Consider the following 56,423-nt stretch of genomic DNA (forward strand, 5'->3'; position numbering starts at 1 on the left):
TCGGCTGGTTGGGGATCGGCAGACACATCAGCGGCCGACCCACCCCCTGCCCCTCCCTTCCAGGGAGGGGAGTCTGGGGTGGACAGCCATGCGTCGACATCATGCGTTGGCGAGAGTGGATCGAGCATCCCGCCTGCCGCCATCGCGGTCGCCAACGCGCGGCGGCGCTCCCCCATGTCGGGCCAGCGCTTCCGCAACGCGCCACGCGCCGCCTGCAACGCCAGCGCGAGCTTGCCCAGATCGGCCGGCACCAGTGCCTCCAGCCGCTGCCGCAACGCCGCCGCCAGCCCCGCCGACACGCCGCTCGTCCCGATCGCGATCAGCACCGGCGCACGGTCGACGATCGCCGGCAGCGTGAAGTCGCACAGCGCCGAGCGATCGACTGCGTTGACCAGTATCCCCCGCGCCTTCAGCCGCGCGACCGCGGCCAGCGCCTCGTCCTCGTCGTCGATCGCGACGATCGCCAGCGACGCCGCAGCATCCTCGCCGACCACATCCGCGCCCGCGCGATCGAGCAACCGCCGCTTCGCATCCGCCGCCTCGCCCTCGCCCAGCAGGATCACCGGGCGCCCCGCCAGCCTGACGAACAGCGGCAGGCTTTGTAGCGGGGGGGGTAACGGGAAGGGCAGCGGAGCGGGTGATATCACCGCTTGAGCCATTCCGGCACGCGCTCGGCGGCTAGGATCGTCTCCGGGTGAATCCGATCGGCGACCACCGCGAACCGATCGCCGTCGACCAGCACCTCGGGCACCAGCGCGCGGCTGTTATAGGTCGACGCCATCGTCGCGCCGTAAGCGCCCGCGGTGCGGAACACGCCGAGATCGCCCGACTTCACTGCGTCGATATCGCGCCCCATTGCGAAGGTGTCGCCGGTCTCGCACACCGGCCCGGCGATGTTGGCGGTCATCCGTTCGCCGGTCGGCTCGACCGCGACGAAATCGTGATACGCGTCGTACATCGCGACGCGCGCGAGGTCGTTCATCGCCGCGTCGACGATCACATACGGGTTCACGACGCCGGGCTTCACCCAGATCACTTCGGTCAGCAGCACGCCGGCATTGCCCGCGATCACGCGACCGGGCTCGAACATCAGTTCGACATCCCAATCGGCAGTCGCGCGCGCGACCATCGCGCCATATTCGGCCGGGCTCGGCAGCACGTCACCGGGCTTGTACGGCACGCCGAGGCCACCACCGAGATCGACGCGGCTGATCGTATGACCCGCGGCCCGCAGTTCGGCGACCAGCTCGCCGATCCGCGCATAGGCAGCCTCGAGCGGCGCAAGGTCGGCGAGCTGGCTGCCGATGTGGATCGCCACGCCCCGCAGATCGAGCCCGTCATGCTTCGACAGCCGATCGAACATCGCGACCGCCTGGTCGATCGCGACGCCGAACTTGTTCTCCTTGCGCCCGGTCGAGATCTTCGCATGCGTGCCGGCGTCCACGTCCGGGTTGACGCGCAGCACCGCCGGCGCGCGTTGGCCGCGGGCATGGGCGAGCGCGGCGAGCACTTCGCCCTCTTCCTCAAGCTCGAGATTGAACTGGCCGATCCCGGCGTCGAGCGCCTGCGCCAGTTCACGCCGCGTCTTGCCGACGCCCGAGAACACGATGTCCGACGCGGGGATCCCCGCCGCCAACGCCCGCTGCATCTCGCCCGCCGAAACGACGTCGGCGCCATAACCCTCGTCGGCCAGCACCCGCAGCACCGCGACGTTGGGGTTCGCCTTGATCGCATAGGCCAGGTGGACGCGCCCCGCAGGCTTCAGCGCATCGCGAAACACCTGCGCATGGCGGCGGAAGGTGGCGGTCGAATAGACGTAGACGGGCGTGCCGACGGCCTCGGCGATCGCCGGCAGGGCGACGTCCTCGGCATGCATCACACCGTCACGATAGTCGAAATGGTTCATGGATCAGGTCTTCAATTTGGCGGCGGCAGGTCGAACTCGTCGCTGCGTCGCTCGTCGGATTTGGTCAGCAGCTCGTCGCTGCGCTGCGGGCGTTGCTGCGTGGTGGGCTCGAGCAGTTGCGCGGCGGTCGGCTGCGTCTTCGCACCGTAGGGCGCGACCGGAAGCGTCTTGCCCTCTGCCGGCACCAACCCGTCCGCCGCACCGCAGCCCGACAGCGCCAGCACCAATCCCGCCAATCCCAAAAGCCGTTTCATGCTATCTCCCCCCGCGCGGCGCGGATCGCAGCGCGCACATTGTTGGGCGCAGTGCCGCCGAAGCTGGTCCGGCTGGCGACCGACGCATCGACCGAGAGCACGCCGTACACGCGTTCGTCGATCCGCGCATCGATTGCCTTCAAGTCCTCGATCGGCAACGCATCGAGCGCGACCTTCCGCTCTTCCGCCAGCTTGACGCAGCGCCCGGTGACATGATGCGCCTCGCGGAACGGCAGCCCCGCCTCGCGCACCAGCCAGTCGGCGAGATCGGTCGCGGTCGCAAAGCCGCTCTCGGCCAGCTCGCGCATCCGGTCGGTGCGGAACGTCGCGCTCTCGACCATCCCGGTCATCGCCGCAATCGACAGCGCGAGCAGGTCGTACGCCTCGAACACCGGCGGCTTGTCGTCCTGCATATCCTTCGAATAGGCGAGCGGCAGGCCCTTCATCGTCACCATCAGCGCGGTCATGCAGCCGAGGATCCGCCCGGCATGCCCGCGCACCAGCTCGGCCGCATCGGGGTTGCGCTTCTGCGGCATGATCGAGCTGCCGGTCGACCATTGATCGCTGAGCGCCACGAACCCGAACGGCTGCGACGCCCACAGCACGAACTCCTCGGCAAGCCGCGACAGGTGCAGCGAGGTCTGCGTTGCCGCGGTCAGATACTCGATCGCGAAATCGCGGTCGCTGACGCCGTCGAGCGAGTTGGTCATCGGCCCGTCGAAGCCGAGCGCGGCGGCGGTCATCTCGCGGTCGATCGGGAAGCCCGTGCCCGCGAGCGCGGCCGAACCCAGCGGCGACCGGTTCATCCGTGCGCGCGCGTCGGCGAAGCGCCCGACGTCACGCGAGATCATCGCGTGATACGCCATCAGATGATGCCCAAGCGTCACCGGCTGCGCCGACTGCAAATGCGTGAAGCCCGGCATCACGCTCGCCGCATGCTCTTCCGCCCGCGCGAGAAGCGCCGCCTGGAACCCCGCCAGCGCCGCCAGCGCCTGGTCGATCGCGTCGCGCACCCAGAGCCGGAAATCGGTCGCGACCTGATCGTTGCGCGAGCGCGCGGTATGTAGCCGCCCCGCGACCGGGCCGATCGCATCGGCGAGCCGCGCCTCGGTCTGCATGTGGATATCCTCGAGGACCAGATCCTCCTCGACGCCGTTCGCCGCATAATGCGCCGCCACCGTGTCGAGCCCGGCCGAGATCGTCGCGGCATCCTCCGCCGACACGATGCCCTGCTTGCCGAGCATCGCGACATGCGCCTTCGAGCCGGCAATATCCTGCTGCCAGAGGCGCTTGTCGAAGGGAATGGAGGCGTTTATCTCGCGCATGACCGCTGCCGGCCCCTCGGCGAACCGCCCACCCCACATCGAATTGGAACCGTCCATGTTCTCGCGTCCTGTGTTCAATTCGCTGCCGATCGCCTGTCTTGCCGGGATGGGCCTGCTGGTCGCCGGCTGCGATAGGAAATCGCCCGCGCCGGAGCAAGCAAACGTCGTCGCCGCGAACACGGCGTCCGCCGACGAGGTCGCGCCCGGCCCCGCCCCCGACGAAGCGACCGGCCCCACGGCAAGCGCGGAAAAGCTCGACCGCAGCCACAAGGGCGAGACCGGTCCCGCCGTCGCCTTTACCGCACCCGACGGCAAACCCGTCACGCTCGCGTCGTTCAAGGGCAAGCCGTTGCTGCTCAACCTGTGGGCCACCTGGTGCGCGCCGTGCGTGGCGGAAATGCCGACGCTCGACGCCGCGGCCAAGTCGCTCGCCGGCAAGGTGCAGGTGATCGCGGTCAGCCAGGACATGCAGGGCGCGGAGAAGGTAACGCCGTTCTTCGCCGAGAAGAAGTTCTCGACGCTCAAGCCGTATCTCGATCCGAAACTCGGCCTCAGCCTCGCCTATCAGGCGAACCTGCCCACCACGATCCTGTACGATTCGGCGGGTAAGGAAGTCTGGCGGATGACCGGCGGCTATGAATGGAACACGCCCGCCGCGGCCAAGCTGATCGCGGAGGCGTCGTAACCCTAGAAGCGATGTGCCGACCCGCCTTGGTGACGAGCCAAAGGTTGATGGCGAGCCGGCACCGCATCCTAGGACAGATCGCCACCCGGTGCACCCGATCACGCGGTCGTATCTAACGCCCGATCCGATTGGCGAGCCACGTCGCCGCGGCTTCGGGCGTCTGCTTGTCCGTATCCCGGTCCACGCGGTAGTTCGCATCGCGCATCGCCTCGACCGGGATTCGCCCGACCAGAGGCTTCACCGCGGCGACGAACTTCGCGTCCCCTGCCCGCTTCGGCGCCACCATCAGGATCGCGTCGTATCCCGGGATCGCCCGCCGCGGATCGGTCAGCACGGTCAGCCCATCCGCCGCGATCCGCCCGTCCGACGAGAAGGCCGAGATCACGTCGACGTTCCCGCTCTCCAGCGCGCGGTACATGAAGGTCGGGCTGTACGGCGTGGTCTTGGCGAACCGCAGCGGATAGGCGCGCTTCACCGCCGCCCATTCGGGCCGCTCGAGAAACTCCAGGTCGCTGCCGAGCGTCATTCCCGGCGCGGCCTTCACCAGATCGTCGAGGCTGGCGATTCCCTTGGCCCTGGCGGCGTCGCCCTTCATCGCGAACGCATAGGCATTCTCGAATCCGAGCGAACCGATCAGCCCGACTCCGTGCTCGCGCTTCGCCCAGTCGCCGATCGCCGCGACCATCGCGCCATGCTCGGGCACGTCGGTGCGCTTCATCTCGTTCGCCCAGATCGTCCCGGCATAATCGACATACACGTCGATATCCCCGCCCGAGAGCGCGCCGAACACCACAGCGGACCCGAGCCCGTCGCGATACTCGACGGTATAGCCCGCGCGCTCCAGCCGATCGCCGATCAATCGCGCGAGGATATATTGCTCGGAGAAGTTCTTAGCGCCGACCACCACCGTCCGGTCGCCGCCGCTCGTCGGCCAGAGCGGCACGGTCGCCACCGCCGTTCCCGCCAGCAGCACGACGGCGCTGGCGATCCACAACCACCGCCGCCGCGCGCGGATGCCGTATTCGATCCCGCCGATCAGCGCATCGACCGCCAGCGCCAGCGCCGCCGCCGACACGCAGCCGGCCAGCACCAGCGCCCAGTTCTGCGTCTGCAATCCCGCGAAGATCATGTCGCCGAGACTCGGCTGACCCACGGTGGTCGACAACGTCGCCGCCCCGATCGTCCACACCGCCGCGGTCCGGATGCCGGCGATCAACACCGGCGCAACCAGAGGCGCCTCGACCAGCCGCAGCTTCTGCGCGGGCGTCATGCCGACCGCGTCCGCCGCCTGGATCACCGCCGGATCGATGCCCTGCAGCCCCGCCACCGCATTCCGGATGATCGGCAGCAACGCATACAGCGTCAGCGCGATCAGCGACGGCAGGAAGCCGAGCGCCGGAATCCCCCCCCCGACCAGCGCGGAGAGACTGAGCAACAGCGGATAGAACAGGGCGAGCAGCGCAAGGCTCGGGATCGTCTGCACCAGGCTGGCAAACCCGAGCGAGACGCGTGCGACGGTCGCGTTGCGGGCGGACCAGATTCCCAGCGGCAGGCTGATCGCAATCCCCAGCAACAAGGCCGACGCCGACAGCAGCACATGCGCGGCAAGCAACGGTGGCACGCGGCCGAGTGCATCAAGAAACGCGCTCATGCGACCAGCGCCTGGAGGCGTTCGGCCTGCGCGCGCGGCACCTGCACCAACGCCTGCGCCTCGTCGCCACCCTTGCCCGCCACAAGGTCGGCCGGGGTCGCGTCGGCGACGATCCGCCCGGCCTTCATCACCAGCACGCGGTCCGCCAGCAGCAGCGCCTCCGCCATGTCGTGCGTCACCAGGATCGTGGTCAGGCCGAGCCGGTCGTGCAAGTCCCGAATCCGCGTCCCCAGCGCATCGCGCGTCACCGGATCGAGCGCGCCGAACGCCTCGTCGAGCAGCAGCAGTTTGGCGCCGGGTGCGAGCGCGCGGGCGATGCCGACGCGCTGGCGCTGGCCGCCCGAGAGCGCGTCGGGCATGCGGCTCGCAATGTCGCGGGGCAGGTCGACCAGATCGAGCAGGTCGCCGACCTTGGCCTCTTCCCCGCGCCCCGCGATCCGCAACCCGATCGCGATGTTCTCGGCGATCGTCATGTGCGGGAACAGGCCGATATTCTGGAACACGTAACCGATCCGGCGGCGCAGTTCGGGCGCGGGCTCGGCGGCGACGTCGGCACCGTCGATCGTCACGCGGCCCTCGCTCGGCTCGACGAGGCGATTGATCGTCTTGAGCAGCGTCGACTTGCCCGATCCCGACGTCCCGACCAGCGCGACGAACGCGCCGCGTGCGATCTCCAGCGAGACCGCGTCGACCGCGATCGTCGACCCGTAGGTCTTGGTGACGCGTTCGAAAGCGAGCGCTGGGGAATTGTCTGGCATCTGCGCGCAGGATGCGGGAAACATACCGGAAAATCAAATGGAGAGGGTATGAGCCAGCAGGGCATTTTCATCACCGGCGGCGGATCGGGAATCGGGCGCGCGACGGCGGTACTCTTTGCGCAGAAAGGTTGGCGGGTCGGGCTCGCCGACGTCAACGTCGCAGGACTGGCCGAAACCGCCGCGCTGCTCCCCGCCGACATGGCGTCCACCTACCAGATGGACGTGCGCGATCGCGAGGCGTGGGTCGCCTGCCTCGACGCATTCGTCGCGACCACCGGCGGACGGCTCGACGTGCTGTTCAACAATGCCGGAGTCGGCTCGGGCGGCCCGCTCGCGGATACCGACTTCGCCGAGATCGACCGCGTGATTGCGATCAATCTCGTCGGCGCGCTGAACGGTGCGCGGATCGGCCATGCCTATCTCAAGCGTACGCCCGGATCCTGCCTGCTCAACACCGCATCGGCGTCGGCGATCTACGGCTCGTCCGGCCTCGCGCCCTATTCCGCGACCAAATTCGGCATCCGCGCAATTACCGAAGCACTCGACGGCGAATGGGCGGCGGACGGCATCAAGGTACGCTCGATCGTGCCGAGCTTCATCGACACGCCACTGCTGGATTCCGCCGCGGGGAAAACCAACCACTCGATCCGCGAGACGGTGACGGGCGCAGGGCTGGAACTGACCGGCGTCGACAAGGTCGCCGAAGCCGCCTGGGCCGCAGTCCACGGCGACAGGATCCACACCTATGTCGGCAAGACCGCCCACCGCATGGCCTTCGCGGCCCGATGGATGCCGGGCGCGCTGCGCAAACGTATGCGCCGCAGCATGACGCGCGGGTGATAATCCCCCCTCCCTGGAAGGGAGGGGGGAAGACAGCAGTTCAAACGTCGCCGACGATCGCATCGATCGCCTCGGCCATCTCGATATCGCGCGGGCTCAGGCCGCCCGCATCGTGAGTCGTCAGCAGGATCTCCACCCGGTTCCACACATTCTTCCATTCGGGATGATGGTTCGCCCGCTCGGCGATCAGTGCGACCTGAGTCATGAATCCGAACGCCTCGACGAAATCCGCGAACACGATCGTCCGCGTGATCGCGTCGCGCGCATCGTCGTAATCCCACTCGTCCAGCCCATCGAGCGCCTCGGCCCGCTCGGTCTCGTTCAGCGCTTCGATCATCGGGCTCTCCCTTGCCGCCATAGTTCGCCACCGACTATGGCTGGTGGCATGAGCGGGCAAGCAGCAATACACGGCCGGGACCTCGGGGAAGCCCCCGACGCCGACACGATCGAGGCGATTTGCCGCGCGACGATCGCCAGGCTCCCTGCCCAGTTCGCCGAGCATCTCGGCGACATCGTCTTCGTGGTCGAGGAATATGCCGACGACGAGACGCTCGCCGCGCTCGGGCTGGAGCACCCGCTGGACCTGTCCGGCCTCTATCACGGTCGCCCGCTCGGCGAGAAATCGTCGATGGACTCCGGCGCGATGCCCGACCGCATCGTCCTGTACCGTCGCGCGATCCTGGAGGAATGGATCGAGACCGGGGTCCGCCTCGACGACCTCGTCGCGCACGTCACGATCCACGAGATCGGGCATCATTTCGGCCTCAGCGACGACGACATGCACGCGCTCGAAGATGCCGGGGAAGACGCCGCGGAAGATCAGGCCACGTGAGCCTCGCATTTCGCGACGTCGCGTGCGTGCGGGGCGGGCGGATGCTGTTCTCGGGCGTATCGTTCGATCTCGCACCCGGCGACGCGGCGGTCGTCACCGGCCCCAACGGCATCGGCAAGTCGAGCCTGATCCGCATCGCCGCCGGCCTGCTTCCAGCGTTCGAAGGCGCCGTGACGTGCGATGCGGACAAGGCGCTGCTTACCGAAGCCAGCGCGCTGGACACCGACCGCGCGCTCGTCGCCGCACTCCGCTTCTGGGCCAGCCTCGACCGCGCGCCCGATCCGGACGCGCGCGTCGCCCACGCGTTGCAGGCGCTCGATCTCGAGGCACTGGCCGACATCCCCGTCCGCCTCCTCTCCACCGGCCAGCGCCGCCGCGCCGCCATCGCACGCATTGCCGCCAGCGAAGCCCCGGTCTGGCTGCTCGACGAACCCGCCAACGGGCTCGACACCCACTCGGTCGCGCGCCTGGAGGCATTGATCGCCCGTCACCGCACTGGCGGCGGCATCGCGCTCGTCGCCACCCATCTCCCGCTGTCGATGCCGGGCGCGCAGGAGATCGGCCTGTGATCGCACTCGTCCGCCGTGATCTGCGCCGAAGCGTATCGAGTGGCGGCGCCACGTTGGTCGTCGCGTTCTTCCTGCTGGTCGCCACGTTGTTCCCGTTCGCGATCGGGCCGGATGCGGCGCTGCTCGCGCGGATCGGTGGCGGCGTGATCTGGACCGCGGCGCTGCTCGCAGCCTTGCTCCCGGTCGAACGCCTGATCGGCCCCGATCTGGACGCCGGCGTCTTCGATCAGTTCGCGGTGCGCGGCCTGTCGATGACGTCCGTCGCGATGGCCAAGACGATTGCGCACTGGCTCGGCTTCGGCCCGCCGCTGATGCTCGCCGCGGTGATCGCCGCCGGGCTGCTCAACCTGCCGGCGGACACTTTGCTGCGAGTCGAGGTCGGCCTGCTCATCGGCACCCCCGGCCTGGCGGCGCTCGCGGTCGTCACCAGCGCCTTGGTCGCGGGCGTTCGCGGCGGCGGTGCGGTGACGGGGCTGGTGATGCTCCCCCTAGCCGTCCCCTTGCTGATCTTCGGCGCAGGCTCGCTGGACCCTGCGGGCGGTGCAGGCGCGGTCAAACTCCTCACCGCAGTCAGCCTGATATTGGTCGCCGGCGCGCCGTTCATAGCCGCCGCCGCCATCCGCGCGGCCCTTGATTAAGTCGGCCGCCTTACGCGCCCGTCGGGACCGCGTTCGGATGAAAAACTGGGGGTCGTCGGGCGGATCGAGAGGCGATATCCCCAATCACGCACCCGAAGAACCGAGGTCAGCTCAGCGCGCGATGTCGCGCTTCGCCAGCTGCTTGTTCAGACCCAGCGCGATCAGCGTGAACACCGCGCCCGAGAACAGGTACGCGCCGCTCGCCGCCAGCCCCAGCTTGCTCGTCAGCAGCAGAGCCGCCAGCGGGGCGAAGCCTGCACCGAACAACCAGGCGAGATCGGTCGTCAGCGCCGAACCCGTGTAGCGATGCTGCGGCGACAGGCTCGATGCGATCGCGCCCGAGGACTGGCCGAACGACAGGCCGAACAGCAGGAAGCCGATTCCCATGAACAGGCGCTCGCCGGTCTCGCCGCCATCGAGCAGCGACGGTGCGGCGATCGCGAACAGCGCGATCAGGACCGCGATCGTGCCGAGCATCGTGCGACGCCCGAATCGGTCCGCAAGCAGGCCCGACACCAGCATTGCGCCGATTCCGATGATCGCGCCGATGACTTCGACTACCAGGAAGCGACCGGCCGATTCACGCGTGAACAGCACGACCCACGACAGCGGGAACACCGTGACCATATGGAACAGCGCGAAGCTGGCGAGCGGCACGAACGAGCCAAGCCAGATCGCCTTCCACTGTGATTGCACCGTCTCGACCACCGGCGCGGGCTCCAGCTCGCGCTTGGCGTACATCTCTTCGAACTCGGGCGTCACCACCAAACGGAGGCGGGCGAACAGCGCGACGACGTTGATCGCGAACGCCACGAAGAACGGATAGCGCCAGCCCCAGGCGAAGAAGTCCTCGGTCGGCAGTGCGGCGACGAAGAACGCGAACAGGCCGCTGGCGACCAGCAGGCCGATCGGCGCACCAAGCTGCGGCAGCATCGCGTACCAGCCGCGATGCTTTTCCGGCGCGTTGAGCGACAGCAGCGAGGCGAGACCATCCCAGGCGCCGCCGAGCGCGACGCCCTGGCCGATGCGGAGCAGCGCGAGGATCGCGACCGACCAGTTGCCGACCGAGTCGTAGCTGGGGATGAACCCCATCGCGACGGTCGACGTGCCGAGCAGGAACAGCGACATCGTCAGCTTGACGCTGCGGCCGTACGCGCGATCGACCGCGATGAAGATGATCGAGCCGATCGGGCGAGCGATGAACGCCAGCGCGAACACCGCGAACGAATAGAGCGTGCCCTGCAACCGGTCGACATACGGGAACACCAGGGTCGGAAACACGAGCACCGAGGCGATCGCGTACACAAAGAAGTCGAAGAATTCCGAGGTGCGGCCGATCACCACGCCGATCGCGATCACGCCGGGCGTGACGTGCTCGCCGTCGCTATGGATACTGCGAGCATCGGCTTCGAAGCTCGTCTCGGGGATCGTGTCAGCACTCATTCTTCAACTCGCTCTTCGGGGCGCGGACCCATCATACGCTGTTCCGGCGGATGCGGGCAGGGGCAATCTATGCTACCCTTGGACATGATAAAGCCATGCCGATGTTGCAGTGCAGCGCCCATTGGACAAATTGTCCACTGTAGCGCAGCGCAACGCAGGCGTAGGGGGACCGCATGACCGTCGTGACACAGCTTTCCCGCACCAAAATCTCGGCCCGAAAATGGTTGGTTGCCATGCCCTTGGCATTGCTCACCAGCGGTTGCGACTGGGTTGTGATGTCGCCCTCCGGCGATATCGCAGTGCAGCAGCGCGATCTGGTGCTGATCTCGACCGGGCTGATGCTGCTGATCATCGTTCCGGTGATCTTTTTGACCCTGTTCTTCGCGTTCCGCTATCGCCAGTCGAACAAGGCCGCCAAGTACGAGCCCAACTGGGATCACTCGGTCGGGCTCGAGCTGCTGATCTGGGGCATCCCGCTGCTGATCATCATCGCGCTCGGCGCGTTGACCTGGACCAGCACGCATCTGCTCGATCCGTATCGCCCGCTCGGCCGGATCAAGCCGGACACGCCGACGCTCGCGAACAACGTGCCGGTCGGCAATCTGGTCGACAAGCAGCAGGTCGGCAACGGTGCCAATGGCGCCGGTAAGCCACTCGAGGTGCAGGTCGTCGCGCTCGATTGGAAGTGGCTGTTCATCTATCCGGAATACGGCATCGCCACGGTCAACGAACTGGCCGCGCCGGTCGATCGCCCGATCCGGTTCCAGATGACCTCGTCGTCGGTAATGAACGCGTTCTACATCCCTGCGCTCGCCGGCATGATCTACACGATGCCCGGCATGCAGACGACGCTGAACGCGGTCATCAACAAGCCCGGCAACTACGAGGGCTTCTCGTCCAACTATAGCGGCGCGGGCTTCTCGGGCATGCGCTTCCGCTTCCACGGCGTGAGCGACGCGGGCTTCGATGCCTGGATCAACCAGGTCAAGCAGCGTGGCGGTGGTTTGAACCGTGCGAGCTACCTCCAGCTGGAGAAGCCGAGCGAGAAGGTGCCGGTCCGCTATTACAATGCGGTCGAGCCGAACATGTTCAAGCTGGTCGTCGAGCAGTGCGTACAGCCCGGCAAGGTCTGCATGTCGCAGATGATGCACGGCGGCAAAGGCGGGGGGGACTCGCATGCCGGTATGGCGATGCCGGGCGTCAATGGCGGTAAGGGTCCGCAGGATTCGTCCGAGCGGGTCGAAGGCGCCTTGATGAAGGATGCCGACGAGAAGGGTAGCGGCCAGCACTGGACCGCGCCCGCCGACATAAAACAGGACGGCGCCAACAATGCGCCCGGATCGGTATCGAACCGCAATCACACGATGTTGTCCCCCTCAACCAAGCCGGGCACGCGCCCCGTCGCGAACGGCTAGAGAACCATCATGAACGACACTCTGTTGAAGACAATCTTCGGCCGCCTGACCCTGGAGTCGCTGCCGCTGCACGAACCGATCGTCGTCGCCACCTTCGCGATGGTGGCGATCGGTGGCGCAGGCCTCGTCGCGGCGCTGACCTATTTCAAGGTCTGGGGCTATCTGTGGAACCAGTGGTTCACCAGCGTCGATCACAAGAAGATCGGCATCATGTACATCATCCTGGCGATCGTCATGCTGCTGCGCGGGTTCTCCGACGCGATCATGATGCGCGCGCAGCAGGCGATGGCGTTCAACGGGTCCGAAGGGTACCTGACCGCGCATCACTATGACCAGGTCTTCACCGCGCACGGCGTGATCATGATCTTCTTCGTGGCGATGCCGCTGGTCACGGGCCTGATGAACTATGTCGTCCCGCTCCAGATCGGTGCGCGCGACGTGTCGTTCCCATTCCTCAACAATTTCAGCTTCTGGATGACCGCGGCGGGTGCCGTGATCGTCATGATGTCGCTGTTCATCGGTGAGTTCGCGCGGACCGGCTGGCTCGCGATGCCCCCCCTCTCGGGACTGGCGTACTCGCCGGACGTCGGTGTCGACTACTATATCTGGGCGTTGCAGATCGCCGGCATCGGGACACTCTTGTCCGGCGTCAATCTGGTCGCGACCATCGTCAAGATGCGCGCGCCCGGCATGACCATGATGAAGATGCCGATCTTCACCTGGACGTCGCTCTGCACCAACATCCTGATCGTCGCCGCCTTCCCGGTGCTCACCGCGGTTCTCGCGATGCTGTCGCTCGACCGTTACATCGGCACCGCGTTCTTCACGAACGACTCGGGCGGTAACCCGATGATGTACGTCAACCTGATCTGGATCTGGGGTCACCCCGAGGTCTACATCCTGGTCCTGCCGGCGTTCGGCATATTCTCGGAGGTCACCTCGACCTTCTCGGGCAAGCGCCTCTTCGGCTACAGCTCGATGGTCTATGCGACGCTCGTCATCACGATCCTCGCCTATCTCGTCTGGCTGCACCACTTCTTCACGATGGGCTCCGGCGCGAGCGTGAACTCGTTCTTCGGCATCACCACGATGATCATCTCGATCCCGACAGGGGCCAAGATCTTCAACTGGCTGTTCACGATGTACAAGGGCCGAATCCGGTTCGAACTGCCGATGATGTGGACGATCGCCTTCATGGTGACCTTCACGATCGGCGGCATGACCGGCGTCCTGCTCGCGGTGCCGCCCGCCGACTTCGTGCTGCACAACTCGCTGTTCCTGGTCGCGCATTTCCATAACGTGATCATCGGCGGCACGCTGTTCGGCATGTTCGCCGGCATCAACTACTGGTTCCCGAAGGCGTTCGGCTTCAAGCTGAACGAGACGTGGGGCAAGATCTCGTTCTGGTGCTGGGTCGTGGGCTTCTACTTCGCCTTCATGCCGCTCTACGTGCTCGGCCTGATGGGCGTGACCCGCCGGATGCGCTATTTCGACGATCCGAACCTGCAGATCTGGTTCGTCATCGCCGCCTTTGGTGCAGCGCTGATCGCCGCCGGTATCGGTGCCTTCCTGATGCAGATCTTCGTCAGCATCCGGAACCGCGAGAAGCTCGCCGACCTCACCGGCGATCCGTGGAACGGCCGTACGCTAGAGTGGGCGACTTCGTCGCCGCCGCCGGACTACAACTTCGCGTTCACGCCGATCGTTCACGACCTGGACGCCTGGTACGACATGAAGGAGCGCAAGGCGGTTCGTCCGGTCTCCGGCTTCAAGGCGATCCACATGCCGAGCGGTACCGGTACGGGCGTCGTGCTCGCCGGCCTCAGCGTGGCGTTCGGGTTCGCGATGATCTGGTACATCTGGTGGCTCGCAGGGCTCACCCTGGTCGGCATCTTCGCGACGGCGATCTTCCACACCTTCAACTACAAGCGCGACTTCCACATCCCGGTCGAGGACGTGATCGCCAGCGAGGACGCGCGCACTCGCCAGCTCGCGACCCAGGGAGCCTGACGCGATGTCCGCAATACCGATGAAGGACGGTCTGAACGAGACCAAACCGGTCTCGTTCTACGACCTAGACGAGCACGAGCATCCCGATGGCGGCAGCACGATGCTGGGCTTCTGGATGTACTTGATGAGCGATTGCCTCATCTTCGCGGTGCTGTTCGCGGCCTATGCCGTGCTCGGCAACAGCTATGCCGGCGGTCCCAGCCCGAAGGAGATCTTCGAGCTGCCGCTGGTGGCTGTGAACACCGCGATGCTGCTGTTCTCGTCGATCACCTACGGCTTCGCGATGCTGTCGATGGAGGAAGGTCGCCAGCGTATCATGCAGATGTGGCTGGTCTTCACCGGCCTGTTCGGCCTCGCGTTCCTGTCGATCGAAATGTACGAGTTCGCCACCCTCATCCATGAGGGTGCGGGCCCGACCCGCAGCGCGTTCCTGTCGTCGTTCTTCACGCTCGTCGGCACGCACGGCCTCCACGTCACGATGGGCCTGATCTGGCTCGTCACGTTGATGGTGCAGGTTCAGAAGCACGGCCTTATCGCCGCCAACAAGCGTCGCCTGATGTGCCTCAGCATGTTCTGGCATTTCCTCGACGTCATCTGGATCGGCGTCTTCACCTTCGTCTATCTGATGGGCACCCTACGATGAGCGACACCCACGCGCACGACGCACACGCGGACCATGGCGATCACGGCCATGGCGATCACGCCTCGCACGGCACCCGCGGCAGCTATATCAAGGGGTTCTTCCTCTCGGTCATCCTGACTGCGATCCCGTTCTGGATCGTCATGACCGACGCATTCAAGGATCCGTCGACCGCAGCGCTCGTCGTCATGGTCTTCGCGGTCGCGCAGATCGTCGTCCACATGATCTACTTCCTGCACATGAGCGGCAAGTCGGAGGGCGGCTGGACGATGATGGCGCTGATCTTCACGATCATCCTCGTCGTCATCACGCTCAGCGGATCGATCTGGGTGATGTACCACATGAACACGAACATGATGCCGATGCAGGCCGCGGCAGACATGTGATGAAGACGCGACCGGGCCCTGCCGTCTATGTCGCAGGCCTGGTCGCGCTGCTGCTGTTCGCCGGGTTCATGGCGCTCGGCATCTGGCAGGTCGAGCGCCGAGCCTGGAAGCTCAACCTGATCGAACAGGTCGCGGCCCGCGCGCATGCCGCGCCGGTCGCCCCGCCGGGGCCAGCGTCATGGGGCGCGATCACCGCCACCACCGACGCCTATCGCCGCATCCGCCTCGACGGCATCCTCGACAATACGCGCGAGACGCTGGTGCGCGCCGCTACCACGCTCGGTAGCGGCTATTGGGTCGTCACACCCTTGCGGACCGCCCAGGGCTTCACCGTCCTCGTCAACCGCGGCTATGTTTCGCCCGAGCAACGCGGCGCGCATACCAAGCCCACCGGCCCGGTCACGATCACCGGCTATCTCCGCATCACCGAACCCAACGGGGGCTTCCTCCGCAGCAACGACCCCGCCGCCGACAAATGGTATTCGCGCGATGTCGCCGCGATCGCGGCTGCACGAGGCCTCTCGAACGTCGCGCCTTATTTCGTCGATGCGGACAAATCCGGCGCGGGCGCCCCGGTCGGCGGCCTGACGATCATCGCCTTCCCGAACAACCATTTCGTATACATGCTGACCTGGTTCGCGCTCGCCGCAATGACCATCGTCGCGTTCGTCGTGTTCGTCCGCCAGGATGCACGCAAGCGGCGAGAGGAAGCATGACCTCCGCGGGCGCTCGCCAGGGCTGGCAACGCTGGCTCGCCCTCGCCACTGCACGCACCGATGCGACCGGCAACGCCAACATGCGGCAGCTCGTGACGCTGCGCTGGATCGCGGTCGCTGGCCAGTTCGTCACGATATTGTTCGCCCGGTTCGGGCTCGGCTTCGATCTCCCGCTCGTCCCGATGATGGCTGCACTCGCCGCCGCGGTCGGCCTCAACCTCGCCAGCATGCCACTCTACGGCTGGCGCAAGGGCGCGAACATCCAGCTGCTGCTCGCGTTGCTGTTCGACGTCGGCCTGCTCACCACGCAGCTCTATCTCGCAGGTGGCGCGACCAACCCGTTCATCTCGCTCTACCTGCTCCACGTCGTGCTCGGCGCGGTGCTTCTCGATCGCTGGTCGAGCTGGGCGATCGTCGTCGTCACCGCGGCCTGCTTCGGCCTGCTCACGCTCTATTACCGCCCGCTGATCCTGCCCCCCGATTACAGCGGCGAGTATTTCATCCTCTACACGATCGGCTCGCTGCTCTGTTTCATGCTGATCGCGACGCTGTTGATGCTGTTCATGGCGCGCATCACTGGAAACTTGCGCGCCCGCGACACGCGCCTCGCCGATCTTCGCCAGCAGGCCGCCGAGGAGGACCACATCGTCCGCATGGGGCTCCTGGCATCCGGCGCCGCGCACGAACTCGGCACGCCGCTCGCGTCGATCGCGGTCATCCTCGCCGACTGGCGCCGCATGCCGACGCTCGCACAGGACGCCGATCTGCAGGCCGAGATCGTCGAGATGCAGTCCGAGGTGCAGCGCTGCAAGGCGATCGTCACCGGAATCCTCCTGTCCGCCGGCGAAGCGCGCGGCGAGGCGCCCGAGATCATGCCGCTCCACCAGTTCCTCGATGCGATCGTCGACGAATGGCGCGCCGTTCACCCCTCGGTCGATTTCGACTACACCACCCGAGTCGGCGACGATCCGCAGGTCGTGTCCGACCCCGCGCTCAAACAGGTGATCGCCAACGTGCTCGACAACGCCGCCGAAGCCTCGCCGCACTGGGTCGCATTCCGCGGCGAACGCAGCGACGGCGACCTCGCGCTGATCGTCCGCGATCGCGGCCCGGGCTTCAGCGCCGAGCGGCTCGCCAGCTTCGGCAAACCCTATCAGTCGAGCAAGCGCGAACCCGGCCACGGCCTCGGCCTGTTCCTCGCGGTCAACGTCATGCGCAAGCTCGGCGGCGGCGTGTCCGTCGTGAACTGCGACGACGGCGGCGCGGAAGTCACGATCAGCATGCCTCTCTCGGCGATCGCGCTCTCATGAGGACTACGGCATGAGCGAACCCGCCCTGCTCGCGATCGTCGAGGACGACGAGACCTTCGCCCGCACGCTCCGACGCTCGTTCGAACGTCGCGGCTACGAGGTGATGCAGGCCGCCAGCCACGAGGAACTCGTCGAGCAACTGGCGGAACGCACGCCGCGCTACGCCGTCGTCGACCTGAAGCTCGGCGGCGCCTCGGGCCTCGTCTGCGTCCAGACGCTCCACGCGCATGATCCCGACATCATCGTCGTCGTCCTCACCGGTTTCGCGAGCATCGCCACCGCGGTCGAGGCGATCAAGCTCGGCGCATCGCACTATCTCGTAAAACCCTCGAACACCGACGACATCGAAGCTGCGTTCGACCGCACCGACGGCGTAGTAGACACTGAACTCTCCGAGCGTCCGACCTCGATCAAGACGCTCGAATGGGAGCGGATTCACACCACGCTCGCCGAAACCGACTTCAACATCTCCGAGACCGCGCGCCGTCTCGGCATGCACCGCCGCACGCTCGCGCGGAAACTCGAGAAGCGTCCCGTCAAATAACGGCAACGCATCCGCGATGGCCAGCGTTGTCCCCCGATGCGCTCCCAAAAACTCTGGCAACCCCGCCGCCTGCTGGCGACCCCATCCGCGTTGACCTGGGAACACGGTGCCGAAATCGCCGCGCGGGCTACCGCACTCGGCGTACCCGTCACGACGCTGCCGAGCGACCGCCTCAAGCTCGACTTCCCCGCGGATTCCCGCCGCGCCTATGCGGAAGCCAAAGCAACGCTGGCGCTGGTCGTCGCGCCGCCTTCGAAACGCAAGCTTCAGCCGATCGCTCCGAGCGCCGACTGGCGGATCGACCTCGCCGAAGGCTGCCCCGCGCATTGCGGCTATTGCTACCTCGCCGGCTCGCTCAAAGGCCCGCCCATAACGCGCGTCTACGCGAACCTGCCCGAGATCCTCGCCGAACTCCCCGCACATCTCGGCCAAGGCACGGTCACCTCGCGCTCGACCGCCCGCGCGCACGAGGGCACGACGTTCGAGGCCTCTTGCTACACCGATCCGCTAGGCATCGAACACGTCACCGGATCGCTCTCCGCGCTGATCGCGCATTTCGGCGCATGGGAAGCCGACGTGCAGTTGCGCTTCACCACCAAGTTCGACGCGGTCGAGCCATTGCTGACGCTAGACCACCGCGGCCGCACCCGCATGCGCGCCTCGATCAACCCCGCCGCCTATGCGCGCTTCGAGGGCGGCACCAGCCCGGTCGCAGCCCGCCTGCTCGCGCTGCGGAAAATGGCGGACGCAGGCTACAAGATCGGCCTGACCGTCGCCCCGATCATCGCCGCCGAAGGGTGGCGCGAGGCGTATGGCGAATTGCTTGCGGAGGCGGGCAGGGTGCTCGCCGACATCCCCGACGTGACGATCGAGCTGATCACCCACCGCTACACCCCCGGCTCGAAGGCAGTGCTTGAAACCTGGTATCCCGGTTCGTCGCTCGACCTCAGCATGGCCAATCGCACCGAGAAACGCACAAAGTTCGGCTCCGTAAAATACGTCTACGACGCCGACACGATGCGCGCGCTCCGCACCTTCTTCCAGGACGAGATCGCTGCCAAGCTCCCGCAGGCCCGTATCCTCTACTGGACCTGATGCGCGCGCCAACCGGCAACGCAGCGTTGCCATTCGCGCCCTTCCGATCGCCGCCAGCGCCGCCTACCGCTAGACTATGACGAGTATCCGCCAGCCAACCCTCTTCATCCCGCACGGTGGCGGGCCCTGTTTCTTCATGGACGACCCCGCCGGCAACTGGACCGGCATGGCCGCCTACCTCCGGTCGATCGCCGCCTCGCTCCCCGAAAAGCCCAAGGCGATCCTCGTCGTATCCGGCCACTGGGAAACGCGCGGCTTCGCGTTCACCGGTGCCGCGACCCCGTCGTTGATCTACGACTACGGCGGCTTCCCCCAGCACACCTACGAACTGCGCTACGACGCCCCCGGCGATCCCGCGCTGGCAGCCCGCGCCGCCGACCTGCTCCGTGGCGCCGGAATGACCGCGACCATCGACCCCACGCGCGGCCTCGATCACGGCGTCTTTATCCCGATGAAGGTCGCATTCCCCGACGCCGACATCCCGGTCGTCGAAATGTCGGTCGACCGCGATCTCGACCCTAAGTTGCACGCCGCCGCCGGCCGCGCACTCGCCCCGCTGCGCGACGATGGCGTGCTGATCATCGGCTCGGGCATGAGCTTCCACAACATGCGCGGCTACGGCGATCCCCGCTTCACTGAGCCATCCGAAGCCTTCGACCAATGGATTACTGCCGCGGTCGAGTCCGAACCGACCGCCCGAGCGGACGCGCTAGCCGGCTGGGCCGAAGCCCCCGCGGGCCGCCTCTCGCACCCCCGCGAGGAGCATCTCCTCCCGCTGATGGTCGCCGCCGGCGCTTCCGATCAACCCGGCGCACACGTCTACGGGGAGCGAGTCCTGCAAACCGCGATCTCCGGCTACCGCTTCAACTAAAGGAATTCCCATGACTCTTCCCGTCCTGCTCGCCATTTCAGGCAGTCTGCGCCGCGGCTCATACAATGGCGCGATCCTTGCCACGCTTGGCGAAGCAGTCGCCGACAAGGCTACGCTGACGATCTTCCCGCTGAACGACGTGCCGCTCTACGATCAGGACGCAGACACCGATACGCCCCCCGAAGCCGTCGCAGCCCTGCGCGCGGCGATCGGCGCGGCCGACGGGATCGTCATCGCCTCTCCCGAATACAATCACGGCATGTCCGGCGTCCTGAAGAACGCGCTCGACTGGGGCTCGCGCCCACATGGCAAGGCGACGCTGACAGGCAAGCCGGTCTTCACGCTAACCTCGTCGCCCGGCGCAGTCGGCGGCGCGCGTGCGCACGCGCAACTCAACGAGACGCTGGCCTCGATAGGCGCCCGCACCGTCCTACGTCCCCAAGCGGTCGTCGGCGCGGTGCACGAGAAGATCGCCGATGGTCGCCTGACCGACCAGCGCACGCTCGACTTCCTCGTCGCCGGCGTCGACGACCTGCTCGCCGACATCGCCCGCCCTACCGCTGCCGACCGCGAGGCGTCCTGAGATGCGGCAGGTCCTCCGCCAATATCCTGCCCAGCGCGACGACATCGCCGATCTCGTCACCCGCCGCCCGCTACCGGGGCCGGGCCTGCCCCAGGTCGATCCGTTCCTGTTTCTCAACCATCACGGCCCGCAGACCTATCGCGCCGGCAACACCGGCCTCCCGTTCGGCCCGCATCCGCATCGCGGGTTCGAGACGGTCAGCTTCATCCTCAAGGGCGAGATGGCGCACCTCGACAGCGGCGGCCACGAAAGCGTGATCCGCGCAGGCGGTATCCAGTGGATGACCGCAGGCTCGGGCCTGATTCACGCGGAAATCTCGCCCGCGTCGTTCAAGCGCGACGGCGGTCCGCTGGAGATCCTGCAACTCTGGGTCAACCTCCCCGGTCGGCTCAAAATGACCAAGCCCGCCTATACCGGCCTCCAGCGCGAGGACATTCCCGCGATCCCGGTCGATGGTGGCGTAGTGAACCTGATCTCCGGCACGTTCGCCGCACGACAGGGTCCGTTCGAATCGTTGACCGACGTCGCGATGATGACCGTCGAACTCGAAGCCGGCGCCAAGATCGACCTGCCAGCCCCCAGTGGCCGCGCGGTCTTCTTCTACGTCGTCGCTGGCACCCCCTCGGCGAACGGCACGCCGATCAAGCCCCACCATCTCGCCACGTTCGGTAACGAGGGCGACACCATCGCCGTCACCACCGAAACTCCCGCGACGATCCTCTACGGCCACGCCGACCCGATCGGCGAGCCCGTCGTCTCGCACGGCCCGTTCGTCATGAACACGCGCGAAGAGATCGTGCAGGCGATCGAAGACTATAACGCAGGCCTGTTCGGCAAGCCGCCCGTCATCCGCTAGGGCGCTTTCCGCACCGGCGGCAGCGCGGCGCAGATGTCTGCGCCGCCCGCCGGTACCGTGAAGAACGGCCCCGCCCGGTTCTCGCGCGACGCGATCCAGGCCACGAACCGCGCATTGTCCGCCACGCGATATTCGAAGCGCGGTCGCTCGGCAGCAGGTAGTTCGCTCACGAGGTGTGCGGACACGATCGGGCTACGCTCGCTTTCGATCTTGTAGAACCCCAGATCCCCGGTGCCCCGCGGGAGCGACGACAGCCACTCGATTCCGTCGATCACCCGGCCCACCACCGCGATGTTGCGGTCCAGCGCACGCGGCGAATGACCTATCACGGTGTAGAGTTCGGCCCCGCTCCCGGTACTCGGCGCCAGATCGCGCGCGACGCCAACCATGCCGTAGCAATGCGGCAGCCACTCGGTCGCGCCATTGCCCGCCAATGGCCAGCCGTCACGGCTATATCCCGCCCATTCGGCATAGGGATCGCGCTGCGACAGCCGTGCCACCGTCGTCGGCCCGGCATGCGAATATTCCGCCGGTGGGTTGGCGACGACGCCCGCGACCAAGGGCTTCTTCTCGGTCGCATCACCCCATTGCGCGACGTAATTGTCCTGCAACCGGTACACGCTGGTGCCGACATCCCACCAATGCGCCGCGGCGAGCTTGCGGATGTTGGCAACGTGCACGGGCGCATACCGAGGTGCCAGCCGCACCGTAAACCTGTGACCATCGGCCAGCGTAAACACCAGCAGCTCGTCGTCCGGAACCGCGACCCAATCCGCCGGCAGCGGATCGGACGGCAGCGTGGCGGCGACCGGAGCGGCTTGCGCGAGCGCGGCAGCGAGAAGAAGATTCAGCATCCCCGCAGACTGCCCGAGCGCATCCCAGCACGCAATCGCTTGCGCGTACGTGAAACGCGCACTAGCAGACGCCCTTCCAGAGCAATGCGGAGCGGTGGCCGAGTGGTCGAAGGCGCTCGCCTGGAAAGTGAGTATACGTCAAAAGCGTATCGTGGGTTCGAATCCCACCCGCTCCGCCACCCCACGTTCCTACAGTGGCCGAGTTCGTCTCAGAAGCCTAGGATTTACGTCGCTTTTCATAGCGCGGTAGTCTCACGCGGTCCCATAGTTTCCCAGCCAAGCGCACGCTTGTTGGGGGTATTCTGGGGGTACGCTGAAGACGTTCTGGGGGTATCGAGTGCTGACCGAATTACGCTGCCGGCAGGCCAGGGCGGCAGAGAAGAGCTACAAGCTGTCCGATGGCCGGGGGCTTCATCTGTTCGTGACGACCACCGGTTTTCGCTCCTGGCGCTGGAAATACCGAATCGCTGGCAAGGAAAAGCTGCTCGTGCTGGGCAGCTATCCCGACGTAAGCCTCGCGCTGGCACGCGAGCACCGGGACGCGGCGTCACGCCTTTTGAAGGCCGGGACCGATCCGAGCGTCGACCGCAAGCAAGCCGCAGCGGTTCGGCATATCGAGCATGCAACGACGTTCGAGGCGGTAGCGCGGGAATGGCATGCCCAGCAGCTGTCGAGCTGGGTCGCGGTGCATGCGGCGGATGTCTTGAACAGCCTCGAGAAGGATGTCTTTCCGTATATCGGCTCGACGCCAGTCGCAGCGGTGACCTCGCCGATGGTGCTGCAACTGGTACGGCGGATCGAGGAGCGGCCATCGGTCGAGACCGCTCGTCGCGTTCGGCAGCGTATCTCGGCGGTGTACGGCTTTGCGATAGCGTCGGGGTACGCGACGAGCGATCCAGCTGTATCGATTCGGGGAGCGATGAAGCCGCTCATCAAGAAACGGCAGCCAGCTCTGGGATCGCTGGAGGAAGCCCGAGCGCTACTGATGGCGGCCGAGGCATCGGCCGCGCATCCCATGACCAAGCTCGCGTCGCGACTTCTCGCGCTGACGGCATTGCGACCGGGGACGCTTCGGACGACCGGCTGGCCGAGCTGGAGTCCTTGAACGAGGATGCGCCGGTATGGCGCATACCGGCGGACCGCATGAAACTGAAGGTCGCGCGCAAGCAGGACGACCGCTTCGACTTTCTGGTACCACTGTCCAGACAGGCGATGGATGTGCTCCGGGCAGCGCGTGCCTTCGCACCGCGCGGCCCGCTGGTTTTTACGAGCCAGCGCCACGCTCACAAGCCGATCAGCGAGAATGCGATCGGGTATTTCTACAATCGCTTGGCGGTCCGGGCCCGGCATGTGCCGCACGGCTGGCGGTCGACATTCTCGACCGTGATGAACGAGCGCACGCAGGCGCTCGACAGACCGGGCGATCGCGCGATCATCGATCTCATGCTCGCGCATATTCCAGATGGCGTCGAGGCGACCTACAACCGCGCTGCGTACCTGCCGCGTCGTATCGAGATCGCGCAGGAGTGGGCCGACCTCCTGCTCGATGGGTTTGCGCCAGCAGCGGAGCTACTCGAAGGACCGCGCCGCTAGGTGTTGCGAGGGAGCGATGGCATGATCGCGCGCTCGCTCCACGAGATCATTGCCGGCAAGGCCAGCCAGTACGGCAGCTCGCGTAACCGCATCCGGCGCGACAGCTTTCCCAAGGGCTCCTGCGAGGCCCGATTCTGGCGCCCGCTCAGCAAGCGTCAGATGGGACCGGCGATGATCGCGGCAGAAGGGTATGACCGGCAGCACAAGCAGCCTGGCAAGCGTAACGGACCACTAGGTCACGTTGGGCTAGAAGTCCTCCGCGCGCTGTATCGCATCGTGTGTCACCGGTCAGGCCGGCTTGAGCCGTCGATCGACTATCTCATGGGAAAGTTGCGGCGGTCGCGTGACGCTGTCGTGCGGGCGTTGAAAGCGCTCAAGGACCACGGCTTTCCGGATTGGATCCGCAGGACAGAACCGATTCCCGAGGCGGAAGGTGCCGGGCCCAGAATCCGCCAGATCAGCAACGCGTACCGACTCTGCATTCCGGCGTTTGCCCGCGTGATTGTGGAGCGTATCGTTGGTCCCGCGCCAATGCCTGCCGACAGGGTCCAACATCTTAAGCAAGCCCGCACCGAGCAGGCGGAGATGGTGGCTCAGCTGCCGTTACGCGAAGCGGTGGGCTTTCGTGTCCGGAACGATGCGCTGGCGGCTGCCCTCGCCCGACTTGCGGACGCGCTGGACGAGAATGTGCGCGAGTCCGCCTAGCGGCCTGAAACCAGCACCATTCATTTATAGAGAGGAAAGATCGCCGATCGACAACCGCGACAGGTTCTTCAAATGACCCGATGTTGGGGCATCGGCGGCGGGTCGCGTCCAGCGGTGCTCGGTCGTACTCTATGACGGTGCGGTCGGCACCGACCCGCGGCGATAGGAGGCGAGCCGTTTGGCGTGTTTGAACGTCCTCCATCGACTTGCTGCATGCGGTTTCGCTCAGGTGGCCGTTGGTGCACCGAGACGCACCGTCGATGCTGCCGTGATATGTGGCCAAAAGCGGCGGAATACCGTGGGACTGGCTGTTGCCTGTTAACGCACTGAAACCGACACGAAAAGCTTGCGGGCGAGGCGGGGGGAATAGCGCGTAATTCGGGCGCGCAGGATTGGGGGCGGGGAATTGGGCCTCCCGCTCCAGCGGGGTCAGAAGCGATCGAGGGGCGGCGGTATGGCTGATCGCGTGGATCGTTGGCTTGCCATCACGGGGGGCTGCTATCCGCATGGAGGTGCAGCAAACTGCATCCAGCTGGAGTGCTTAATGCCGCTATTTAAGGCTAGATTTCGGCGGGTCTGCAGCAGGCCAGCCACTGCATCCAAAGCCACCTAAAAAGCTCGCGGGCGAGGCGGGGGTTCTTGCACCGTATCTGGGTGCGCAACATGGAACCGACGAACTGGTGGTAAAAGCGGCTTGGCCGCTTTCGGGCGAGGTAGGGCGTAAGCGGAATGACCGCGAGGGCGGAGTAAACCAGCCGTTCCTGAATGTCACCGAATGGGACCCGTGGTGCCCTCAGGAGACCGATCGGAAGACGCCGCCCCTTCGACCTCAGCGGTTTTCGGTCCGGCTTGGATGGAGCCGGCGGGGTCGCATGGGACCCAAATGGACAGTGGGTTTCCGCGGAGCCCTGGGGTGCGGTTGGGGACTGTGAAGGCGAACTGCGGCCGGGGTCCCGGCTCGACCGACGGCGCTTGAACCGTCCTTAACCGCCGCTGGCTACGGCGCGAAGCGGGGAGATGCAGAATGTCATCACGTGCCAACTTCACGGGCCTTATTAGCTGCCTTACGCCGATCGTTCCCCTCGTGGCGTACTTTGCCTCCCAAGGTATTCCGCTTCGTCATTGGGGCGCGTTCTGGCCGCTCTATGCGATCTACGCCTCCTTTACCCCCGTGATGTTCGTAATGACCCGCGACGCCGAAGAGATGCGACCCTTGAAAGAAAAGAACGAAGGGGAAGGCATTGCCCGTTAAGGACCCTGCGCCTTTCACCATGGGCGGGGATCGAAGCCGTCAAACGAACGCCCTTGCGGAACCGCCCACGCCAACCGTGTCAGGGTCCCCCCGCAACTTAGCACCTGAATGAGGGGCCGATTTCGGGAACGTCGATCAACGCATTGGATGACCGCTATTGGGCGAACTGCCCCGCAGCGCGGGGTTGGAAAGACCCATAATCAGTCGCTAACGCCTTTTCCCTTGCTTCCCAACTTCAGCCACTCGTTCATCTTCGCCGTTCGAGCGCTCAGCAAAACCGCCCCCATCACGTCAGTGCTGGCAGCGCGTCGAGGTGCTTTTCGAGCGTGATCGGATATTCGCGCACGCGCACTCCGGTCGCGTTGTAGATCGCGTTGGCGACCGCAGGAGCGACCCCGGTCAGACCCAGCTCGCCGACACCCTTGGCCTTTACCGGCGAGATCGTCGGATCGACCTCGTCAATGAAGAAGGCGTCGAGATGCGGGATATCGGCGTGCACCGGCACCTCGTAGCCAGCGAGATCGTGGTTCACGAAGAAGCCGAAGCGCTTGTCGATCGCCATGTCTTCCATCAGCGCGGCGCCGACGCCCATGACCATCCCACCGATCACTTGGCTACGCGCAGTTTTGGCATTGAGGATTCGTCCCGCCGCGCAGACCGCGAGCATGCGCCGCACCCTGACCTCGCCGGTATAGGCGTCGACCGCGACTTCGGCGAAATGCGCTCCGAAAGTCTGCTGCTGGAACTGATCGGCGAGCTTGGCGAACTCCATCAGATCCTCGACCACGATCTCGCCATCCTTGGCCGCGTCGGCGAGCTTTACCGAACGGTTTCCGCTGCGCACTTGCCCGTCTGCGAAGTCGACTTCGGCAGTGTTGAAGCCGAGGCGCTGGGCCACGGTTTCGCGCAGCTTCATACACGCTGCGTAGACCCCGGCGGTCACCGATGGCGCGCCCTGCTGACCACCCGATCCCGGCGTTTCCGGGAAGGTGGAGTCGCCGAGCTTGACCACGATCCGGTCGGGGGTGACGCCCATCATCTCGGCCGCGGTCTGCTGAACGACCGTGTAGCTGCCGGTGCCAATGTCCGTCATGTCGGTCTCGATCGTCACGACACCTTGCCGATCGAGCCGCGCCCGCGCGCCGGCCTTGGCGATCTTGCCGCCACGGATCGCTCCTGCCATCCCGATACCGATCAGCCATTGCCCTTCGCGGACCGCGCCGGGCTTGCTCTGGCGCTTGTCCCAGCCGAAGCGTTCGGCGCCCTCCCGCAGGCAACGGACGAACGCTCGGGTCGAGAAAGGCTTGCTGGGATTTTCGGGGTCGACCTGCGTGTCGTTCACGACGCGAAGCTCGATCGGATCCATCTTCAGCTTTTCCGCCAGCTCGTCCATCGCGACCTCCAGTGCCATCAGGCCAGGTGCTTCGCCGGGCGCCCGCATCGCGTTACCCTCGGCGAAGTCGAGCGTGGCCAGCCGCATCCGGATCAGCCGGTTGGCACTTGCATACAGCGTCCGCGTCGAGGTGACGGTCGGCTCGGTTCGCCCACCGACGAGGTTGCCCGACAGGCTGTCGTGACCGATCGCAGTCAGCCGCCCGTCATGGCCCGCCCCCAGCTGCACACGCTGAACCGTCCTGGGCCGGTGGATCGTGGTGTTGAACATGATCGGACGTTGCAGCGCGACCTTCATCGGACGCTTGACCACGCGTGCCGCGATCGCCGCCAGCGCCAGATCGATCTGAACGGTCCCCTTTCCGCCGAAGCCGCCGCCGATGTAGGGCGAGATCAGGTGGACGTTCTGTTTGGGGATACCGAGTATCAGCCCGAGGTCGCGCGTTCCCCAGTTCATCTGCTGGATCGACGTCCAGCACGTCACGCGGTCGCCGTCCCACTTTGCGATCGAAGCGTGTGGCTCCATCATCGCATGTGCCTGGTCGGGTACGGTGTAGGTCTCGTCGACCTTGACCGGTGCCGCGGCGAAAGCCTTGACGAAATCGCCGACCTGCTTCTCGTTGGGGCCGCCAAACTCGCCTTCCGGCGGAACAGGCGCGCTGCCGTTCTGCGCGGCCAGATCGAAACGCCCCGCCGTCCGTTGATAGCCGACCCGCACCAGCGCCGCTGCCGCCCGAGCCTGTTCGAAGGTCTCCGCGACGACGACCGCGACCGGCTGATGGTAATGGTCCACCTCAGGCGCGGCGAGCATCTTCTGAACGTAGAACTTTCCGACCCCGGGCTTGCCGGCATTCAGATACGTAACGACCCCGACCACACCGGGCGCGCGTTCTGCATCGCGCGTATCGATCGACGTGATTCGACCCTTGGCGATCGCGGCACCAAGGATGTAGCCATAGGCGACACCGGGGGCGACGTTCTGCCATTCGTAAGCATAGGTCGCGGTGCCGGTGGTCTTCAGATGTCCTTCGTAGCGATCGAGTGGCTTTCCAAGTACCTTCATCCGGTCGGTCGGGTTGGCGCCTGCGGGTGTGTCGAAGATCATGCTTTCACCTCTGCAATGACCGCCGCGAGGGTGCGCGTCGCGAGTGGGATCTTGAATGCGTTATCGTCGGTCGGTCGTGCGTCGGCGAAGACCGCTTTCGCCATCTCGACCGCGCCGCGGGGCATCGCTGCCTCCGCAGCCTCCACGCGCCAAGGCCGATGGGCGACACCACCGAATGCTACGCGACCGCTCCCGTCGCGCTGGACGATGGCAGCGACCGAAACGAGGGCAAACGCGTAGGACGCGCGGTCCCGCACCTTGCGGTAGACATGCGCACCACCGATGGGGCGCGGCAAGGTGACCGCGGTGATGAGTTCGCCGTGATCAAGCACGTTATCACGCTCAGGCGTGCTACCCGGCAGCGTATGGAAGGTGCCGATCGGTATGGATCGTGTCTTCCCGTCCGCCTTCACCGTCTCGACTGTCGCATCGAGCACGCGCATCGCGACCGCCATGTCGCCCGGATAGGTCGCAATGCACGACTCGCTCGATCCGATGACGGCAAGCTGGCGCGAATAGCCACCAATCGCAGCGCAACCCGAACCGGGCTTGCGCTTGTTGCAGGGCTGGTTGGTGTCGTAGAAATACGGGCACCGCGTCCGCTGGAGCAGATTGCCAGCGGTCGTCGCCTTGTTCCGCAGCTGGCCCGAGGCGCCGGCAACGATCGCGCGGCTGAGCACGCCATAGTCGCGCCGCACCCGCTCGTCGCTCGCCAGCGCGGTGTTGCTGACGAACGCACCGATCCGCAGCGCGCCAGCGTCGGTCGGTTCGATCCGGTCGGGCTTGAGGTCCTGCACATCGACCAGATGGGTGGGCGTCTCGACCTCGAGCTTCATCAGATCGAGTAGGTTGGTACCGCCGGCCAGAAATCGCGCGTCAGGATTGCTAGCGACAATACGTGCCGCGTCCGCAGGCGTCCCTGCCCGCTCGTAGGTAAAGCTTTTCACGCGCGCGCTCCTGCGACGTCTGCCATCGCCTCAGCGATGTTGGAATAGGCACCGCAGCGGCAGATGTTGCCGCTCATCCACTCCCGCATTTCGGCGCCGGTAGGCTGCGGGGCCGCCATAAGATCGGCCTGCGCATGGCTGGGAATGCCTTGCTTAATTTCCTCGAGAACAGAGACGGCAGAGCAAATCTGCCCCGGGGTGCAGTAACCGCACTGGTATCCGTCCTGCTTCACGAAAGCGGCTTGCATCGGATGCAGGCGCTCGGGTGTGCCGAGCCCTTCGATAGTGGTTACGGCATCGCCCTCATGCTGGACGGCGAGGCTGAGACAGGCGTTAATACGCTCACCGTTGACGATGACCGTGCACGCTCCGCACTGCCCGTGGTCACAGCCTTTTTGGTGCCGGTGAGATGCAGATGTTCGCGCAGCGCATCGAGCAGGGTCGTACGCGGATCGAGCGTCAGCGCTTGGGCCGTTCCGTTCACGCTCATGGCGACCCTGTATGTCGGTAGGGATTGCGCGGGCGGCGCAGCGCCGGCCGTTTCGCTCACGATGGCGGATACTGCCGCAGTAGTGGCGGTGCTCATCAGCATCTCCCTTCGGGACAATTGAAAAGTCTCACTAGCCATCGGCGATCCTCCGTGGGCGCGCCAATGGGCGCCGGTCAGGACTATTAAACGCTTTCAACAAAAGTAGGTTACCCGTCAGCAGCTTGATGCGATACTGAATCTGGCTCAACATCAGGAGATGCTCGTTACCCGCACCAACCTTACCGACCTTGCCTATTTCCTGGCGATCGCGCGGCACCGCAATCTTCGTCGGGCGGGCCTCGAGCTTGGCGTGTCTGCCTCTGCGGTCAGCCATGCTCTTAAAAGTTTCGAAGAGCGCGCGGGTGTCCGACTGATCAACCGGACCAACCGATCCGTAACCTTGACGTCGGCTGGAAAGGCGCTGGAAGAATCGGTCTCCGGGTCATTTGCTGACATCGGCTCCGCGTTGGAGAACCTAGATCAGCTCCGCGCCTCTCCTGGCGGGAAAATCCGCATCAACGCCGTGGTCGATGCGGTAACGCTGGTGCTTGGTCCTGTGCTCGCCGAACTGTCTCGCCGTCACCCTGATATTGAGGTCGATCTGGTATCGAGCAATCGCATCGTCGATGTCGTTGGCGAGGGATTCGACGCAGGCGTTCGGTATGGCGGCACCGTCCCCGAGGACATGATCGCGCAGCGACTTTCAACTGACCTCCGATGGGTTGTCGCAGCTTCTCCCCGTTACCTCGAAGAACATGGCACACCAGCGCACCCAAACGAGCTGAGGCATCACCGGTGTCTTGGAGTGCGTCTTGGGGACGACAGTATCTACCGGTGGGAATTCGAGGGGCCTGACGGAGATTTCGATGTGCCTATAAAAAGCGCAATGACTGCCGACGATAGCCGATCAACGCTGGCAATGGCACTGAACGGCGCGGGGCTGACGTTCGGTCTTGAGCCCCTGTTCGCCAAGCATGTCGCAGACGGCACCCTGCGCCTTGTGCTAACCGAGTGGATAACGACCGGGCCGGGCTTCTACCTTTACTATTCCGGACGACGACAGTTACCCGCGGGTTTGCGCGCGCTGCTGACGATTGCAGGTGAACTAAAACCACTTGGCTGACGGGTCTGTTGAACATCAAGCATTCAAGCCGTCTTATAATTGGAATTGACCAACGAAAGACGACCCATACCCGGACATTCGAACACCCTGGCCCGCCTCCCGACTTCAGCCATTTGTTCATCTTGATTAGGGACCTCGGTCGGCGCCGCTAATTCGCTGACGGTCACGCTGAATGGGAGCGATCGCAGACGGTCGCTTACGGGAAGGCTGACGCCGATATGACTTCGACAAAGGCTTAGTGTCTCCGCGTTCCTGCGACGCGGAGATCGACAACCTAGTGCGCAAGTACGGGCGGGAGGCCAGACGGCCGCGACGTTTAGGCCCCATGAGGCACCCTGCGACCAGTTCGAAGAACCCCATCGCAACAAGTAGATGCCCTGACGCGGTCTTAGATTGCCAGATACCAATCCAGTACCTAAATGCGCCTTCAGAAATGGAGCCCTTTCATGTCCGACACCACCCTTGACCTAAACCCCGTAGAACTCGCCACAGAATTGACGATCGCTTGGTTAGCCAACCCTAACACGCGTACCAATGTTGACGACGTTCCGGCCTTCCTGAACAAAATGCACGAAACTGTTTCGGCGCTGGTTGACGGTAACGCGACGGCTGCCGAGCCCCACGCACCTGCTCAAGAATACACCCCAGCAGTGACGGCTCGTAAGTCGCTTGCCAGCCCCAATCACATCATCAGCATGATCGATGGCAAGCCGTACAAGACGCTACGTCGTCACCTCGCCACTAACGGCATGACTCCAGCGGAGTATCGCGAGCGTTATGGCCTGAAGGCTGATTACCCCATGGTCGCTCCTACCTATTCAGAGGCACGGCGCACTATGGCCAAGAGCATTGGCCTGGGTCGGAAGCCTGGCCAAACGAATGCAGCTAGGGCGGACGCCAAGCCCACTCCGGCTCCGCGCAAGCGCAAGGCCGAAGAACCAGCAGCTTGATAATCCACAGGCCTGGCTTCCTGGGAAACGGGGAGCCGGCCTGTGCCGAAAAGAGTGGCATAATCTCATTGGAGCGGTGTTCTAATACTGGCTGTTTAACCCAGGTACGGAGCGGCAGATGGCCGCCGGTTGGACGCGCGATGGCGCGGTTCAGGATCAGGTCGACGATCCAGTAGCAGACGCAGTGCTGGCCGCACGGCACGCATACCAAGCGGAACGAGTGAACCGTTCTGTACAATCTGCGGCGACGACATCCCCGAAGGACGGCGCCGTGCGGTGCCTAGAGTGCGCACCTGCTTAGCTTGCAGAGCGGGCGCGACCGTCCACTGGCCGCAACATTCAATCGGAGGGGTAGCAAGGATATTCAGCTGCGGCGGCGCCCCCCTCCCCGGTCGACGCGGATCCCGGTTGAGCAGACCCAGAACCAGACGTTTACGCCCCTTCCTTGGCTTCCCAACTTCGGACGCTGATTCATCTTTGCGAATAACCGATTTTCAAGCCCGGCTATCCGCTTGCGAAGTCGTGATGGGGGGAAGGATTGCAGACGATCCGCTTTGGGCGATGCAGACCTCGATAGCCGACACTGCGCGGCGTTGCGTCGTTGTCGAAAAGGATCGAATTTCGAGAAAGCTTGCGCTTAACGGCAGGTGGTTTCACTTCGCAGCCGGTTGAGTATATTTGCGCTTATGCAAAGCCAAATGACATACTGCAAATCCTGGTTTCGGGCCCGAAAGCAGCCTACGGAAATTTGGCCAGAGGAATATGCGCGGTCAGCACACCAAAATAAAAAACTCTATTGTGTTATAGTGGGTCCTGTAGATCGCCCATTTTGCTTTTTAGAAATAAATAAAGGTTTTGTGGGTGTCGGATTTCTTGACAGCCTGTCTCGAGAATATCTTTATTACGCTTTTAAGGAGGTCAGATTTGGGACGTTATTTCTTAGTATGACTACTTACCGGGATCATGACGGAGCTACTGATAAGGTTGAGAATGGTACAACCTATCTTTTTCAGGAAGACGGCATAGTCGAAATCGTAAAACAGTTTTTCAATCCGTTAGTGACTCAAAATTCGAGATCGTCTCACGACGTAGCAATGAACTACGATGTTTGGCCAGAATTTGGTCAGTACGATCATCTTATCAAATTAGATCGCGGTCAGTCGAAATTCATAAATCGATTAATGCCGTCACCGAGCACCGAACTAGCTTGTAGCACCAAAAGCCCCACGGCGTAGCCGGCGCGGATCCCGCGTACCCGTCGAGATCGATTTTTCGGCAATGACCGGGTCGGGAAGGAAAGCGGAACGACAGCTTTCGGGAACGTGCTGGCGATCGCCGACATTCTGTGGCGCCGCCTCCTTTTGCAGGAGGATCTATCGTTACATTCACACGCTCGGCGGCCTGCTACGATCGAACTCCATTTTGAAGGTTCCGACAGACCTCAAAACATAGGTGCAATGATGCCAGTCTTCCTGACGCTCTTTAAGCATGTCACGCCTTAGGGCGGATAGAGCATCATTGACAGATCGGTCCACGGTTCTCTCACCTTCCACCCCCTCAACAAGCTTACCGTTGCGCACGACATCGTAACGCCTCTGTATCCAATCGTCATGAACTTCTGCTACGATCCAAACTTCGGACACAGAAGTCGCTAGCATTGGGGCAATTGCGAGGGCGATACTCTCCAGCTGACGGCTACTTTCCATTGCTGCATTTACCTCCAATGCCAGACTATATCAGCACAATCGCTTTCGCGATCAACTTTTTCGTGCTCGCCCAATGGCCGTAACTGGACAGCTTTACCAATCCCGGGCGCCCCGATTGCAACTTATGTCTGGAAAGTGCGCCAAGATCGCAATGAACGAATGGCTACTCCCGGGGCCCCGAATTACTAGCCCAAGCTTCTGGGTGCGGGCGATCACCCCTGCCCTACGGCTTCCGGCCAGACACACTTGTGGACGGTCGGGGCCATTTTGCCGTTCCCCGAAACCTGCCGTTCGTTTATCACGTTTGAATGCTGTGATCGAACTCGAGTCTGGATTGAACGGTAGAGCCCGCGAAGGCGACCACTCTACAATCCAGCTTGGTCAATCATGGATGCAACCTCGACCGGCAATGCGGACTCTGACTTTGGCAGGAACCGGTTAAATGCAGTCTGCACTCGCTTGCGTGCGACCTGATATGCCTTGTGTCGGATCGCACGCGTCGCATTCGTCCGCCATGATGGGCTCTCACCAAGCAGCGCCTCCCACTTAGCCTCCTCTGCCTCCAGAATCGACAGTGCCAAGCGCAGTCCATCTCGCCGCCCGCGTGCGTAATCTTCGGACATCGCCAGCTTCTCCGTCATGCGCGCACCGTTGGTCTTGCACCCGATCGTTGGCAAGGCAGACCCCACTCGGGTGGCACGTCCGAGATCGAACCAAAGACCACTAATCGGACTCTTACGGCCTTTCCCTCACTTCTCAACTTCGAACACTGGTTCACCTTTGCGAGGGACCGATTATGAAGGCGGCTATCCGGTCGCGAATGTCGTGATGGGAAGGAAAGGGGACGCTATCGGCGTATTCGCGATCGGGCCTCGTTGAGGCTTTCTCGATTTGCGCCGCCTGCATAATTGTGATTGCCGATAGGATGGACTAGGCCGTGGCAGTCGGCTCGGGTTTCGCTCGGAACCGCTGGAGCCTATAGGTGCCGCATGACAAAATCATCTCGCGAAGCCAGTACATCGAAGAAGCCGCCTCTCAATGGTTGGCTTGGGATAGGCATCGTGCTTGTTACTATGACGATTTCGTTCTTCGTGGCTTACGCCTACCTGTTACCGTAAATCCCGCTCGATCAGCCAGCCGCGAACGTCTGCAATCGGGCGAATGCACCCTGCCCTACAGCTTCCGGCCAGACCCATAATCAGACGTCCCCGCCCCCTTCCCAGTTCCCCAACTTCGGCCGCTCGTTCATCTCCGCGTTACGACGGCTTTTGGCGCCTGACCCTGCGAACTTGAATGTCCCGACTGGGCGTTAGTTTAAGAAGCAGGCTGTCCAAGCCCGAGTTTTGTGCCCGATGAACTGCGGACGTCTTTTGCGGAGGGCTCACGCATGGGATTAGCGGCGACGCTACGTCGAGCCGCAGGTGCCAATCCGGATTCCTCATTCCACAGAACCAGGATTGTAGCGATCGGTGCGGCGGTGAGGATCAGCAGGAAAAGGCCCATCAGCCATTCGTTGGGCTGTAGCGGCTGCGAGAAGCTACCGCCGGGCTGCATCGACGGGCTAGGTCGCATCGGGCGCCTGCCGGCTTTCCTGGGGTGAAACGGGCGGTCCTCGGTCGCTCGGTGGGCAGACGGCCTGATCTGCGACCGATCATAGGCGGCACGTGCTTCCTTCTTTCCCAAAACGGAATACGCCTCGTTGATCTCTTTCGCACGAGCAGAGACATCCACACCATGGTTGGCATCGGGGTGATATTGACGGAGCAGCGCTTTCCACGCGGCGTGGATAGTGTCGCGACTTGCCGTCGAGGGAACACCTAAAACTGAATAATAGTCGGGTGGGACAGCCATTTAACCGTTACTTGCGGCTAAAACGCGAGAAAGGAAAGTCCGCCTGGCGCGTGATCTTAACCGGGCCTTCTCGGTGAGGCAAAGGGCGGCTTTAGGCGCCAACAGTCAGATGGCTACCATTCCCATCCACAACTCCGTGCGTCTGACGACACCACGCCGCCCCGCCCCGCCCCCGGCGCTGACCCAGAACCAGACGTTTACGCCCCTTCCTTGGCTTCCCAACTTCGGACGCTGATTCATCTTTGCGAATAACCGATTTTCAAGCCCGGCTATCCGCTCGCGAAGTCGTGATGGGAAGGATTGCGGACCGTCCGCTATTGGGAAGGCAGACGGCGTTAGCGGAAGTCCCTGACGCTACCGCCCTTTCCCAAAAAGGGACCGAATTTGGGAATGCATGTTTGAGGGGTAGAGATCTACCGCGTCGCCTTTCGATCGTAGTCGTCCGAAGCGAACGATTTCCAGCGTGAGAAACCGGGATCACTGAACGCCCGATCCGAGCACTTTTGACCTGCGGAAGATACTTCTCCCGGGTACTTTTTCATAGCTTCAACAACACCTTGTGCCTCATCAAGACGCTCTCGTTTTATCTTTGAGAAGTACCAGGTCTGAAGCACATAGAGTCCCTTTCTGGCGGTAGCATTGGCTCCAAGCTGGTCGGCGCCCCGCTCCAACGTCCGGATCACAACAGCGCAGTGTAGATCGTCGGAGGGATTGATCGCAGAAGCACTAGCAGACCCACAGCCCGCCAAAACGAGCAGCGTCGCCCCTAAATAAGCCTTGTTCATACCCGCTCCCGATCTATGACCGTCAAGATAGCAGGTGAACGGTAAAGGCTTGGTTGCCTGCATCGGGCAAGGTCGCGCTGAACGAACGGCCGGTTTCAGTAATTCGGTTTTTGGTTTGAACGTCCGCTCGTGGGCGAACGCAGCCTGCGCTACGGCTTCCTACCAGCCCCACTTGCACACGTCGCGTGTTGCCCAGTAGGAGCAACAGGTAAACAGTCTGCCGGCATTCCGATCAAAAACCCTTGAACCTGGTCACACCCCCATTGTCGCAAAATCGACAACTGTTCGTCGGTTTCAACCCCTTCGGCAACGATGATCAACCCCAGGCTTTTGCCGAGACCGATCGTCGCCTTGACGATCGATGATGACGAAGCATGGCTGTCCATCGTGGCAACGAAGCTCCGATCGATTTTGATCTTATCGAAAGTGAACTCCTTAAGATTGCTTAGCGACGAATGCCCTGTTCCGAAGTCGTCCATCACGACCTTGGCACCGTAATCGCGCAACGTCTTGAGCGTGGCGAGAACGTTGTCGCGCTGAAATCCCAGAAGGGTCGCGCTTTCCGTCACTTCGAGCTCCAATCGGTCAAAAGCGACGCCCCAATGCCTTGAGAGATCGCGTATTTCGGTCGCAAGGCTCACGGAGCGAAACTGTATCGGCGACAGGTTGATCGCCAGTGATACCCGGGGATCCCAGGTCGATGCAGCACGAAGTGCCTGATCGATCATCCATGAACCGATAGTCCCGATGAGTCCGCTGGACTCCGCGATGGGTACGAAGACGTCGGGTGGTATTTCGCCCCGGCGGGGATGCAGCCAGCGAAGCAGCGCCTCGTACGCGACAATCTCCAGCGAGACCGTGTCCGCAATCGGCTGGAACACCAGACGAAGTTCATTCGCCGAGATAGCATTTTCCAAGTCCCGAGCGAGCTGCACGCGCTGGCTCTCCTCGTCCTTCAAATGCTTGTCGTAGATCCGCGCCGTATTCCTGCCGTCGGCCTTGGCGCGGTAGAGCGCGAGGTCCGCGCGTTCGTGAAGCTCCTCTCCTGCCTGACCCGGTTCCGAAAGGGCCACTCCGACGCTCATCTTGATGGCGACGCCCTCGTCCGACGGTGCCGACGCCATCTTGAAGATGCGCGAAATCAGTGCTTCCGCCGCCACGGGCTGTGAGCGCGCTACCTGAATGATGGCGAATTCGTCACCACCGATGCGCGCGACCAGGTCATCGCCACGGACGCACGAGGACAGGAGCTGTGCCGTGCGTTTGAGGACGCGATCTCCACCCGCATGACCCAGTCGATCGTTGATCGCCTTGAACGCGTCCAGATCGACGGCAAACACCGCTACGATGTCACCTGTCCGCCCGCTGCGAGCGAGTTCATGGGCGAGGCGGTTCTCGAACAGCAGGCGGTTCGCCAAGCCAGTCAGCATATCGTGGTTGGCAAGGAACTCGGCGCGGCGTTCGGCGGCCCGGCGGCTCTCCACAGCGTTGCGGTATTCGTACAGTCCCCGGGCCAGGTCGCCGAGCTCGTCGGCCCGCTCCATTCCGGGAACCTCTCCGTCGCTTGCACCCACTTTGAATTCGCGCAGTCGCGCAGCCATGACCGTTATCGGTGATACTAGTCTGCGACGAAGCCAGATGGCCATGCCGAATACCATCGCTACGATTACGAGGCCCCCGAGTAACACCGAGACGATGTCCCGACGGCTCTCCCGCCTATTCTGGTCCGCCGCCTTCCATATTGCCGAGGTGAGTGCCCAGCGCGCCTGACTACGGCTCGTCTCCAAGGCCGTTAGCGAGCCCAGGAAGCGAGGCATGGCGGACTTGATGCCGGAGGGTCTTAACCGGCTCGTTTCAATCAACTGGTCCGAAGCCTTGGCAAAAGCAGCTGCCGCTTGCTGCACCTCCTTAATCGGAGCGGATCTCACTTCGGATCTGCCATCAGGTGACTGGGCTGTTTGCGACGAACGCCGTTTGAAGTCCGCGATCCGCTCGCGAAGGTCTATCCAACCCGCGTTGGATACCTTCACGCCGCGTTCGGCGTCGCGGGTCAGGCGGCCAATGTCCTGACGCAACCGACGTTGTGCCTGATCCAGCCGATCCTCGTGGCCGAGCGCCTCGCTAAGCCGCGTAATCCGCAGATCCGCCTGATGGATTTTATTGCTGACCGAAAGGCCGATTGCCAACAGCGCCAGTGCCATCACGATGACCGACGTGCAGGCTATGGATACGCGTGCTGATATCGATAGTCTCACAGGCTACTCCCAGAACCCTGATTGACGCCAAAGCGTTACGTTGTGGTTATGGGAAGTGCCCAGCGCGGTAATTCTTAAAACGAGCTATGCTCAGAATACGCCCAGTGCGACACCCGCCCATATGAGCATGACGATAATCGAGGATACGCCAATCACGGATGCACGCCTTCGCATTTGATGAACCAGCAAAAGTCTAGTTCAAAAACTATACCAAGGGGCGATAAGCCGCGCCGCGGCCGCTACACAATCGGTTTGGTCCCAACGCATTTCGTCCGTAATTCACATCGCCACGAGGGGCGATATAAGGACCACAGCGAAATTTCCGCATACAGGCCAAACGCCTCGTACCCCGCGAGCCGACCGTATCTGGCGAAATGAATGTCATCGGCAGCTTCATCAAAAATCTATCTCGAGTTGCAGCCGTTCGATCTACTCTCTTTTCGTTCCCTATTGCTTTGTACGACAAGCCTCGTCTTATATCGCTTGAAAGTGACGACGTTCATTATAGTCGTCCGTCGATACTACAGCGTACCGCTGTCAGTGGCCCGTATTGCCTGAACATCGGCAACGCTCGTTCCGCTCCATGAATCCAATTATCATTCTTGCGAGCGGTGAGACGGTATCATTCCAAAGGTTTGTGTCCCGGGTCGCAATACGCATCCGCAATCATGGCGCCCGCAGTTTCTCTGTAGACGGCCTCCCACGCCTGACGGATATCAGGGGTAAAACCGATGCCTAGGATTTCCTCGAATGTGTCGATCAATACTTTTCCAACTGCCGCGTATTGATACGCGCGGACGCCGTATTTGACGTGCCTTTTGGCCAAATCCGATAATGTTGGGCGTAGGCTATCGAGATTTGCAACATTCTGAACGAGAACGTCCATCGTTTTAGCAAATATAACGATCTGGTGTGTCATATCGTCGGGAAAGAGCGCTCGGGCAAAGGGGTGATCCAGGAGCAATCGATGATAGAAAAGTTCGGAATACGAGCGAGGAGATCGTGCGATTAGCGCATAGCTTTGGGTCACGAGCTGGACTTGTTCCATCGTAAGAGACATTCCACACTCCTACCAATGCCCCCATCTGCTTCGCGACTTACCATAGCAGGTGCATGATATGATTACCGTTTCTAGCCATGAGGCAAGCGGAATCCGATCTGGCCGTTCGAATACCGTAAACCGTCTAATCCTAGGGTCAGGTCGCAGCAACGAGGGGGCGGGCCTGTGCGTATCGATCAACTTTAGCCTGCCCCGAGTTCGGCAGAGCCTATCGAAATACCGACTGAGCTGCTGGATAGCGTGCATCGCTCTGCGCGATGGACACCCGCCCAAGACATTTAGCCCGGCGGGCGTCGCCATACTCGGCAACTTCGCCAGCATCTTTTCCGACGAGTTCGAACCAAGGCAGATCTTCGGCGCAAAATTGCCATCGCCCACGGGCGTTCCTCTCCCGTCCGACGGTTTCGCCGCTCGGCATATCGACGATACGCAGTTGTCTCACCGCGGTGCTTTTTCCGCATCCGCGGCAACGGATAGCGGGCCAAGCCTCGGATCAACAAGACCCCACAAAGAATCCACCGTTCTTGTCCTACAAAAGGATTGATCGCGCGGATTGATCGTTTTAGCGTGACGCCAAGTCGCATGGAAAACCAGCGACACTAAGGGGAGAGAGACATGAACGCGAAAGCACGCCTTTGCGCATCCGTGGCCGCCGTGGCGATCGCCACGGCGGCACCGGCAACCGCACAGACTTCCAGCACCACTCAGGTCAAAGCCGGCGGCCAGGATCTGCCCAAGCCGACGACGGCGTCGGACCAGAATGCCAACCCCGCCGCACCACAGCCGTCGGTCCAGGAAAGCCCAACCGAGGGCGGTGACGAGATCGTCGTGACCGGCCTTCGTCGCAGCCTCCAGTCGGCGCAGGCGATCAAGCGCAATTCGGACGGCATCGTCGATGCGATCGTCGCCGAGGACATCGGCAAGCTGCCGGACACGTTCGCGTCGTCCGCGCTCGCGCGGGTGTCGGGCGTGCAGGTGACGCGGGGCGGCGGCGAGTCGGCGGGTGTCACGGTGCGCGGGCTGCCAGATCTCAGCACGACCTATAACGGCCGCGAGATCTTCACCGCCGAAGGCCGCTTCGTCCAGATCCAGGACTTCCCTGCCGGCACGGTCGCCGCGCTTGAAGTCTACAAATCGGGCACCGCCAACCTGATCGAGGGCGGCATCGGCGGCCAGGTCAACGTTCGCGGCCGTCGGCCATTCGATTTCAACGGCTTCGAACTGTCGGGGTCGTTGAACGGCGTGAACTGGCAGCAATCGGGCAAGATGTCGTGGAACGGCAACCTGCTCGTCAGCGATCGGTGGGACACCGGGATCGGCGAGATGGGCCTGCTCGTCAACGCCTCCTATGTCGGCATCAATTTCCTCGACGCCACGCGCGAGCAGTCGCTGGTGGTAAGCACGACCAATTCCGCGAATACACCGGATACCGCCGGCGGAATCCGCTATCCGGACGCACAATCGCTCTTTCTCGGTTACGGTCGACGCTGGCGGCCATCGGCCAACGCGGCGTTCCAATGGAAGCCGACGCCCGAACTCGAAATCTATGTCGACGGCCTATACCAGGGCTATCGCGGACGCGACTCTAACCGGTTCATGTTCGTCCCGATCTTCGGCGGTGCCGACTTCCAGCTGACGAACCTGACCACGCGTCCCGGCAACGCGAACGTGGCGCAAAGCGCGACCGTGACGGGCGCCAATGCGCCCGACGGATATTATGGGTCGGCCAACGGCACGACCAACACCTATCAGGCGGGTGGCGGCGCGATCTGGAAGCGTGACAATCTGCAGATCTCGGGCGACGTCGCCTATACCGACAGCAGCTACACGTTCGACCTGATCAACATCGACTACACGTTCCGCAGTTCGCCGGTGCGCAACGTCGTGTTCGAAGCCCCCGGTACCGATGGCGGCCCGACGCTGAACCTGGTCGACTTCAACCTGACCGACCCGGCCAATTACCTCAGCCGCGGCTTCTTCCAGGAATATACCAAGGTCGGCGGTAAAGACATCCAGTCGCGCGTCGACGTCCAGTACGATTTCGGCGACGGGCTGTTGAAGCGGTTGCAGTTCGGCCTCCGCTACAATGATCGCGACGCCAACCGCGATCGCGGTGCGCCGTACATCTTCAACTTGCCCGCGCAACTGCCGATCACCGCGCTGCCGGTCAGCACGGAATCCACGCTAGCCGGGTTCGGCTATAACAACACCTTCCCCATCCGCACCTTCACCGCGATCCCGTCGAGCAGCATCCGCGATAATCTCGTCGCCCTGCGCAGCTTCTACGGGGCGCCGGCAGGACGACCGGAATTCAACCCGTCGGAGAATTTCCGCGCGAACGAGAAGGCGCTGGCCGCCTATGCCCAGGTCAAATACGGCTTCGATATCGGCAGCGTCGTCGTTGACGGCGTCGTAGGCTTGCGTGCGATCCGCACGAAGAACCGCATCAGCGGCTTCCTACGCGACGAACAGACGCCGGGAAATTTCGTCATAACGCCCGTCACCGCGAAGAACGAATACACCGACTACCTGCCCAACGTCAGCGCACGTGTCGCCGCTACCGATGAGTTGCAGCTCCGACTCGCGTATACGCAGACCCGGACCCGGCCGAACTTCTTCGACCTCAATCCTGCGCTGACCGTCGGATCGCCGCCGACGATCGATCCGAACAATCCGCCGAACTCGAACGACCCCAACAGCAACGCGCGTACTATCACGGCCGGCAACCCGAACCTGTCGCCGCTGACGTCGAACAATTACGACGCGAGCCTCGAATGGTATTTTTCGCGGAGCGGTTCGCTGACCGGCGCGATCTTCCGTCGCGATGCGCAGGGCTTCATCTCGAACACGACCGTCTTCACCACCGACCCCACTTATGGCCGCGTACGTTTCACGCAGCCCGAAAACACCGGCGCGACGCGGTTCCAGGGTGTCGAAGTCGGCTTTACGAGCTTCCTCGACATCGACGGCCTCCCCAATTGGGCAAAGGGCTTCGGCCTCCAGGCCAATGGGACCTATGTCGACTCCAAGGGCGATCTCGCCTCGACGCTCGCGACGTCGCCCAACGTCGCCGGCCAACAGCAGCGGTTCAACGGCGTATCGAAATGGACCTATAATCTGGTCGGACTATACGAGCGCCCGTTCTTCTCGGCGCGGGTCGCGTATAATTACCGCTCGGACTTCGTGCAATATTACAGCCAGGAGCCGCTCGACGTTGACGTCAACGGCGCGCAACGCACAGGCGGGGTCATCGAGAAAGCGCGCGGACAGCTCGATCTGTCGGCAACGGTCACGCCAGTGCCGAGCGTCACGCTGGCATTCGACATCGTCAACGTGCTGGGCAATCCGATCCGGCGCTATCGTGAGTTTAACGACGCCGGCGACCAGTTCGCACGCCAGATCTTCTACCTCGAACGCACCTATTCGCTCGGCGTACGGTTTCGGTTCTGACCTGACACGGCGATCACAGGAGATATACTCATGCAGCGTACGGATGTCAGACGGATGGGCGTAAGGACCTTGGCTTTCAAGGCGGTCTTCGCGCTCAATTATGGGCGGCCAGCGCAATGACGTGGCGTTGGGAACCATGGATCGCGAGCGCGATCGGGGTCGCACTGGTTACGGCGGCAGCGGCGACCGCGCGCAACCCGGTGTTCCAAGGTGCCGACCCGCACGCGATGATGATCGACGACGAGATGTGGATCTTTCCTACCGGCGGTCCGGGTGGAAGCTGGGCCGCGGACCGGTTCGGTGCGTTCTCGTCGCGTGATCTCCGGACCTGGACCAGCCGTGGCGTGATCCTGCGCCGCGATCAGATCCGTTGGATCGGCGACGACGGCGCAAAGGCGCATTTCCTGTGGGCGCCGGGCGTCGCGACACGCGACGGCAAATGGTATCTCTATTATTCGGTCGGGCCGCAGAACCCGACCCCGAGCCGGATCGGCGTCGCCGTCGCGGACGCACCGCAGGGCCCATACCGCGACAGCGGCCGGCCTTTGGTGACCGGCGGGCGACAGGCGAACGGCCAGTTCGAGGCGATCGATCCGATGGCCTTCGTCGATCCGCGTTCCGGCAAGGCCTATCTCTACGCCGGCGGCAGCGCGGGCGCCAGGCTGCGGGTCTGGGAACTCGGTCGCGACATGGTCAGTCTCGCACGGGAAGTCCCGGTCGACCAGCCTCCCAACTTCACCGAGGGCGCGTTCATGCACGAGCGCGACGGCGTCTATTACCTCTCGTACAGCCACGGCCATTGGGACCGGCCGGATTACTCGGTTCATTATGCAACGGCCCGCTCGCCGATCGGTCCGTGGCGCTATCGGGGGGAGATTCTCAAAAGCGACGCATCGCATCAGGGACCCGGCCACCACAGCTTCGTCCGAACGCCGGCAGGCGATTGGCTCATCATATATCACCGTTGGGATCAGCGATCCGGTACCGGACCGTTGAAGGGCGAGCGCCAGGTGGCAATCGACCGTGTTCGCTATGGCACCGACGGATCTATAGCACCTATCGCAATGACTGACGGCGATGACGCGCCGATGCTGCCCCGCATTGGGAGACGGCGCGAATAAAACGGTACAGTTAATACCCTCCGTATGAATAATTGTTTATTTTCGAACAAGCGGTTAACCGGTAGCGGCGACATTCGAGCTCGGCCGACACAAAACGAAAGGCGGCTAACCACGCCGAACGGCCCGAACGTGGCTAGGCCGCTTCCCACCAATAGGAACAGCAGCAGATCGGCCACCGGCGGCATGTCGATGCGGTCGCATAACGATGTGGGAAGGTTGGGGTCGGATCATGCGGCGCGCCCCAACTGGCTTGTATGCCGTCGAAGCCACGCGGCGGTGGTCGGCGTCATCCTCAACCTCGCCCTCTGGTTCGCGATCCACACGCTCTTCCGCACCGTGGCCCCGATCGCAACCGGGCCATTCCGCTTCGATGCGCCGGTATTCGCCAGTCTCGATCCGTGGGCGCTGACACTATCGGCCGCGGCGATCGTCGCGGTACTGCGGTTCAAGACCGGCACACTGCGACACTGGCGGCAACGTCGCTGGTCGGGGTGGGACTCTATCTCAGCGGCGTCATCGCGTGACGCCTTTTCAAGCCAAAAGCGGTTGGTCGGGCTTCTGCCCCACCATCTGAACGAACGGCTGTTTACGATGGTAGCTGCTCGATAACAGACGGGCGGCTTTCCCCCATACTCGGGCGTTTCGTTTGCGCCCAGTCTTGGCCATTCGCAACGGCACTGCCTGTGCCTCCTCCGAACGGGTGTTCAGGGCAAGGCGGCGGACGCCCTACCTGCGTGAAAATCTTTGTCAGTCGAGGCGAAACGGCAGTGATATAAAAAGAAAAAATTGCGTTGGGTGGGTTGCTGCCGAAGTTGAGGCTTGGCTTACTGATCGCTCTCCCGCCGGAGTACGGCCATGACGCGGTGCATAGGGGGTATCGTAGGGGGTATCCGTGATTATAAGCCTGAAATTACTACTATAAATTAGTGGGATGGGTTTATGCACTCGGCGGACTCCCGATCCGCCACCCCTGCCGCGCGCTGGATCGCTGGGAACGGGCGACCGCGGCTAGATTCCTCATAATTCGAGCCCCCTGCCCGGCCGGTAGATCGCCCTCTATTCGCCTCTCTTCACCCGGCCAATCAGACAGCTCGAATTGCGCCCGTCCCCAGCTTGCCGTCATGATCGCGACCACCTAGCGTGCCCGCCAGAACGACAAGGGGGACACGCGGTGCGCAACGGATTTATACTGACGGTCGCGGCGCTGTTATCAACGACGGCGTTTGCCCCTTCGCCTGCCCAGTCGGCTGCCCAGTCGGCTGCCCCGTCGCCTGCCCAGTCGGCTGCCCAGTCGGCTGCCCAGTCGGCTGCCCAGTCGGCTGCCCAGTCGGCTGCCCAGTCGCCCGCAACGCGCATCGTTCCGGATGCGAACGCACCCAAGGGGCGGCTTTCCGATGCCGCGGTGCCGAAGGCCTACCGGCTCGACCTGACCATCCTTCCCGAAAGCGACGGCTTTGCCGGCCACGACGAAATCGACGTCGTGCTCAAAGCCCGCACGACCAAGCTCTATCTGCATGGCCGTGATCTCGTCGTTACCAAGGTCTTTGCACGGATCGGCAGCACCATCGTCCCCGCGACCTTCACGCAGGTCGACGCGACGGGTACCGCACGGCTCGATTTCGCCGGCCCCGTCCCGGCCGGTGCCGCCACGTTGGTGTTCGACTATCGCGGCAAATTCGGCGACGACGCGTCTGGCCTGTACCACGTCAAGGTCGCCGACCGCTGGTACAGCTGGACCCAGTTCGAGAGCATCGATGCACGTGCCGCGTTTCCGTCCTTCGACGAACCGGGGTTCAAGCAACCGTTCACGGTGACCGTCACCACCCATCCGGGCATGACGGTCGTGAGCAACAGCCCCGAAACCGGGGTGACGAAAACCGGCGCGGGGCTGGAAACGCATCGCTTCGCGCCCACCAAGCCGTTGCCCACCTATCTGGTCGCGGTCGATACAGGGCCCTTCGTCAGGCAATCGGGAATGATCGCGCCGACACCGGAGCGCGCGCATTCCATGGCGTTGGGCGCGGTCGCCACGCAGGCCCAGAAAGACAAGATGGCCTATGTGATGGCGGAGACTCCGCGCATCGTGAGCCTGCTCGAGCGCTATTTCGGGGAGCCGTTCCCGTTCCCCAAGCTCGACCAGATCGGCTCGCCGATCATGCCCGGCGCGATGGAGAACGCCGGCGCGGATACCTATGGCGACGGGATCATCTTTCTCGATCGCAACGCCACCACCAGCGACAAGCAGTCGTTCGGCATGATCGTCAGTCACGAATTGGCGCACCAGTGGTTCGGCGATCTCGTGTCGCCCGCATGGTGGAGCGATATCTGGCTCAACGAGAGCTTCGCCAACTGGATGGGCTATCGCATCGGCAACGAGTGGCGGCCGGAGCTCGGCATCGGGGTCGGTGCGATCGCCGAGGGGTTCGGCGCGATGAACACCGACGCGCTGAAGGTCGGGCGCCCGATCCACCAGGCGATCACCGAGAACAACCAGATCGACGCCGCGTTCGACAACATCACCTACGGCAAGGGCGGTCACGTCGTCGCGATGATCGCCGCCTATCTTGGCGACGAGAAGTTCAAGGCCGGCGTACGGCTCCACCTGAAGCGCTATGCTTACGGCAACGCCTCGTCGGAGCAGTTCTTCCAGTCGATCGCCGATGCAGGGCATGATCCCAAGCTGCTCGCGGCGCTGACCAGTTTCGTCGACCAGCAAGGCGTGCCGGTGATCGACATACGCCGCGACGGCGGCAAGCTGACCGCAGTGCAGGCGCGCTACACGTTCCTGGGCTCGAAGCCGGCGCCGCTCCAGTGGACGATCCCCTTCTGCGTGCGCGTCGACGCCAGCAAACACTGCACCCTGATGGATGCGAAGACCGCGACGCTGGCCGTCCCAGCCGGGCGCGTGCTGATGCCGAACGTCGGAGGCACCGGCTATTACCGGTTCGACCTCGCGCCAGCCGATTGGCAGGCGCTGATCGCCTCGTCCGCCACGCTGTCACCGGGCGAAGCCATCGCGACCACCGACAGCCTGTGGGCGTCGTTCCGGGCCGGCAAGGCGCCTGCGACATGGCTGATCGCGCAGGCGCGCGCGATGGCCGACAATCCGGATGCTACCGCCAGCGTGGATCCCGGCGAACGGATTTCCGGCTGGCGCTCGCGCGGCCTGATCGCGCCGGCCTCGCTGCCGGCCTACCGTTCGCTGATGGCGTCGATCTATACGCCGCAATTGACCAAGCTCGGCTTCGATCCCGCGGTCGGCGCGCATGCGAGCGACGATCCCGGACGCCAGAACCTGCGCCATCGGCTGGTCGGACTCGTAGCGGACGACGCGCACGACCCGGCCGTTCGCGCAAAGCTGAAGGATGCGGCCAGCCGCTTCCTCGGCGGCGACGCGGCCGCACTCGATCCAGGCTTTCTGTTTGGCGGCTTGACGGCGTTGGCGCAGGACGGCGGCTTGCCCGTCGCCCGGATGCTCGTCGAGCGCGGGCTGTCCAGCGAGGACTCGACGCTACGATCGAGCGCCCTGGCAGCAGCGGCGTCGAGCGGTCGCGCGGATGTCGCCCAGTACCTGTTGTCGCTCGACGACAAACGCCTGCGTGGCTTCGATCGCCTGCAGTTGATCTTCGGTGTCGTAGGCACGGTCGAGACGCGCGATCTCGGTACCGACTGGGTGCTGGCAAATTATGACCGGCTCGTCGCGGGCGCCAACGGCATCTTCATCACCAGCCGGCTGCCGTCTGCATTCGCCTCGCAATGCGGCGCCGATCGGGCCGCCAGCATCGATGCGAAGATCGGCCCCGTGGTCCGGAAGGCCAATGTCGGTTTGCTGGCCTATCAGCGTGCGCTGGAATCGATCCGGCTCTGCGGGACGCTCAAGGCTGCGAAAGCGGGAGAGATCGCGGCGGCCATCACCACCGGCGGCTAGCCGAGATCGCTTGGGAAACGGCTGCGGCAAAAGCCGTTTCCCAAATGCCGCGGACCATCGGGCTTCCGGCTGGCGCTCAAACCCGAAAACGGGTCAGAACGAAACTTGGAGGCGGCCGATAAGCCGGTCCGTCGCATTACGCCGATCGGCAAACCGACTGGCATCGCCCGTGCCGGAAATGTCGGTGCCGATGTAATCGACGCCAACCGTCAGTCGATCGCGACGATGTTCGAGCCCGAGCCGCCAGTTGCTGTAGCTCCCGCCCGGTCGGAGCCGCTCGGCGCGAAAGGTATCGCGAACGCTGCCGGATGAATGCCCGAGTTCGGCGAGAACGGTAAGCGGCGTACCCGGGATACCGGCGTTGGCATTCGCATAGAGATACAAATTGCTGCCCCCGATCGCACGCTGCGACGGTGCACCGATGACACCCAGGGTCGCATAGAGCGGGCCATAGCCGTAGCTTGCCGATACCCCGGCCTCGACATAGTCCGCCTTCGTCCGTGCGCCTGCAAAAACATGCCCGATGGCGTCGGTTCGTAATTGAATGGCACCAAGGTCCCAGCCCGTTCCAACGACAAGGTCGACCACCGCGTCGGCCCCGTCGTGTCTCACGCTGTCGCGGGTCGTCACTACGCGCGCCGAGGCGTCGAAGCGCCCGACCGGGACGCGGACGTCGCCGCCGAGGGCGGCACGTCCTTCACTCCAGCTCAGCCCTCGCCGCTCCTCCTCGCTCATCACCTCCAGGGTTGCCGATCGACCACTCTGGGCGAATGCGGGCGTGACAAGGCCACAGGTTACGGCGCCAATCGCGCTCGCCAGTTGCAGGCGCCGGTTCATGCTCCGGATCATCCCCCCTATCATCCAGCGCGCTGCGGGCCATGAATCCGGTCCAGCTCGGCGCGCAGCATCGTCTCGTCCTCCTGCGCCAGAACTTCGAGGTGCGCTTGCATATCCGCCGTCCTGCTCGCGACTTCCTCCGTGATCGCCCGGTGGCTCGTAGCGCACCAACCGGGTCGGGTGCCCGACACCACAGGTTCGCTGTCGATGCTACGGACGAGTCTGGTACCCGATGCCGCAACGGCATGGCGCGCGACCGTCATGGTCGCCGCCCAGTCGCAGCGTAGCGACGACGCCCTTCCCCCCGGGGCAACCGCACCCACCTGCTTGTGTGTGATGGCGACATCGCCACGATATTTGACGGCGACCGGACCACTATGGTGATCCACGCGGTTCTGGTGATCGACGGTCATGCCGAGTGCCGCGCCGGTGGCGGCAAGCACCAATCCGGCTGTTACGAGATAGGCCATATTCGCTCTCCTTTGGTCATCCCGATCCATCTTGACCGGTGATGCTGATCCTTGCGGACGATGTTTCTAGAACGACGCTACACGGTCATCGGTTCAGTTCACCTGCAACCGCAAGGCGCGTGCATGAAGCCGATCCTTCACGCTCAGCCGCAGTCGCTTCAGCCGAAGAAGCCGCAGGGCATCCGGCATGCGTCGCTTCATCTCGACACGGATCTGATCGTCCAACTGCTTGTGCAACTGGGTTAGTTTGTATGAAAATATGCTCATAGCCGCTCTCCAACCAACGATTGAAAGATCGGATCAGCGCAGATGAGAGGAGGCAAGTGGCCAGGCCTGAACATCGAGCTAACCCGATGCGGCCCGACATCACGTTCGTCCAAAGACAAACGCCAGAGGGGCCCGGCCCGCATCATCAACCTAGTGTTTCCCAGGTCGGGGTCAAGACTGTTGCGCCCAACCGAGCCGATGTTGACATTACGAGACCGGTCTACGATGTTACTTCCATGTACGCTCCCGCGACACATAAGCGTTTCCGCGACCACGCCGGTCAACTCGCCGCACGGGGTTAGCCCGAGCTCGCGGCTGTTCGCCGTTTGAGTTCGGGCTTTATTCGATCTGACCTTTGGGCGGCGCTCTGCGCGCCCCTGATCTCGAGTAAGCGGAAACGGCACAGTGACAGACAACATATCAAAATCCGAAGACCTCGGCCCGATCAACGCGCAAAATCAGGCAGAAGACCCGCCGCCTCAGATGTTCCTGAGAAAAAGCCCGGGTCACTTCTTTTCCAACAAATTCGATATCGAAATCGTCGAACAACATTCGAGGTCCGATACCGAATTTCACCAACAAGATCTCCCGAATTGGCTGGACCGCCTCATGGGACTCAATCTCCTGCTCTTGATACTACTCGTCGGCATTCCGGTCCTTGCGTACTGCGTATTGGCGTCGACTACGTAAGGCAGGCCAAGTATCCAGATATCGGTGGATAGGTGGCACGGCGCACATTGCGCCCTTCTCGCAACGCGAGGGCAGCGATCGGCAGGACGGCTCGGTCGCCACCTAGACACCGGAAAATGCGCCGTTATGGCCACGCTGGAACCCGGCACAGCGAGAATGCATCATGGTAGCGACAGTCATCACGCCCAGCGGCCCCGGAGCGATGGAAGCCGGGCTGATCCTCGACGAGGACGGCCAGCGCTTCGTCGTGCTGACGTTCAAGGAACCGCAGGGCGAGCCGACGCTGGTCACGTTCACGGTTCCGGTGTTCCAGAACTATGTCCAGCATCTCGTCCGCACCGCCGCCGCCGCCAACGAGGAAGCCAATTGGGGCATTCCCGGCTGACGCGGATTCGATGGTCGCACGTCGGCTAGGCCCGCCATCGGCACAGGCTTCGCCGGCGATTCAGCGTCCCAGTGGTGACGTGGCATAGTCGGCGAGCAACGCCGCCACGTCGTCATAGATCGCGACCGCACCCGCCGATTGCAGTTGCGCGTCCTTGAACTTGCCCGATCGCACCGCTACCGCGGCGATCCCGCACTTCGCCGCCGCCTCGATGTCATAAGGCGTATCGCCGACGACGATAACGCTGCCCGGGTCGATTCCCGGCAACTTCTTGAGCGCGGTTGCGAAGATATCGGGCGCTGGCTTAGTCTTCTCGACATCGTCGCTGCTGGTGGTAGCGGCGATCAAAGCGCGCGCATCGAGCAGGTCGATATAATGCTCGAGTTCCGCTTCCGACGCCGACGACGCCAGCACGACCTGCTGTCCCAATTCGTGCGCGTGCGCCAACAATGCGTGCGCCTGCGCGAAGGGCTTGGCCTTATCGAGGTACTTCGCCTTGAAGATCTCACCGTGCGTTTCGCCTAGCGCTTCCTGCTGATCCTCGTCGGCGTCAGGCAGCAGGGTCGGGACGAGCATGTCGGTCCCCTTGCCGATCTGGTCGTGGATGACCTGTCGATCAAACGTCGCCCCCACGCCCGCAAACGCCTCCTCCCAGGCGAGGACGTGCATGTCGTTGGTATCGACCAGCGTGCCGTCGATATCGAAGAGAATAGCGTTGATCGGCATCTGTGGACTCCAAAATTTGCCTGAGCGGAAGGCGCTGCCCGTCCAGGCGGCCATGATCGGCGCCTGCTGGACCGCAGCGCTTGCGACAAATTGAAACGGCCAAAGATCCGGTTCGGTCCCGTATAGTTTCCTCGCAACCGCAATCATCTAGCCCGCCGCGTCTAAGCCTTTACAATCAAACAGCTTATTGAAACGCAAATCGTCATGATCAACATCAGTGTCTTATCAGTCTCTCATCGAACATTTGCGAGATCCTCGATTGATATCATCGATCAATCCAAGACTATTGATCGTAATCAGTAAAAAACTCGGCGGTTAAATGGACCGCCAAGGAACGATGTCGGGCGTTCGATCGCTATGGACTTCAACGATCCGAGCGAACGGGTTTTGTCGCTCAGTAATGATTAAACTCCGGCGGCTAACGACTAAGCTCATACCAAACTAAATAACCGGTACGAAATGCCGAGCGATAATATTACCATAGGCATTGGTTTGGCTATTAGGTTTTCGCCTGCCTATCTTCGCGAATAATTGCTTACTGCACTTGTCCAGCCAGTCACATAGCGCCGTATTACCGATACTATTATCAGATCACTACTTAAGGAGACCCTCATGCGTGCACTCGTTTGGCATGGCAAAGGCGACGTCCGCGTCGACACTGTTGCCGACCCCGAAATCAAGCATCCGCGCGATGCGATCATCAAGGTCTCGGCCTGCGCGATCTGCGGCTCGGACTTGCATCTGCTCGATGGGTACCAGCCGACGATGCAGGCGGGCGACATTCTCGGTCATGAGAATATGGGCGTCGTGGTCGCGCTCGGCTCCGAAGTCACCAATCTGAAGATCGGCGACCGCGTCGTCGTGCCGTTCACGATCAGCTGCGGCGACTGCTTCTTCTGTCGCAAGGGCCTGTTTTCGGCGTGCGAGCGGACCAATCCGAACTCCGAGATGGCGATCAAGGCGATGGGCCATTCGCCTGCCGGCCTGTTCGGGTTCAGCCACATGCTGGGCGGCTATTGCGGTGGCCAGGCCGAGTATCTGCGCGTGCCGATGGCCGATATCGGGCCGATCAAGGTTCCCGACAACGTCACCGACGACCAGGCGTTGTTCCTCTCGGACATCTTCCCGACGGGCTATATGGCCGCCGAGAACGCGAACATCGAGGAGGGCGATACGGTCGCGATCTGGGGCTGCGGCCCGGTCGGACAGTTCGCGATCCGGTCCGCGCTGATGCTTGGTGCCGGTCGCGTGATCGCGATCGATGAAGTTCCCGAGCGCCTCGCGATGGCCGAGGCCGGCGGCGCGGAGACGATCAACTTCGCCGAGGTCGACAGCGTCTATGACGAACTTCAGTCCCGTACCAAGGGGCGCGGTCCCGACAGCTGCATCGATGCGGTGGGCGCAGAGGCTTCAGGCCACGGCGCCGTCGACGCGGTGATCGACAAGGTGAAGGCCGCGACCTTCCTTGCGACCGATCGCGTGCATGTCCTGCGCGAGGCGATCATGAGCTGCCGGATGGGCGGCACGATCTCGATCCCCGGCGTCTATGTCGGGATGGGTGACAAGATCCCGATCGGCGCGATGATGAACAAGGGGCTGACGATCAAGACCGGCCAGACCCATGTCCAGGCCTATACCAAGCCGCTGCTCGCGCGGATCGAGGCGGGCGATATCGACCCGAGCTTCGTGGTCACGCATCCGGCCAGCCTCGAGGATGCGCCCGAGATGTACCAGAAGTTCCGCGACAAGCAGGACGGCGTCATCAAGGTCGTACTGCGCCCGTGATGAACCAGGGGACGAAGCGCGCATCGCGGTTCGTCCCTTACCTGCCCCCCTCGATACGGTGAGGAATACGCCATGAGCGACAAGGTCCCGATGCCGGTGAGCGGCAATCCCGATACCAAGGGCGCCCCCGACGGTGTCGGCGCGTCACCCGCAGGCAAGAGCGGCGCCGACGTGCACGGCAGGTCGGCCCGCGGAGAGAGCGGCGGCGGCGCCTATCCCAATCCGCATGCCGGCAAGGTCGCAACGAACACCGGGTTCATGGCACATGGCGGCCAGAGCGACATCGCCTATCACGGTGGGGGTCAGGCCGGCGAAAACGGCGGCAGCGCGCCCAATGGCGTCGCTGGATCGGATGGCGATACAGGATCGACGATCGCCGCCGACCCGGATGCCGATCGTACTTCACGCGGCCTCGCAGGGGATGGCGGCTCGATCGATGTCGTCGAGACCTCGGGCATCGCCGAAGCCGAGGCGGGTGGCAAGATTGGCACCGATGCCCGCTACGAGGACGAGCAGAAGCATCCCGGCTCCGGCTGACACTCGGTCCGTATCCAATCTCCAACCTTAGACCGGGCATGCCGCCCGGCGCAGAAAGAGGATTCCATCATGTCGGCACCCGAAGATCTCAAGGACATCTACACCGACGAGCTGAAGGACCTCTGGTCGGCGAACGATCAGATGAAGAAGGTCCTCAAGAAGATCACCGCAAAGGCCAGCGACGAAGCGTTGAAGACGATGCTGACCAAGTCGCAGGCGGGGATCGAGAAACACACCGACATCCTGAAGGACCTGATCGCATCGAACGACGAAAAGGTCTCGAAGGAGCATTGCAAGGGCATGGAAGGTCTGGCCGCCGAGGCGACCAAGCATGTCCTCGAGGAAGGACCGGACAAGGGTCCGCTGCTCGACGTGATGATCATCGCGCAATATCAGCGCATGACGCATTACGGCATCGCCGGCTTCGGCACGGCAGCGGCCTATGCCAAGGCGCTCGGTCTCAAGGACGACCATAAGAAGCTGAGCGCGGCTACCAAGGACATCTACGGCGGCGACGAATATATGACGAAGCTCGCCGAGACGAGCGTGAACCTTCAGGCCGAAGACGCCTGACGCGATGCCCGCCGGCCGGATGGTCGGCGGGCACACCCCGGTTCGATTTCACGATCGGGCGACTTTGCTAATTTCTCGCAGTCTTCCGACGTCGCAAAGATCAAAGCTGCACCGTACGCGTCACGTGTTACCCGCAGCGCAGTAGCAGTTCAGGAAATCCTGGTGCACCGGCAGCTTGGCAACGCGGCCGGCGACGTCGGTGCGGATGTCCTTGAGTGCGCGGGTCAGGTTCGCGTCGGAAATCATGCGGCCCATGCGGTGGAACGCGCGGGGTTCGAGGTTCTGGCCCAGCATGACCTGCACCCAGCTGTCGACGCGAAACAGGTCCTCCGACGCCTGATACGCCTGCGCATCCTGGCGAAAGAGCGCGATCCGCTCGACGAGCGTGTCGGGGAGCTGCATCTCGCGGCACCGACGCCAGAGAGGCTCGTCGCGCTGGTTCAGGTGATAATGGAGAATGATGAAGTCCCGCACGCCTTCGGATTCGCGGCGCGACATCGCATTGAAGCGAGCGACCAGCGCGTCGTCGATCCCATCGAACGGAAATAGCTGGATCAGCCGCGTGATCGCGATCTTCATCAGGTGGATACTGGTCGATTCCAGCGGCTCGACGAAGCCGCTGGAAAGGCCGAGCGCGACGACGTTCTTGTTCCAAACCTTGCGCCGTGCGCCCGTCCGGTAGCGGATCACGCGCGGTTCGGTCAGGGCCTCGCCCTCGACGTCGGCGAGCAGCTTTGCACGCGCCTCATCGTCGGACAGACAGTCGCGGGCATAGACGATGCCGTTGCCGACGCGGTGCTGGAGCGGGATGCGCCAGCGCCACCCCGCCTCGTGCGCGATGGCGCGGGTGTACGGCACGGCCGGTCCGACCGAGACGGTCTGCACCGCGATCGCGCTGTCCGTCGGCAGCCACTGCGTCCAGTCGTCATAGCCGGTCTGCAGCGCCTGTTCGATGAGCAGGCCGCGAAAGCCGGTGCAGTCGAGGAACAGGTCGCCCTCGATCCGCACGCCCGAGTCCAGCACCAGCGCCTCGACGAAGCCGGTCTCGCCATTCTGCTCCACGCGTTCGATCTTGCCCTCGACGCGGCGAACGCCTGCGGGTTCGGACAGTTCGCGGAGGAAACGGGCATAGCGCCCCGCATCGAGATGATAGGCGTAGTTGATCCGGGCGTCTTTCCCGGTTGCGAAACGCTCGGAGTCGGCGGCCCTCAGTTCGAAGCAATAGTCGCCAAGGGGGTCGGCCAGGCCACGCTCGCGGGCGTGCAGCCATAGATGGTGGAAATCACCCATCCAGGTCGATGCCCGCCCGATCGTGCCGAAGGAGTGGATGTAGCGCTCGCCCGCACGGCCCCAGTTTTCGAACGATATCCCCAGTTTGAAGCTCGCCTGCGTGGCGCGCATGAACGCCTGTTCGTCGATGCCGAGGAAATTATGAAAGGTTCGCGAGGTCGGGATCGTCGACTCGCCGACGCCGACCGTTCCGATCTCCTCGGACTCGACGAGAGTGATATCGAGCAGCGGCCCGAGTTGCTTGACCAGCGCCGCCGCCGCGATCCAGCCGGCCGTGCCGCCGCCGGCGATCACCACTCTTCGCACGTCCCGATTGTCCACGCGCATCGTCTCCATCACCGGTTGAGCCGAGACAGCAGCATCGCCCGAAGCCGCCGCGCGCCGGTTTCGTCGAGGCGGGCGAGCGGCCCCCTCGCCGCGTCCGGCAGGTGCGCGGACGGCCGATCCGCGGGGCCGAAAAGATAATAGTCGAAGAGCGCCGACCAGGCCCGCTTCTCGGTATCGGGCCGGTCCCGCAGGCTGAGCATGCCGTGAAGCACCGTGGTCATCGGTGAATCCAGATAGGCCGGCGCATCGTTCCACCAGAAATTGACCATCACGTTGAAGTCGGCCAGCGCCTCGACATGGTGCCACCACAGCGCGGGGTAGACGACTGCGTCGCCCGGCCCGAGCTCCGCCACCTGCCCCGCCTCGACCGCGTGCGCGAAGTTCGGGAAGCGAGCGAAATCGGGATCGCGGAAATCGACCAGCGAAACCACCTGCCCTCCCGGCGTTGGCTCCAGCGGGCCGGGGTAGAGGTTCGCGACCTGCTCGGGCGGGAACAGCGTGAAGCGCCGGGCGCCGACCGCCACGCAGGCGATGTTGTTCGACATGTCGTAATGCGCAGCCGCGGTCGTGCGATTTCCGATCCAGATGCTTTTGACCACGCCT

The 56,423-nt window shown here is 63.5% G+C and carries 55 protein-coding genes, 1 tRNA gene and 1 pseudogene (1 of these 57 running past the window's edge); 32 read left to right on the forward strand and 25 right to left on the reverse strand.

Features of this window, described 5'->3' with window-relative positions; translation table 11 throughout:
- The 4 genes from H8S47_RS09645 to argH all read right to left on the reverse strand — a co-directional run.
- Positions 1 to 647: precorrin-2 dehydrogenase/sirohydrochlorin ferrochelatase family protein (locus H8S47_RS09645; protein WP_328805477.1), on the reverse strand; the 647-nt coding region annotated here is incomplete at its 3' end.
- Positions 644 to 1,906 (reverse strand): diaminopimelate decarboxylase, encoded by a 1,263-nt coding sequence (gene lysA, locus H8S47_RS09650; RefSeq protein WP_187503665.1) that lies wholly within the window; start codon positions 1,904 to 1,906, stop codon positions 644 to 646. The genes lysA and H8S47_RS09645, both read right to left, overlap by 4 nt.
- Positions 1,907 to 1,917: 11 nt before the next feature.
- Positions 1,918 to 2,160 carry a hypothetical protein gene (locus H8S47_RS09655; RefSeq protein ID WP_187503666.1) on the reverse strand — a complete coding sequence of 81 codons (243 nt, stop codon included), beginning with the start codon at positions 2,158 to 2,160 and terminating at the stop codon, positions 1,918 to 1,920.
- Positions 2,157 to 3,524: an argininosuccinate lyase gene (gene argH, locus H8S47_RS09660; RefSeq protein WP_187503725.1), complete on the reverse strand. Its 1,368-nt coding sequence runs from the start codon at positions 3,522 to 3,524 to the stop codon at positions 2,157 to 2,159. The genes H8S47_RS09655 and argH overlap by 4 nt, the downstream gene beginning before the upstream one ends.
- Before the next feature lie 16 nt (positions 3,525 to 3,540).
- Between argH and H8S47_RS09665 the strand changes: the two genes are divergently transcribed.
- The gene (locus tag H8S47_RS09665; protein WP_187503667.1) at positions 3,541 to 4,170 is read left to right on the forward strand and encodes a TlpA family protein disulfide reductase; all 630 of its coding nucleotides are present in this window, start codon (positions 3,541 to 3,543) and stop codon (positions 4,168 to 4,170) included.
- 112 nt (positions 4,171 to 4,282) lie between these two features.
- Here the strand turns inward: H8S47_RS09665 and H8S47_RS09670 are convergent, their stop codons facing one another.
- A complete protein-coding gene (locus H8S47_RS09670) occupies positions 4,283 to 5,821 on the reverse strand; it encodes an ABC transporter permease/substrate-binding protein (protein WP_187503668.1) in 1,539 nt (512 codons plus the stop codon).
- Positions 5,818 to 6,579 (reverse strand): ATP-binding cassette domain-containing protein, encoded by a 762-nt coding sequence (locus H8S47_RS09675; protein ID WP_187503669.1) that lies wholly within the window; start codon positions 6,577 to 6,579, stop codon positions 5,818 to 5,820. Before H8S47_RS09675 ends, H8S47_RS09670 begins: the two co-directional genes overlap by 4 nt.
- A gap of 48 nt (positions 6,580 to 6,627) precedes the next feature.
- Here H8S47_RS09675 and H8S47_RS09680 point away from each other — a divergent pair, with 48 nt between their 5' ends.
- On the forward strand, positions 6,628 to 7,419 hold the full coding sequence (locus H8S47_RS09680; protein WP_187503670.1) for an SDR family oxidoreductase: 792 nt from the start codon (positions 6,628 to 6,630) through the stop codon (positions 7,417 to 7,419).
- Between the two features lie 40 nt (positions 7,420 to 7,459).
- On the opposite strand, the gene H8S47_RS09685 is transcribed toward H8S47_RS09680, so the two are convergent.
- A complete protein-coding gene (locus H8S47_RS09685; protein WP_187503671.1) occupies positions 7,460 to 7,756 on the reverse strand; it encodes a 4a-hydroxytetrahydrobiopterin dehydratase in 297 nt (98 codons plus the stop codon).
- A 48-nt stretch (positions 7,757 to 7,804) separates the two neighbouring features.
- Here H8S47_RS09685 and H8S47_RS09690 point away from each other — a divergent pair, with 48 nt between their 5' ends.
- The 3 genes from H8S47_RS09690 to H8S47_RS09700 are packed head-to-tail and all read left to right on the forward strand — an operon-like array spanning position 7,805 to position 9,458.
- Positions 7,805 to 8,251 carry a metallopeptidase family protein gene (locus H8S47_RS09690; protein WP_235982745.1) on the forward strand — a complete coding sequence of 149 codons (447 nt, stop codon included), beginning with the start codon at positions 7,805 to 7,807 and terminating at the stop codon, positions 8,249 to 8,251.
- Entirely contained in the window at positions 8,248 to 8,820 is a 573-nt protein-coding gene (gene ccmA, locus H8S47_RS09695; RefSeq protein ID WP_328805479.1) for a heme ABC exporter ATP-binding protein CcmA, read from the forward strand. Before H8S47_RS09690 ends, ccmA begins: the two co-directional genes overlap by 4 nt.
- A complete protein-coding gene (locus tag H8S47_RS09700; protein WP_187503673.1) occupies positions 8,817 to 9,458 on the forward strand; it encodes a heme exporter protein CcmB in 642 nt (213 codons plus the stop codon). The genes ccmA and H8S47_RS09700 overlap by 4 nt, the downstream gene beginning before the upstream one ends.
- A 111-nt stretch (positions 9,459 to 9,569) precedes the next feature.
- Here H8S47_RS09700 and H8S47_RS09705 read toward each other — a convergent pair whose 3' ends face one another.
- A complete protein-coding gene (locus H8S47_RS09705) occupies positions 9,570 to 10,901 on the reverse strand; it encodes an MFS transporter (protein ID WP_187503674.1) in 1,332 nt (443 codons plus the stop codon).
- Positions 10,902 to 11,176: 275 nt separating this feature from the next.
- Here H8S47_RS09705 and H8S47_RS09710 point away from each other — a divergent pair, with 275 nt between their 5' ends.
- From H8S47_RS09710 to H8S47_RS09760, 11 genes are all read left to right on the forward strand, one after another.
- Positions 11,177 to 12,316 (forward strand): ubiquinol oxidase subunit II, encoded by a 1,140-nt coding sequence (locus H8S47_RS09710; RefSeq protein WP_214655024.1) that lies wholly within the window; start codon positions 11,177 to 11,179, stop codon positions 12,314 to 12,316.
- Between the two features lie 9 nt (positions 12,317 to 12,325).
- On the forward strand, positions 12,326 to 14,326 hold the full coding sequence (gene cyoB / locus H8S47_RS09715) for a cytochrome o ubiquinol oxidase subunit I (protein ID WP_187503675.1): 2,001 nt from the start codon (positions 12,326 to 12,328) through the stop codon (positions 14,324 to 14,326).
- Positions 14,327 to 14,330: 4 nt separating this feature from the next.
- A complete protein-coding gene (gene cyoC / locus H8S47_RS09720; RefSeq protein WP_235982747.1) occupies positions 14,331 to 14,969 on the forward strand; it encodes a cytochrome o ubiquinol oxidase subunit III in 639 nt (212 codons plus the stop codon).
- Positions 14,966 to 15,352, forward strand: a complete 387-nt coding sequence (gene cyoD / locus H8S47_RS09725; RefSeq protein WP_187503676.1) for a cytochrome o ubiquinol oxidase subunit IV — start codon at positions 14,966 to 14,968, stop codon at positions 15,350 to 15,352. The genes cyoC and cyoD overlap by 4 nt, the downstream gene beginning before the upstream one ends.
- Positions 15,352 to 16,068 carry an SURF1 family protein gene (locus H8S47_RS09730; protein WP_187503677.1) on the forward strand — a complete coding sequence of 239 codons (717 nt, stop codon included), beginning with the start codon at positions 15,352 to 15,354 and terminating at the stop codon, positions 16,066 to 16,068. Before cyoD ends, H8S47_RS09730 begins: the two co-directional genes overlap by 1 nt.
- The gene (locus H8S47_RS09735; protein WP_187503678.1) at positions 16,065 to 17,378 is read left to right on the forward strand and encodes an ATP-binding protein; all 1,314 of its coding nucleotides are present in this window, start codon (positions 16,065 to 16,067) and stop codon (positions 17,376 to 17,378) included. The genes H8S47_RS09730 and H8S47_RS09735 overlap by 4 nt, the downstream gene beginning before the upstream one ends.
- Before the next feature lie 10 nt (positions 17,379 to 17,388).
- Positions 17,389 to 17,922, forward strand: coding sequence for a response regulator transcription factor (locus H8S47_RS09740; protein ID WP_187503679.1), 534 nt, complete (start codon positions 17,389 to 17,391; stop codon positions 17,920 to 17,922).
- Positions 17,923 to 17,958: 36 nt separating this feature from the next.
- Positions 17,959 to 19,017: a spore photoproduct lyase family protein gene (locus H8S47_RS09745; protein ID WP_187503680.1), complete on the forward strand. Its 1,059-nt coding sequence runs from the start codon at positions 17,959 to 17,961 to the stop codon at positions 19,015 to 19,017.
- 76 nt (positions 19,018 to 19,093) lie between these two features.
- Entirely contained in the window at positions 19,094 to 19,888 is a 795-nt protein-coding gene (locus tag H8S47_RS09750) for a DODA-type extradiol aromatic ring-opening family dioxygenase (protein WP_187503681.1), read from the forward strand.
- Between the two features lie 10 nt (positions 19,889 to 19,898).
- Complete coding sequence (locus H8S47_RS09755; RefSeq protein ID WP_187503682.1) at positions 19,899 to 20,471, forward strand: NADPH-dependent FMN reductase; 573 nt, start codon at positions 19,899 to 19,901, stop codon at positions 20,469 to 20,471.
- Position 20,472: 1 nt separating this feature from the next.
- Positions 20,473 to 21,327, forward strand: coding sequence for a pirin family protein (locus tag H8S47_RS09760; protein WP_187503683.1), 855 nt, complete (start codon positions 20,473 to 20,475; stop codon positions 21,325 to 21,327).
- On the opposite strand, the gene H8S47_RS09765 is transcribed toward H8S47_RS09760, so the two are convergent.
- Positions 21,324 to 22,181, reverse strand: coding sequence for a peptidylprolyl isomerase (locus H8S47_RS09765; protein ID WP_187503684.1), 858 nt, complete (start codon positions 22,179 to 22,181; stop codon positions 21,324 to 21,326). The two genes, H8S47_RS09760 and H8S47_RS09765, sit on opposite strands and share 4 nt — an antisense overlap.
- 88 nt (positions 22,182 to 22,269) lie before the next feature.
- Between H8S47_RS09765 and H8S47_RS09770 the strand changes: the two genes are divergently transcribed.
- The 5 genes from H8S47_RS09770 (at position 22,270) to H8S47_RS09785 (ending at position 25,731) form a co-directional block, all read left to right on the forward strand.
- Positions 22,270 to 22,360: transfer RNA gene (locus H8S47_RS09770), tRNA-Ser, on the forward strand.
- Between the two features lie 158 nt (positions 22,361 to 22,518).
- Positions 22,519 to 23,286 (forward strand): tyrosine-type recombinase/integrase, encoded by a 768-nt coding sequence (locus tag H8S47_RS19135; RefSeq protein ID WP_328805480.1) that lies wholly within the window; start codon positions 22,519 to 22,521, stop codon positions 23,284 to 23,286.
- Between the two features lie 38 nt (positions 23,287 to 23,324).
- Positions 23,325 to 23,774 carry a tyrosine-type recombinase/integrase gene (locus H8S47_RS19140; protein ID WP_328805482.1) on the forward strand — a complete coding sequence of 150 codons (450 nt, stop codon included), beginning with the start codon at positions 23,325 to 23,327 and terminating at the stop codon, positions 23,772 to 23,774.
- Positions 23,775 to 23,795: 21 nt separating this feature from the next.
- A complete protein-coding gene (locus H8S47_RS09780) occupies positions 23,796 to 24,479 on the forward strand; it encodes a helix-turn-helix domain-containing protein (RefSeq protein ID WP_187503685.1) in 684 nt (227 codons plus the stop codon).
- 1,024 nt (positions 24,480 to 25,503) lie between these two features.
- On the forward strand, positions 25,504 to 25,731 hold the full coding sequence (locus H8S47_RS09785) for a hypothetical protein (RefSeq protein WP_187503686.1): 228 nt from the start codon (positions 25,504 to 25,506) through the stop codon (positions 25,729 to 25,731).
- Between the two features lie 286 nt (positions 25,732 to 26,017).
- Here H8S47_RS09785 and paoC read toward each other — a convergent pair whose 3' ends face one another.
- The 3 genes and pseudogenes from paoC to paoA form a co-directional block, all read right to left on the reverse strand.
- Positions 26,018 to 28,228, reverse strand: a complete 2,211-nt coding sequence (gene paoC / locus H8S47_RS09790; RefSeq protein ID WP_187503687.1) for an aldehyde oxidoreductase molybdenum-binding subunit PaoC — start codon at positions 28,226 to 28,228, stop codon at positions 26,018 to 26,020.
- Positions 28,225 to 29,175, reverse strand: a complete 951-nt coding sequence (locus tag H8S47_RS09795; RefSeq protein ID WP_187503688.1) for an FAD binding domain-containing protein — start codon at positions 29,173 to 29,175, stop codon at positions 28,225 to 28,227. Before H8S47_RS09795 ends, paoC begins: the two co-directional genes overlap by 4 nt.
- A pseudogene (gene paoA / locus H8S47_RS09800) lies at positions 29,172 to 29,803 on the reverse strand (aldehyde dehydrogenase iron-sulfur subunit PaoA). Before paoA ends, H8S47_RS09795 begins: the two are co-directional and overlap by 4 nt.
- Positions 29,804 to 29,921: 118 nt before the next feature.
- Here paoA and H8S47_RS09805 point away from each other — a divergent pair.
- The 3 genes from H8S47_RS09805 (at position 29,922) to H8S47_RS19260 (ending at position 32,449) form a co-directional block, all read left to right on the forward strand.
- Positions 29,922 to 30,827 (forward strand): LysR family transcriptional regulator, encoded by a 906-nt coding sequence (locus H8S47_RS09805; RefSeq protein WP_187503689.1) that lies wholly within the window; start codon positions 29,922 to 29,924, stop codon positions 30,825 to 30,827.
- 446 nt (positions 30,828 to 31,273) lie between these two features.
- Complete coding sequence (locus H8S47_RS09810; RefSeq protein ID WP_187503690.1) at positions 31,274 to 31,777, forward strand: Ros/MucR family transcriptional regulator; 504 nt, start codon at positions 31,274 to 31,276, stop codon at positions 31,775 to 31,777.
- A 129-nt stretch (positions 31,778 to 31,906) separates the two neighbouring features.
- Complete coding sequence (locus H8S47_RS19260; RefSeq protein WP_328805484.1) at positions 31,907 to 32,449, forward strand: TraR/DksA C4-type zinc finger protein; 543 nt, start codon at positions 31,907 to 31,909, stop codon at positions 32,447 to 32,449.
- A gap of 484 nt (positions 32,450 to 32,933) precedes the next feature.
- Here the strand turns inward: H8S47_RS19260 and H8S47_RS09820 are convergent, their stop codons facing one another.
- The 6 genes from H8S47_RS09820 to H8S47_RS09845 form a co-directional block, all read right to left on the reverse strand.
- The gene (locus H8S47_RS09820) at positions 32,934 to 33,119 is read right to left on the reverse strand and encodes a hypothetical protein (RefSeq protein WP_187503691.1); all 186 of its coding nucleotides are present in this window, start codon (positions 33,117 to 33,119) and stop codon (positions 32,934 to 32,936) included.
- A 729-nt stretch (positions 33,120 to 33,848) separates the two neighbouring features.
- Positions 33,849 to 34,124 (reverse strand): hypothetical protein, encoded by a 276-nt coding sequence (locus H8S47_RS09825; protein ID WP_235982751.1) that lies wholly within the window; start codon positions 34,122 to 34,124, stop codon positions 33,849 to 33,851.
- Positions 34,125 to 34,797: 673 nt separating this feature from the next.
- Positions 34,798 to 35,334 (reverse strand): J domain-containing protein, encoded by a 537-nt coding sequence (locus H8S47_RS09830; RefSeq protein WP_187503692.1) that lies wholly within the window; start codon positions 35,332 to 35,334, stop codon positions 34,798 to 34,800.
- A 413-nt stretch (positions 35,335 to 35,747) separates the two neighbouring features.
- Positions 35,748 to 36,119 (reverse strand): hypothetical protein, encoded by a 372-nt coding sequence (locus H8S47_RS09835; RefSeq protein WP_187503693.1) that lies wholly within the window; start codon positions 36,117 to 36,119, stop codon positions 35,748 to 35,750.
- Between the two features lie 149 nt (positions 36,120 to 36,268).
- On the reverse strand, positions 36,269 to 38,320 hold the full coding sequence (locus tag H8S47_RS09840) for a putative bifunctional diguanylate cyclase/phosphodiesterase (RefSeq protein ID WP_187503694.1): 2,052 nt from the start codon (positions 38,318 to 38,320) through the stop codon (positions 36,269 to 36,271).
- Between the two features lie 676 nt (positions 38,321 to 38,996).
- Positions 38,997 to 39,434 (reverse strand): globin domain-containing protein, encoded by a 438-nt coding sequence (locus H8S47_RS09845; RefSeq protein WP_187503695.1) that lies wholly within the window; start codon positions 39,432 to 39,434, stop codon positions 38,997 to 38,999.
- Between the two features lie 615 nt (positions 39,435 to 40,049).
- On the opposite strand from H8S47_RS09845, the gene H8S47_RS09850 reads away from it, so the two are divergent.
- The 4 genes from H8S47_RS09850 to H8S47_RS09870 all read left to right on the forward strand — a co-directional run bounded on the left by H8S47_RS09850 (position 40,050) and on the right by H8S47_RS09870 (position 47,933).
- On the forward strand, positions 40,050 to 42,884 hold the full coding sequence (locus tag H8S47_RS09850; RefSeq protein ID WP_187503696.1) for a TonB-dependent receptor: 2,835 nt from the start codon (positions 40,050 to 40,052) through the stop codon (positions 42,882 to 42,884).
- 116 nt (positions 42,885 to 43,000) lie between these two features.
- Positions 43,001 to 44,005: a family 43 glycosylhydrolase gene (locus tag H8S47_RS09855; protein ID WP_187503697.1), complete on the forward strand. Its 1,005-nt coding sequence runs from the start codon at positions 43,001 to 43,003 to the stop codon at positions 44,003 to 44,005.
- A gap of 276 nt (positions 44,006 to 44,281) precedes the next feature.
- On the forward strand, positions 44,282 to 44,614 hold the full coding sequence (locus H8S47_RS09860) for a hypothetical protein (protein ID WP_187503698.1): 333 nt from the start codon (positions 44,282 to 44,284) through the stop codon (positions 44,612 to 44,614).
- Positions 44,615 to 45,176: 562 nt separating this feature from the next.
- The gene (locus H8S47_RS09870) at positions 45,177 to 47,933 is read left to right on the forward strand and encodes a M1 family metallopeptidase (RefSeq protein ID WP_328805485.1); all 2,757 of its coding nucleotides are present in this window, start codon (positions 45,177 to 45,179) and stop codon (positions 47,931 to 47,933) included.
- 93 nt (positions 47,934 to 48,026) lie between these two features.
- Here H8S47_RS09870 and H8S47_RS09875 read toward each other — a convergent pair whose 3' ends face one another.
- The 4 genes from H8S47_RS09875 to H8S47_RS09890 form a co-directional block, all read right to left on the reverse strand.
- Positions 48,027 to 48,770, reverse strand: coding sequence for a TorF family putative porin (locus H8S47_RS09875; protein ID WP_187503701.1), 744 nt, complete (start codon positions 48,768 to 48,770; stop codon positions 48,027 to 48,029).
- Between the two features lie 20 nt (positions 48,771 to 48,790).
- Positions 48,791 to 49,240: a hypothetical protein gene (locus H8S47_RS09880; protein ID WP_187503702.1), complete on the reverse strand. Its 450-nt coding sequence runs from the start codon at positions 49,238 to 49,240 to the stop codon at positions 48,791 to 48,793.
- 93 nt (positions 49,241 to 49,333) lie between these two features.
- Complete coding sequence (locus H8S47_RS09885; protein WP_187503703.1) at positions 49,334 to 49,507, reverse strand: DUF465 domain-containing protein; 174 nt, start codon at positions 49,505 to 49,507, stop codon at positions 49,334 to 49,336.
- 420 nt (positions 49,508 to 49,927) lie between these two features.
- Positions 49,928 to 50,083, reverse strand: coding sequence for a hypothetical protein (locus tag H8S47_RS09890; RefSeq protein ID WP_187503704.1), 156 nt, complete (start codon positions 50,081 to 50,083; stop codon positions 49,928 to 49,930).
- Between the two features lie 277 nt (positions 50,084 to 50,360).
- Between H8S47_RS09890 and H8S47_RS09895 the strand changes: the two genes are divergently transcribed.
- Entirely contained in the window at positions 50,361 to 50,582 is a 222-nt protein-coding gene (locus tag H8S47_RS09895; RefSeq protein WP_187503705.1) for a hypothetical protein, read from the forward strand.
- Positions 50,583 to 50,642: 60 nt separating this feature from the next.
- On the opposite strand, the gene H8S47_RS09900 is transcribed toward H8S47_RS09895, so the two are convergent.
- Complete coding sequence (locus H8S47_RS09900) at positions 50,643 to 51,308, reverse strand: HAD family hydrolase (RefSeq protein WP_187503706.1); 666 nt, start codon at positions 51,306 to 51,308, stop codon at positions 50,643 to 50,645.
- Between the two features lie 612 nt (positions 51,309 to 51,920).
- On the opposite strand from H8S47_RS09900, the gene H8S47_RS09905 reads away from it, so the two are divergent.
- The 3 genes from H8S47_RS09905 (at position 51,921) to H8S47_RS09915 (ending at position 54,203) form a co-directional block, all read left to right on the forward strand.
- Positions 51,921 to 53,093 (forward strand): zinc-dependent alcohol dehydrogenase, encoded by a 1,173-nt coding sequence (locus H8S47_RS09905; protein WP_187503707.1) that lies wholly within the window; start codon positions 51,921 to 51,923, stop codon positions 53,091 to 53,093.
- 72 nt (positions 53,094 to 53,165) lie between these two features.
- Complete coding sequence (locus H8S47_RS09910) at positions 53,166 to 53,630, forward strand: hypothetical protein (protein WP_187503708.1); 465 nt, start codon at positions 53,166 to 53,168, stop codon at positions 53,628 to 53,630.
- 69 nt (positions 53,631 to 53,699) lie between these two features.
- Positions 53,700 to 54,203, forward strand: a complete 504-nt coding sequence (locus H8S47_RS09915; RefSeq protein ID WP_187503709.1) for a ferritin-like domain-containing protein — start codon at positions 53,700 to 53,702, stop codon at positions 54,201 to 54,203.
- Between the two features lie 120 nt (positions 54,204 to 54,323).
- Here the strand turns inward: H8S47_RS09915 and H8S47_RS09920 are convergent, their stop codons facing one another.
- On the reverse strand, positions 54,324 to 55,820 hold the full coding sequence (locus H8S47_RS09920) for a tryptophan halogenase family protein (RefSeq protein WP_214655025.1): 1,497 nt from the start codon (positions 55,818 to 55,820) through the stop codon (positions 54,324 to 54,326).
- Positions 55,821 to 55,828: 8 nt separating this feature from the next.
- Positions 55,829 to 56,423, reverse strand: partial view of a cupin-like domain-containing protein gene (locus H8S47_RS09925; RefSeq protein WP_187503710.1) — the 3' portion only. The gene runs 455 nt beyond the window's last position; the window shows 595 of its 1,050 coding nt (coding positions 456–1,050); the start codon falls outside the window, past its right edge — the gene reads right to left on this strand; it ends in the stop codon at positions 55,829 to 55,831.

This window comes from Sphingomonas albertensis (assembly GCF_014358075.1).
GTDB classification, from domain to species: Bacteria; Pseudomonadota; Alphaproteobacteria; order Sphingomonadales; family Sphingomonadaceae; genus Sphingomonas; species Sphingomonas albertensis.

Excerpts from the sequence above, each read along its gene's own strand:
- lysA (WP_187503665.1), bottom strand. The coding sequence starts at position 1,906 with ATGAACCATTTCGACTATCGTGACGGTGTGATGCATGCCGAGGACGTC.
- H8S47_RS09655 (WP_187503666.1), bottom strand. The coding sequence starts at position 2,160 with ATGAAACGGCTTTTGGGATTGGCGGGATTGGTGCTGGCGCTGTCGGGC.
- argH (WP_187503725.1), bottom strand. The coding sequence starts at position 3,524 with ATGTGGGGTGGGCGGTTCGCCGAGGGGCCGGCAGCGGTCATGCGCGAG.
- H8S47_RS09665 (WP_187503667.1), top strand. The coding sequence starts at position 3,541 with ATGTTCTCGCGTCCTGTGTTCAATTCGCTGCCGATCGCCTGTCTTGCC.
- H8S47_RS09670 (WP_187503668.1), bottom strand. The coding sequence starts at position 5,821 with ATGAGCGCGTTTCTTGATGCACTCGGCCGCGTGCCACCGTTGCTTGCC.
- H8S47_RS09675 (WP_187503669.1), bottom strand. The coding sequence starts at position 6,579 with ATGCCAGACAATTCCCCAGCGCTCGCTTTCGAACGCGTCACCAAGACC.
- H8S47_RS09680 (WP_187503670.1), top strand. The coding sequence starts at position 6,628 with ATGAGCCAGCAGGGCATTTTCATCACCGGCGGCGGATCGGGAATCGGG.
- H8S47_RS09685 (WP_187503671.1), bottom strand. The coding sequence starts at position 7,756 with ATGATCGAAGCGCTGAACGAGACCGAGCGGGCCGAGGCGCTCGATGGG.
- H8S47_RS09690 (WP_235982745.1), top strand. The coding sequence starts at position 7,805 with ATGAGCGGGCAAGCAGCAATACACGGCCGGGACCTCGGGGAAGCCCCC.
- H8S47_RS09705 (WP_187503674.1), bottom strand. The coding sequence starts at position 10,901 with ATGAGTGCTGACACGATCCCCGAGACGAGCTTCGAAGCCGATGCTCGC.
- H8S47_RS09710 (WP_214655024.1), top strand. The coding sequence starts at position 11,177 with ATGTCGCCCTCCGGCGATATCGCAGTGCAGCAGCGCGATCTGGTGCTG.
- cyoB (WP_187503675.1), top strand. The coding sequence starts at position 12,326 with ATGAACGACACTCTGTTGAAGACAATCTTCGGCCGCCTGACCCTGGAG.
- cyoC (WP_235982747.1), top strand. The coding sequence starts at position 14,331 with ATGTCCGCAATACCGATGAAGGACGGTCTGAACGAGACCAAACCGGTC.
- cyoD (WP_187503676.1), top strand. The coding sequence starts at position 14,966 with ATGAGCGACACCCACGCGCACGACGCACACGCGGACCATGGCGATCAC.
- H8S47_RS09730 (WP_187503677.1), top strand. The coding sequence starts at position 15,352 with ATGAAGACGCGACCGGGCCCTGCCGTCTATGTCGCAGGCCTGGTCGCG.
- H8S47_RS09735 (WP_187503678.1), top strand. The coding sequence starts at position 16,065 with ATGACCTCCGCGGGCGCTCGCCAGGGCTGGCAACGCTGGCTCGCCCTC.
- H8S47_RS09740 (WP_187503679.1), top strand. The coding sequence starts at position 17,389 with ATGAGCGAACCCGCCCTGCTCGCGATCGTCGAGGACGACGAGACCTTC.
- H8S47_RS09745 (WP_187503680.1), top strand. The coding sequence starts at position 17,959 with ATGCGCTCCCAAAAACTCTGGCAACCCCGCCGCCTGCTGGCGACCCCA.
- H8S47_RS09750 (WP_187503681.1), top strand. The coding sequence starts at position 19,094 with ATGACGAGTATCCGCCAGCCAACCCTCTTCATCCCGCACGGTGGCGGG.
- H8S47_RS09755 (WP_187503682.1), top strand. The coding sequence starts at position 19,899 with ATGACTCTTCCCGTCCTGCTCGCCATTTCAGGCAGTCTGCGCCGCGGC.
- H8S47_RS09760 (WP_187503683.1), top strand. The coding sequence starts at position 20,473 with ATGCGGCAGGTCCTCCGCCAATATCCTGCCCAGCGCGACGACATCGCC.
- H8S47_RS09765 (WP_187503684.1), bottom strand. The coding sequence starts at position 22,181 with ATGCTGAATCTTCTTCTCGCTGCCGCGCTCGCGCAAGCCGCTCCGGTC.
- H8S47_RS19140 (WP_328805482.1), top strand. The coding sequence starts at position 23,325 with ATGAAACTGAAGGTCGCGCGCAAGCAGGACGACCGCTTCGACTTTCTG.
- H8S47_RS09780 (WP_187503685.1), top strand. The coding sequence starts at position 23,796 with ATGATCGCGCGCTCGCTCCACGAGATCATTGCCGGCAAGGCCAGCCAG.
- H8S47_RS09785 (WP_187503686.1), top strand. The coding sequence starts at position 25,504 with ATGTCATCACGTGCCAACTTCACGGGCCTTATTAGCTGCCTTACGCCG.
- paoC (WP_187503687.1), bottom strand. The coding sequence starts at position 28,228 with ATGATCTTCGACACACCCGCAGGCGCCAACCCGACCGACCGGATGAAG.
- H8S47_RS09805 (WP_187503689.1), top strand. The coding sequence starts at position 29,922 with ATGCTCGTTACCCGCACCAACCTTACCGACCTTGCCTATTTCCTGGCG.
- H8S47_RS09810 (WP_187503690.1), top strand. The coding sequence starts at position 31,274 with ATGTCCGACACCACCCTTGACCTAAACCCCGTAGAACTCGCCACAGAA.
- H8S47_RS09820 (WP_187503691.1), bottom strand. The coding sequence starts at position 33,119 with ATGTCGGCGATCGCCAGCACGTTCCCGAAAGCTGTCGTTCCGCTTTCC.
- H8S47_RS09825 (WP_235982751.1), bottom strand. The coding sequence starts at position 34,124 with ATGACGGAGAAGCTGGCGATGTCCGAAGATTACGCACGCGGGCGGCGA.
- H8S47_RS09830 (WP_187503692.1), bottom strand. The coding sequence starts at position 35,334 with ATGGCTGTCCCACCCGACTATTATTCAGTTTTAGGTGTTCCCTCGACG.
- H8S47_RS09835 (WP_187503693.1), bottom strand. The coding sequence starts at position 36,119 with ATGAACAAGGCTTATTTAGGGGCGACGCTGCTCGTTTTGGCGGGCTGT.
- H8S47_RS09840 (WP_187503694.1), bottom strand. The coding sequence starts at position 38,320 with ATGGCACTGGCGCTGTTGGCAATCGGCCTTTCGGTCAGCAATAAAATC.
- H8S47_RS09845 (WP_187503695.1), bottom strand. The coding sequence starts at position 39,434 with ATGTCTCTTACGATGGAACAAGTCCAGCTCGTGACCCAAAGCTATGCG.
- H8S47_RS09850 (WP_187503696.1), top strand. The coding sequence starts at position 40,050 with ATGAACGCGAAAGCACGCCTTTGCGCATCCGTGGCCGCCGTGGCGATC.
- H8S47_RS09855 (WP_187503697.1), top strand. The coding sequence starts at position 43,001 with ATGACGTGGCGTTGGGAACCATGGATCGCGAGCGCGATCGGGGTCGCA.
- H8S47_RS09875 (WP_187503701.1), bottom strand. The coding sequence starts at position 48,770 with ATGAACCGGCGCCTGCAACTGGCGAGCGCGATTGGCGCCGTAACCTGT.
- H8S47_RS09880 (WP_187503702.1), bottom strand. The coding sequence starts at position 49,240 with ATGGCCTATCTCGTAACAGCCGGATTGGTGCTTGCCGCCACCGGCGCG.
- H8S47_RS09885 (WP_187503703.1), bottom strand. The coding sequence starts at position 49,507 with ATGAGCATATTTTCATACAAACTAACCCAGTTGCACAAGCAGTTGGAC.
- H8S47_RS09895 (WP_187503705.1), top strand. The coding sequence starts at position 50,361 with ATGGTAGCGACAGTCATCACGCCCAGCGGCCCCGGAGCGATGGAAGCC.
- H8S47_RS09900 (WP_187503706.1), bottom strand. The coding sequence starts at position 51,308 with ATGCCGATCAACGCTATTCTCTTCGATATCGACGGCACGCTGGTCGAT.
- H8S47_RS09905 (WP_187503707.1), top strand. The coding sequence starts at position 51,921 with ATGCGTGCACTCGTTTGGCATGGCAAAGGCGACGTCCGCGTCGACACT.
- H8S47_RS09910 (WP_187503708.1), top strand. The coding sequence starts at position 53,166 with ATGAGCGACAAGGTCCCGATGCCGGTGAGCGGCAATCCCGATACCAAG.
- H8S47_RS09915 (WP_187503709.1), top strand. The coding sequence starts at position 53,700 with ATGTCGGCACCCGAAGATCTCAAGGACATCTACACCGACGAGCTGAAG.
- H8S47_RS09920 (WP_214655025.1), bottom strand. The coding sequence starts at position 55,820 with ATGCGCGTGGACAATCGGGACGTGCGAAGAGTGGTGATCGCCGGCGGC.